Source organism: Vibrio sp. 10N.286.49.E11 (genome assembly GCF_041469505.1).
Taxonomy (GTDB): Bacteria; Pseudomonadota; Gammaproteobacteria; order Enterobacterales; family Vibrionaceae; genus Vibrio; species Vibrio crassostreae_C.
The window spans coordinates 1-57671 of sequence record NZ_JBFRKQ010000079.1; the positions used below are offsets into that span (position 1 = coordinate 1).

Consider the following 57671-nt stretch of genomic DNA (forward strand, 5'->3'; position numbering starts at 1 on the left):
GACATCGCCAGGCTTTAAATATCGTTACCTGTGTATACATGTAACAACATCTACAGTGTACTAATCTGTTGATGACAATTTGTTGGAGGGATGGCTGAGTGGTCGAAAGCACCGGTCTTGAAAACCGGCAACCGTTAATAGCGGTTCTAGGGTTCAAATCCCTATCCCTCCACCACCATTAGAAAGCCCGCTGAGAAATCAGCGGGCTTTTTTCTTATCTGCGATATACATAAATAAAAGGGGAAGGGCACTGACGTGCTCTTCCCTTTTTTGTATTTAAAACAATGACGACTAGTCCGCTAAATATTTCCCTTCTGCAACTTGCCAGAACGCTCGAATTAGAGGGTTATCTAGCTGTGCTCGCTTACAACATACGCCTAACTCAAATGGCTTGATAGGTTCTATCTTTAAGCGGCTAACTTTATCTCTTACTGGACTGTTGTTTATGACCACATCAGGTGCGATGCCAACTCCACATCCTAGTGCCACCATACTTACAATCGCCTCATGGCCAGAAACTTGCGCGTATATGTTGGGTTTTATCTTCATCTTTTTAAACCATGCATTGGCTCGTTCACGCGCTGTTCCTGCTTCTGGGATGATAAAGGGCACTTCATTCCAGTTTGGCTTATCGGATTGCAGTTGTTGGCTAAAGCTACTCACACCAGATGGAATGATGACTGACAGTGGAATATCGCTGATGGTTTCGAATTCTAACCTTGAAGGAAGGATGTCTGGCTTTGCTGAAATCGCGATATCCGCTTCATCGTTTAAGATCTTGTCGATGGATTGAGCTGGATCACCAGTAGAGAGCTTAAATTCAATATACGGATGAATAGCCCTAAATTCGGTTATGAGTTCAGGTAGGTGACTGTAGCTAGCCGTTACTGAACAAAATATACGGATCTCACCTTTAAGTTCTTGCTCTCCGCCCTTCAGGTGAAGGTTATATTGCTGCCACTCTCCCACGATGCTCAATGCTACAGGCAATAGGTGTTTTCCTGCTGGGGTAAGATCAACACTGCGGTTGTCTCTGATTAGCAGTTCTTGTCCTGTTTCCTCTTCAAGCTTTTGTATCTGACGGCTCAGCGCTGAAGGACTGACGTGCATAGCAGCAGCGGTTTTGCTGAAACTCTTGCTGTCGCATAAATGTATAAATAATTGTAGAGATTTTATGTTCATGTTCTGCGATCGTTTCCATGTTGCATTTATTGCAATAACTAATTGTGAATATATCACTTTCAGCAACGGAGTGTCTGTTTTAGTATGAAGTCATTCGATAGAGAGATATCGACCTTACGGACTTATTTTTAAAGGAGTGCCCTAGAATGGCTAACTATTTCAATACATTAAACCTTCGTGAACAACTAGACCAATTAGGTCGTTGCCGCTTTATGGATCGTGAAGAATTCGCGACAGAAGCTGAATACCTTGAAGGTAAGAAAATCGTAATTGTTGGTTGTGGTGCTCAAGGCCTAAACCAAGGTCTAAATATGCGTGATTCTGGTCTAGACGTATCTTACGCTCTACGCCAAGCGGCAATTGATGAAAAGCGTCAATCATTCAAAAATGCTGATGAAAACGGCTTTGTTGTGGGTAGCTACGAAACGCTAATCCCTCAAGCAGACCTAGTAATCAACCTTACTCCTGATAAGCAACACACGAACGTTGTTGAAACAGTAATGCCTCTAATGAAGCAAGGCGCTGCTCTTGGTTACTCTCACGGCTTCAACGTTGTGGAAGAAGGCATGCAATTACGTGCTGACCTTACTGTAGTAATGGTTGCACCTAAGTGTCCAGGCTCTGAAGTTCGCGAAGAGTACAAACGTGGCTTCGGTGTACCAACACTTATCGCTGTTCACCCAGAAAACGACCCTAAAGGCGAAGGTTGGGATATCGCTAAAGCTTGGGCTGCAGGTACTGGTGGTCACCGTGCAGGTTGCCTAGAGTCTTCTTTCGTAGCAGAAGTTAAATCTGACCTGATGGGTGAGCAAACTATCCTTTGTGGCATGCTACAAGCGGGTTCTATCGTATCTTACGAGAAGATGATTGCTGATGGCATCGAACCTGGCTACGCAGGCAAGCTTCTACAATACGGTTGGGAAACGATTACTGAAGCACTTAAGTTTGGTGGCGTAACTCACATGATGGATCGCCTATCTAACCCGGCTAAAGTTAAAGCGTTTGAGCTTTCTGAAGAGCTTAAAGACCTAATGCGTCCGCTTTACAACAAGCACATGGATGACATCATCTCTGGTCACTTCTCTAGCACAATGATGGCTGACTGGGCGAACGATGACGTGAACCTACTAGGCTGGCGTGAAGAGACAGGCGAAACTGCATTCGAAAACTACCCAGCTTCTGACGTAGAAATCTCAGAGCAAGAGTACTTCGACAACGGTATCCTAATGGTTGCTATGGTTCGTGCCGGTGTTGAGCTAGCATTCGAAGCTATGACGGCATCAGGTATCATTGATGAGTCTGCTTACTACGAATCTCTACATGAGCTTCCACTAATCGCAAACACAGTTGCTCGTAAGCGTCTTTACGAAATGAACGTTGTAATCTCTGATACTGCTGAGTACGGTAACTACCTATTCGCTAACGTAGCAACACCGCTACTACGTGAGAAGTTCATGCCTTCAGTAGCAACGGACGTCATCGGCCGTGGTCTAGGTGAGACATCTAACCAAGTTGATAACGCTAAGCTAATTGAAGTAAACGAAGCTATCCGTAACCACCCTGTAGAATACATTGGTGAAGAGCTACGTAGCTACATGAGCGACATGAAGCGTATCGCTGTTGGCGGTTAATCTTCCAGTTCATCACTGAATAAAAATAGCCCTGAACATTTGTTCGGGGCTTTTTTATGCTTGCAACTATTTTACCGGTGAAGGCTTGATAGATTGAGGAAAAAATAAAGGCTTACCCGAAGGTAAGCCTTTATTCGAACTTGAACTGATTGAAAAAAATGACTATTTGTCTGAAAGCTTTGCTTCTAGTTCAGCCAGTTTTTGTTCCATTTCAGTGAGCTTCTGGCGAGTGCGAAGCAGTACTTGTGTTTGAACATCAAACTCTTCACGGCTCACAACGTCTAGCTTGTTGAGTTGGCCTTGGATAACTTGGCGAACTTTTTGGTCTACGTCTGAACCAAGCTCTTTTACTGGTTGAGGCATAGAATCGTGGATCTGCTTAGCAATTTGCTCTAGTTTTTTTGGATCAAACATATCAATTAAAACTCCTGAATATTTATCACTATTCTATTTAATCACATCAAAGATGTCGCCTATGGCGTACAAAAAAAGGCCACCGAAGTAGCCTTTTTATTGTTAATACGACAGGGAAATTACTTATTGTTAGCTAATTCTCTGTGCGCCGCTTTTGCTTCATCAACACGGGCCAGCTTCTCGAGATCTTTATCTTCGAGGAAAACTGGAATTGGTTTATGTTTTTCGGCTAAGTAGCTATAAATAACCGGCAGAACAAACAGCGTAAACAGCGTACCAATCGCCAGACCAGCAACGATAACAATACCGATACTAAAGCGCTGAGCTGCACCTGCACCCGTGGCGTACATCAATGGGATCAGGCCTGCAATCATCGCCGCTGTTGTCATTAGGATTGGACGTAGACGTACCCTTGCCGCCTCCATAACCGCCTCTTTGCGTGATAATTTATTATGCAGCTGCTCTTCTTTTGCTACCTCACAGATCAAGATACCGTGCTTGGTAATCAGACCAACCAAGGTAATCAGCCCCACTTGCGAGTAGATGTTCATCGTCGCTGCGCCCCAAGCGAGCGCAATCAATGCACCACATATTGCGAGTGGCACCGACACCATGATAACCAATGGATCTTTTAACGACTCAAATTGAATCGCCAGAACCAAGAAGATGATCGCCAGTGCTAAACCGAACGTCACATACAGTGCGCTGCCTTCTGTTACAAACTGACGCGACTCACCCATGTAGTCATGGTTATAGCCTGCAGGTAATTTGGTTTGGGCAATGTTTTCAAACCAGTTTACCGCATCACCCATCGCCGCGCCCGGCATAGGAACCGCACCGACCGTCGCTGAGTTCAACTGGTTGAAGTGAGGAAGAGAGCGAGGCTCTGCCACCACATCAATTGTTACCAAGCTACCGAGAGGAACAGCATCACCATTGCTGGCTCGAACGTAGTAATGATTCATTGACTCTGGGTTTAAGCGGAACTTACGCTCAACCTGAGGGATCACTTCATAAGAACGACCGTTGAGGTCAATACGGTTAACGTAACCATCCGACATCATGGTGCTTAGGGTGACACCGATATCTTGCATCGTTACCCCATAAGCGCCCGCCATATCTTTATCAATTTGAATCTTCATCGTTGCTGAATCGTAGTTCAAATCAAGGTCAGAGTAGACAAAGAGAGGGCTATCTTTCACATCCGTTAAAATATCGGTTGCGATAGCGAATAAGCTCTCAAAGCTGCTTGGTGTGGTAATCACAAACTGGAGTGGTAGACCAGAACCGGCACCCGGCAACTCTGGCATTTGGAACGCGGTTACTGCCATGCCTGGGATATCTTGTAGCAATCCACTGATACGGTTCGTTACCTCAGATTGGCTAGCCGTGCGCTCACTCCATGGCACCATTGAGGCAATACCAAATGCTTGGTTTGAGTTTGGTACACCAGTGAAGGATTGAGCGTATTGGATTTCAGGCTGGGTCACCAAGATACCGCTCACGTCATCCATCGTGTTACTTAGGTAGTCTAGGTTAGCCGTTGATTGACCAGTACCAATCATCATCACCACCCCTTTATCTTCTGCAGGGGCAAGTTCACTTGGGATGAATTTAAACAGCATCGGCAAGCTTAAAAATACAATGACCGCAAAGCCAATGATAACCGGACGATGATCCATGATCGCATGCAGCATCTTAGAGTAACGGCCTGTCATACGATCAAGTACGCTGTGTACCTTCAGTTCAAACTTACTCGGCTGTGCATTTTCTTTTAGCAGCTTTGAACACATCATTGGAGACAGTGTTAAAGCGATGATTCCAGAAACAAATACCGCGCCAGCGAGGGTTAATGCGAACTCTTTAAACAGCGAGCCTGTGATACCACCCATCATTGCGATAGGGGCATAAACCGCGCCCAATGTCAGTGTCATTGCAATAACCGGTACTGCAATTTCACGGGTACCAATGATGGCAGCCCTGAAAGGAGATTCCCCCAATTTGACGTGTCGATCGACGTTTTCCAGTACTACGATTGCATCATCAACCACTAGACCGATTGCTAATACCATCGCCAGTAGCGTCATTAAGTTCCATGAGAAACCCATGACTTGCATCACCATCGCAACACCAACCAGCGATAAAGGGATGGTTACGATAGGAATGATAACCGCACGCAATGAGCCTAAGAATAGCGTGATAACCACTAATACAATCAGCGCGGCTTCAACAATCGTGTGTATAACCTCTTGAATGGATTCATTAATCGCAATGGTTGAGTCATACATGATATTCATGCTGATATTGCTTGGTAGGTTTCGCTCCAACTCAGGATACAGCTGCATAACATCAGCAGCAATGTTGATCGGGTTAGCACTTGGCGCTGCATTGATGGCGGTTACAACCGTTTGTTTGCCATTAGCACTTGCGCGAACCACATCGTGGCTTTTTTCTAGTGAAACCTTAGCAATATCACCTAAGCGAACAATAGAACCGCCATTTTGACTGGTTTTGACCACCAACCTTTCTAATTCATCGGTATTGGTTACTTGGGTATTGGCACTGCCGTTGTACAGCATAAACTCACCAATTGCTTGGCCAGTTGCTGATTGGTAGTTGTTTGCATTAAGCACCGTCATCACGTCAGTGGCTGTCAGGTTTAATGCTGCCATTTTGGAAGGATCAAGCCATACACGTAATGCGTATTTGATCCCGCCGTACAAGTCGACCTTTGATACGCCATTAACGGTAAACAGTTGTGGGTTAACCACTCGCTCAAGGTAGTCGGTAATTTGGCTTGCAGAGAGTTCATCACTCGTAAAACCAATGTAGAGTACCGCCGTTGTTGAACCGGTAGACATAGTTACGGTTGGATCTTCGGCTTCTTTAGGAAGCTGAGAACGTACCGAGTTAGTCTTGGCCAGTATGTCAGACAGCGCGGCATTCGGGTCGGTATTGAGCTTCATATTGACCGTAATAGTCGAGCTACCGAGTACGGACTGCGACGTCATATAATCAATATTATCGGCTTGAGCGATCGCTTGTTCTAATGGCTGAGTTATAAAGCCTTGGATCAGATCGGCACTGGCACCGTAATAGCTCGTCGTGACCGTCACGATCGTATTTGTCATGTCTGGGTATTCACGAACCTGCATTTTGAAGATTGCTTGGAAGCCAAGCAATGCGATCAAAAAGCTGATTGAAATAGCCAGAACTGGACGTTTAATAAAAACATCAGTAAAGCGCATGATTCCTCCAATTACAGCATTGGTGTTTCAGCTGGCGGCGTCGTTGCATCACTTTCTACAACTCGAACTTTAGCATTGTTACTTAAACGAACTTGACCCGTTGTCACGACAACATCGCCAGGCTCTACGCCTTCCAGTATGTGAGCAATACTTTCTGTACGTTCACCTACTTTCACCACTTGTTGTTTCACACGCTGCACACCATCTTCTTCACGTAAAATATAAACATTGTCACCGTAAAGTGTGAAAGTGATGGCCGTCTGAGGCAGTGTCACTTGGTTTGCTAGTTTAGGTAGAATGATGTTAGCGCGCGCAAACATACCGCTACGTAACTTACCATCGTTGTTTGGGATATCGGCTTGTACTTGGATAAGACCACTTTGGATGCTAACCGCAGGCTCAATGGCACTAATAGAACCTTTAAACGGTTTTTCTGGGTATGCATCAACGAAGATGTCGATCGCCTGACCAACCTCAATACGAGAGATGTCATTTTGAGAAATAGTGAAGCGTAGGCGCATAACACTGGTGTCTTCTAGGCGAACGATGTCAGTGCCAGATTGTAGGTATTGGCCTAGATACACATTACGAATACCGACAGTGCCGTCAAACGGAGCGCGGATCTCGCGACGGGCAATCGATGCTTTAAGGCTTTCAATATCAGCCGCTAACGATAAGAAATTAGCTTCTGCTTCATCGAAGGCTTCCTTAGAGATAGAGCCTTTCTTGAATAGCCCTTGGTAGCGCTTGTATTTAGCTTCAGCAGCCGGTAAGCGTGCCTCAGAGCTTTTTAGATTGGCTTTCTCTACATCAGAATCAAGGCGGATCAGTTGTTGGTCATTTTTAACCTCAGTACCTGATTCGAAAGAAATTTGATCGATAACACCGCTGGTTTCGTTCGCTAGTGTCACACCTTGGTTAGGTTCGATGAAGCCGATAGCTTCAATCACTGGCACCCAGTCGATCGGCTGAACTTCAGTTACCGTTACTGGAAACTCTGGTTCAGGGCGGTTGGCCATATACTCAGCAATTTTTTGTTGTTTGAACATGTTAAACCCAATAACGCTGCCGAAAAGTAGTACAGCGATGAGTAACATGAAGAAAGTCCACTTTTTCATTATGGTCAAAACTCCGATCTAGTGTTTAATTATTGCGTCCCAACTGGCTTCGATTGCAGATTCTAGTTCTGCCTCATCAAGTTGGTAAAATCCTAAAGAATGCTTGCGTGCTAGAGAAACACTAGCCGCCAAGCTCAATCCACCTAATACTTCATTGTTAAGTGGTTTAAACAATCCTTGTTCTTTCCCCTCATTAAATAGCAGCTCAACTTGGGCAAACATTTTACGTTCTAGTTCCCTGAAGTTTAGGCTATTTGTGATGGGTAGAGAGTCATACTGAACCCGATTTTTTATTGCGGCTAAATTCGTTCCTGCTAAGTTCCATATGTTCAACCACATAGTACGGTAGCGTTGTTTAATTGGATCCGAATCATTAACCCCTTGTTGAACAGCATCAGCTACTCTTTGAGTCACGAGCATTCGAACATCTTCTATCAAATGCTCTTTATCATCGAAGTAGCGATAGATAGTGCCTGCAGCCACTCCCGCTTCTTTGGCTAATTTTTGCATTGAAAGGCCTTGGAAACCGACCTCTGCAATTAGCTTTTCAGCTGCAGAAAGTATTTGCTGGCGTTTATCCCGAGGTGCATGAGTTGTCATATTTCAACCACCAATGAATGAACGTTCATTCATTATAGCCTAATAACCACACACATGTGCAACAAAGTTTTACATAATCAGCGTAAAAATCTTGTATAAGAGAACGTAGCATTCGTGCTGTTGCAGCATTATTATAGGCGCGCAATTGAATTCGCCCCTCTAGACCAAACTGAGAATCAAATGAAACTGAACCCAAGACAAGATGAAGCCGTGAAATATGTTTCGGGCCCCTGCTTAGTATTAGCGGGCGCTGGATCCGGTAAAACACGTGTTATCACCAATAAAATTGCTTATCTGGTTCAGGAATGTGGCTATAAGGCGCGTAATATTGCGGCGGTGACCTTTACTAATAAAGCGGCACGCGAGATGAAAGAGCGTGTTGGGCAAACTCTAGGTAAGGGCGAATCGAAAGGGCTGATTGTTTCGACTTTTCATACCATGGGCTTAACCATCATTCGCCGTGAATACAAAGCGCTGGGTTTGAAAGCGGGTTTCTCTCTGTTTGATGACCAAGACCAGTTAGCTTTGTTAAAAGAGTTAACAGAGAGACAGATCGATGGTGATAAGGATTTGCTACGCGCTTTAATGAGCACCATTTCGAATTGGAAAAATGACATGCTGACGCCAGATCAGGCGAAAGCACGTGCTCAAGGCGAACAAGAGCAGTTGTTTGCATTCTGTTTTGATATGTACCAGAAACAGATGAAGGCATACAACGCACTCGATTTTGATGATCTGATCGCGATGCCTGTATTACTACTGAAAACCAATCAAGAGGTGCGTGAGCGCTGGCAGTCGCGTATCCGCTATTTACTGGTCGATGAATACCAAGATACCAACACCAGCCAATATGAGTTGGTTCGTTTACTGGTGGGAGAGCGTGGTCGCTTGACGGTAGTAGGTGACGATGACCAATCTATCTATTCATGGCGTGGTGCAAAACCGCAAAACTTGGTGTTGCTGGGTGAGGACTATCCAAATCTTCGCTTGATCAAACTAGAGCAAAACTACCGCTCGACCAGTCGAATTTTGCGAGCAGCGAACATCTTGATCGCCAACAATCCGCACGTCTATGAGAAGTCACTGTTCTCTGAGATCCCAGATGGTGAAAAGCTCAAGGTATTAAATGCTAAGAATGAAGAGCATGAAGCAGAGCGTATTACCGGTGAGATCATCGCCCACAAGTTTTTGAATCGTACTGAATACAAAGATTACGCAGTGCTTTACCGTGGTAACCACCAATCACGCTTGATTGAAAAAGCGCTGATGCAGAACCGTGTGCCTTACAAGATCTCTGGCGGTACCTCTTTCTTCGCGAGAGCCGAGATTAAAGACATCATGGCTTACCTGCGTGTGTTGGTGAACCCTGATGATGACAACGCCTTCCTACGTATTGTAAACACACCGCGCCGAGAGATTGGTCCGGTGACGCTTGAGAAGTTAGGCAGCTACGCCAATATGCGTGGCAAGAGCTTGTTTGAAGCCAGCTTTGAGATGGGCTTGGAACAAACGCTGACTGGTCGAGGTTTAGAAAACTTGCGTCGATTCACTGATTGGATTGTTCGTATCTCGGATAACGCTGAACGTGGTAACACTGTGGATGCGGTTCGTGCGTTGGTTCGTGATATTAACTACGAAGATTGGTTATATGAAACCTCAGCAAGCCCGAAAGCCGCTGAAATGCGAATGAAGAACGTCTCTGATCTGTATAGCTGGATTGTGGCCGATCTTGAGGGTGACAACTACGATAAAGAAGAGAAAACCCTGCGCGAGGTGGTTCAACGTTTAACGCTGCGCGATATGATGGAGCGTGGTGAGGATGATGACGATGCAGATCAAGTCCAATTAATGACATTGCATGCATCGAAAGGTCTAGAGTTCCCATATGTATTCCTGATGGGTGCAGAAGAGGGCATCTTGCCGCACCAAACCAGTGTCGATGAAGGCAACGTAGAAGAAGAACGTCGTCTTATGTATGTGGGGATTACTCGAGCGCAGAAAGAGCTGACTTTTACTAAGTGTCGTGAACGTCGTCAATATGGTGAATTAATAAAGCCAACACAAAGCCGCTTCCTCGATGAGCTGCCGCACGATGATGTGGAGTGGGAAAGCGTTAAGAAGCCTCAATCCGCTGAAGAAAGAATGGAAAAAGGGCAGGCGCACATTGCGAATATTCGAGCGATGTTCAACAAGAAGTAATGCCCTACTTTAATCGCACTATATAGAAGCCAATAAAAAAGGTGACCATGAGGTCACCTTTTCTGAATCTGGCATTTTTAATTACAGACCGGCAATCATGTGCTCGATAGCATCTTTGATTTCGTCGTCTGAACAATCCATACATGAACCTTTCGCTGGCATCGCATTGAAGCCGTTGATTGCGTGGTCAGCTAGAATGTCGCGACCTTGAGCAATGCGAGGACCCCAGTCACCAGCATCACCTGTTTTAGGTGCGCCACTTACGCCAGATGCGTGACAAGCGATACAAAAGGTACCGTAAACTGCTGCGCCATCACGAGGGCCTGTTGGTTCTGCGGCTACTGGCTCGCTGCCGACTAGGTAAACTTGGCCAACTGGTTTGATGCGTTCAGCAATTGCATCGTGCTCCGCTTCGCTTAGGCCTGCAGCCATTGCGCCAGTTGAAAAGGTTAAAACTGCGATGACAACGCTTAAAATTCGACGAGACATATCCATTAAACTCACTTTACATTCCCAAGGTAAGTACATGCTTACCAATTTATAGTGTTGGAAGGGTGTTTTGGCTTTAACCAGCAAAGAGCAACTGTTAAACCAATGTAAATAATGGGTGATTATATCCCGATAAGTTGTTGCAATAAACAACAACTTATAAGCTGTGGCGGGTTGTAGTACTCAAATAAGGGGTTTATCACATATTAACTGTCGAAAAAGAGACCAAACAGAAAAAAAAGTTAAAAAAGTACTAGACGGCATTGGGTGATATACGTATTATTCCACTCCGCCGACAGGGCATGCGCCTGTAGCTCAGCTGGATAGAGCGTTGGCCTCCGGAGCCAAAGGCCGAAGGTTCGAATCCTTTCAGGCGCGCCATCCGGTCTCTTACTTCGGTAAGTGAGAAATTGGCAAAAAGAAATAATGGTGGCTATAGCTCAGTTGGTAGAGCCCTGGATTGTGATTCCGGTGGTCGCGAGTTCGAATCTCGTTAGCCACCCCATTCTTTCTTTACAAAATATCGGTAGCTTCGGCTTCCAGTGTTGATTCATTATTCCCAAGAGTCGATACAAAACTAGTCGGTGAATAGCGCAGCTTGGTAGCGCATCTGGTTTGGGACCAGAGGGTCGGGGGTTCGAATCCCTCTTCACCGACCACTATTTCAATAATCGCTTTTAAGCGGTTATATAAAAAATTAGTGGTGGCTATAGCTCAGTTGGTAGAGCCCTGGATTGTGATTCCGGTGGTCGCGAGTTCGAATCTCGTTAGCCACCCCATTAATTTTGGTAGCTTCTTTGAAGTTCCCAGTTTGAGAAATCAAACGAAACGTCTCGGTGAATAGCGCAGCTTGGTAGCGCATCTGGTTTGGGACCAGAGGGTCGGGGGTTCGAATCCCTCTTCACCGACCACCTTAAGAAGCCCTAGTCGAAAGACTAGGGCTTTTTTACATCTGAAACTTAGATAACTTGAACAGAGTGGGGTTCGCCTGATGTTCAAAGAATGTCTCTTCACTGATCACTTAAGAAGCCTCAACTAGCCGTCCGCGTCAGAAATGACGGGGCTTCTTACATCTATCTCCCCTTCTTATATAAGACAGATTCCTAACGATCTGCTTGATAATGGTGCTGCTACAGAGTTGCTTTCTTTATCAAATGTACAGTTCTATATCTAATTTTATATAAATGGAGTGCTCAATAATTCGACATATTAATGGGTTTGGTCTAAAGACTTTTATGAAAAGTGAAACCTGACCCTAAATTTGCTCACTAAGGCCTGAATTTGACAGCTTTGTACGCATTTGGTCGTTCAAAAACTCCTCTGATTTATTAGGCCTTTCGCTTGTCTGTTTTGTATTTACCAAAATAATACAGATGGTTAAATGTATGGCTAATTAACGTTTATCTGGTTGTTTTATTTGTTCAAATTAACAAAATTAGCGTTTGTTTCTATAGTGTTAATTGTTTTTTGGAATAATTATTTGTTTTTAGTGACCGGTAGTGAGATCTGCTTTGAAGCACGGCTTTAACTCTACAAGTAAGTAGTGGTAAGGAGTTTGTGAGTATTTCTTGCCGATAATATAATGTTGATTTTTCTTACTATATGCTCTTTTGGTGAATAGTTATGTGGCACTTTTGCTTGCTAAGCGTTTAATGTCGACTTTTTATCCTATTTTTGTTGCTTTTCTGTGAATTATTTGCCAAATTGTCAACCGTATAAAATATCAGAACAATATTCTGGTAAGAATGGATTCAATTTTGCAGACAGGGCAGAAAGCTGCCAAAGCAGTAGAGGTCTGGTAATGTCACTTTTAGAAGTAAAAAATCTTCGTATCGAATACCCATCTCGTCATGGAGTTCACGCCGCAGTTAAATCACTTTCGTTCAACATTGAACGTGGTGAGATTGTTGGTGTTGTAGGCGAGTCTGGTGCAGGTAAATCAACAGTAGGTAATGCTGTGATCGATTTGCTGAGCCCTCCTGGCCGCATTGCTAGCGGCGAGGTATTTCTGGATGGCGAAAAAGTCTCTGGTTTATCTCCTGAACAGATGCGTTCTGTTCGCGGCTCAAAGATTGGTTTTATCTTCCAAGACCCAATGACTTCTCTTAACCCTCTATTCACAGTAGAACAGCAGTTAAAAGAGACGATTCATGCCAACATGAAGGTTTCGGATCAAGAAGCCTACCAGCGCTCATTAGACTTGATGAACCAAGTGGGTATCCCACAACCAGAAAACCGTTTAAAGCAGTACCCTCACCAATTCTCTGGCGGTATGCGTCAGCGTGTGGTTATCGCGATCGCATTGGCAGGTGAACCTGACCTAATCATCGCAGATGAACCAACAACAGCACTGGATGTTTCTATCCAAGACCAGATCTTGGGTTTGATTCGCGACCTATGTATTAAGAAGAACGTAGGTTGCATGTTGGTCACGCACGACATGGGCGTGGTATCTAACGTTACCGACCGCGTAGCCGTTATGTATCGTGGTGACTTAGTTGAGTTTGGCCCAACAGCGAAAGTTCTGGGTACTCCTGAGCACCCATATACACACAGTCTTATCTCTGCGGTTCCTCGTTCGGATCGCAAACTCGATCGTTTCCCTCTTGTTAGCTACATCGAAGAAGCACAAGAGATGGAACCACTTGATGTGAAAAACCACTGGTTAGGTCAAAGCCAAGATCACCGTGATTACACTGGCCCGCTGTTGAATGTTGAAAACGTCAACTTACGCTTTACCACCAAGGATTCTTTCTTTGAGAGTCGTCGTGAGTACGTTCAGGCGTCAAACAATGTGAGCTTTGAAGTACACGAAGGTGAAACTTTTGGTCTTGTGGGTGAATCTGGTTCGGGTAAATCAACGATTGCTCGTGTGATTGCTGGCTTGTACGCACCTAACTCAGGCAAAGTGACCTTTGAAGGTATTGACCTTACTGGGCTTAAGTCTGAGAAAGAGCGTCGCCCAATGCGTCGCCAAATGCAGATGGTGTTCCAAAACCCATACACATCAATGAACCCTCGAATGAAGATCTTCGACATCATTGCTGAACCTATCCGATTCCATAAGCTTACGCGCAACGAGAATGAAACTCGTCAGATCGTTCACGACCTGCTAGAGCACGTTGGCTTAGGCAAGATGGCTGGAGTTAAATACCCACACGAATTCTCAGGTGGCCAACGTCAGCGTATTTCTATCGCTCGCGCCTTGGCAACTCGCCCACGTCTTCTGATTTGTGATGAACCTACGTCGGCGTTGGATGTGTCGGTACAGGCTCAGATTCTTAATCTATTAAAAGACTTACAAGACGAGCTCAACCTAACTATGCTGTTCATCAGTCACGATTTACCGGTTATTCGTCAAATGTGTGATCGTGTTGGTGTGATGCAAATGGGAGAACTATTGGAAGTAGCGCCAACAGAGCAGCTGTTCCAATCGCCTCAGCATGAATACAGCAAACACCTAATTTCTTTAATGCCTGAATTTACGGGTTTAAGAGAAGAAAAAGCAGTGGCAAAAGCCGCGATATAAAAATCAGCAGGCTGGAGTTTTGCTTGCTAAAAACAATAAACAGACGCAAATACAACAACTAGGGATCTGGATTCCCGCATGAAGGAGTTATGCAATGAAAACCATGAAAAGCAAATTAGCAGTAGCTTTAATGGCAGCTGGCCTAAGCTTTAGTGCAGCAGCAGCAGATATTACCGTTGGCTACGCAGCTGACCCAGTATCACTTGACCCGCACGAGCAGCTGTCTGGTGGCACACTGCAAATGTCTCACATGGTGTTTGACCCTCTAGTACGTTTCACTCAAGAGATGGATTTTGAAGGCCGCCTAGCATCTAGCTGGGAGCGTGTTGATGAAACGACTTTCCGCTTCAACCTACGTAAAGGTGTGAAATTCCACTCTGGTAACGAACTGACTGCTGATGATGTTGTGTGGACTTTTGAACGTCTACAAGCTTCTCCAGACTTTAAGTCTATCTTCACGCCATACGAAAAAATGGTAAAAGTGGATGACTACACAGTTGAGCTAGTATCAAAAGCGGCTTACCCACTAGTACTACAAACAGCAACTTACATCTTCCCAATGGACAGCAAGTTCTACTCTGGCCAAACAGCGGAAGGTAAAGACAAGTCTGAGCTAGTTAAGCACGGTAACTCGTTTGCTTCGACTAACGTTTCAGGTACTGGTCCATTTATCGTAACGCAGCGTGAGCAAGGCGTTAAAGTAACGTTCGAGCGTTTCAACGATTACTGGGACACAGAAACTGAAGGCAACGTAGACAAGCTAACACTTGTGCCAATCAAAGAAGACGCGACACGTGTTGCAGCACTTCTTTCTGGCGACGTTGATATGATTCACCCAGTAGCACCAAACGATCACAAGCGTGTTAAAAACGCTAAGAACATCGATCTAGTGACGCTACCTGGTACTCGTATCATCACGTTCCAAATGAACCAAAACAGCAACGAAGCACTTAAAGATGTTCGCGTTCGTCAGGCGATTGTTCACGCAATCAACAACGAAGGTATCGTTAAGAAGATCATGAAAGGCTTCGCAACAGCAGCTGGTCAGCAAAGCCCAACAGGCTACGCGGGTCACAACGAAGACCTAGTTCCTCGTTACGATCTGAAAAAAGCGAAAGAGCTGATGAAAGAAGCGGGCTACGAAGATGGCTTTACGCTAACTATGATGGCTCCAAACAACCGTTACGTGAACGATGCGAAAGTAGCGCAAGCGTCTGCGGCAATGCTGTCTAAGATTGGTATCAAAGTTGATCTTAAAACTATGCCTAAAGCACAGTACTGGCCTGAGTTTGACCTATGTTCAGCAGACATGATGATGATCGGCTGGCACTCAGATACAGAAGATTCAGCTAACTTCAACGAGTTCCTAACGATGACTCGTAACGAAGAGACTGGCCGTGGTCAATACAACTGTTCTGGCTACTCAAACCCAGAAATGGATGCGATCGTAGAAGCTTCTAACACTGAAACTGACCCAGTTAAGCGTGCTGAAATGCTGAAAGGCGTTGAAGCAACACTTTACAACGACGCAGCATTCGTACCGCTACACTGGCAAAGTGAAGCGTGGGGCGCGAAGTCTAACGTAGGTGCAGCAGACGTAGTAAACCCAATGGTTATGCCTTACTTCGGCGACCTAGTTGTAAAATAATCTAGCTTGCTAGAATCGAGAGCCTGAAGCTTTTCAGGCTCTCAAATTATTAAGATATAGATTTAAGTTTCGGTATTTGGTCTTCCTTCAGTCTGGCTAAATACCTTTTTTAAGACTGAATTTTGTTATCTAGTCGCGGATTTCGACTAGATAGTCATGGATAGATAAGGGGCAAGGAATGGTTACGTTTCTGGTCAAGCGCCTGTTTCAGGCACTGATAGTGATGTTTGTGATCAGTTTGGTGGCGTTTGCCATTCAGGATAACCTGGGCGACCCGTTGCGTGAGTTAGTCGGTCAATCTGTTTCAGAATCGGAGCGTCAAGCGCTGCGTGATGAACTCGGCTTAAATGATCCCTTCATTACAAAATACACTCGCTTTGTGGGCGCAGCTCTACAAGGTGATCTTGGTACTTCATATTTCTTTAAACGCCCAGCTGTGGACGTAATCTTAGATAAACTAGTCGCAACGCTTGAGCTTGTGTTCGGCGCTTCTCTGATCATTGTTTGTCTGTCGATTCCACTTGGCGTTTATTCTGCAATACACCCAAAAAGCTTCTTCACTAAACTGGTGATGGCGGGCAGTAGTATCGGCATTTCTGTGCCTGTTTTCTTAACCGCAATCATGTTGATGTATGTATTCTCTATTGAGTTAGGTTGGCTGCCGTCGTTTGGACGTGGTGAGACCGCAAACTGGTTTGGCTGGGAGTCTGGTTTCTTAACGCTCGATGGCCTTGCACACTTAGTGCTGCCGAGTATTGCTCTAGCATCTATCATGCTGCCTCTGTTCATTCGTCTAGTACGCTCTGAAATGCTAGAGGTTCTTAGCTCTGAATATATCAAGTTTGGTAAAGCAAAAGGCCTAGCGCTGAACAAGATTTACTACCAACACGCTTTGAAAAACACAATGCTGCCAGTACTAACGGTAGGCGGTGTTCAAATCGGTACTATGGTGGCTTACACCATTCTTACTGAAACTGTATTCCAGTGGCCGGGTACCGGCTTCCTATTCCTTGAAGCGATTAACCGAGTGGATACACCACTGATTACCGCATACGTTATCTTCGTTGGCCTGATCTTCGTAGTAACTAACACCATTGTTGACCTGCTATACGGCATCATTAACCCAACAGTGAACATCACAGGGAAAGGAGCATAATCATGGAACAAACAACAACAGCTCCATCTCGTTGGGAGCGATTCAAGCAGTCAGACATTCTGTACTACTTCTTACGTGACAAAGTGGCAATGGTGAGCTTCGCTATCTTTGCAGCTTTCCTTGTTATGGCATTAGCGGCACCTATTCTAGCGCCAACAGACCCGTATGACGTGACGTCTATCGACATCATGGATTCTGAGTTGCCACCATCTTGGATGGAAGACGGCGAAGAACGCTTCCTACTGGGTACTGATGAGCAGGGTCGTGACATCTTATCTACGATGCTTTACGGCTCGCGTCTGTCATTGACGATCGGTTTCCTAGCGGTAGGTCTTCAGCTGACTCTCGGTATCATCATTGGCTTGTCTGCAGGTTACTTCGGTGGTCGTATTGATAGCTTCCTGATGCGTTTTGCCGATGTTCAGCTTTCGTTCTCAACCATGATGGTTGCGATCATTGTCTCGGCCATCTTTAAGGCGAGTTTCGGTAGTGACTTCTACGCGCAATATGCGGTTGTTATGCTGGTGGTGATCATCGGTATTGCTGAATGGCCGCAGTATGCTCGTACGATTCGTGCATCGGTATTGGCAGAGAAGAAGAAAGAGTACGTAGAAGCGGCACGTGTGATGGGCTTTAGAGCGCCTCGCATCATGTTCCGCCATATTCTGCCTAACTGTTTATCACCGATTTTGGTTATCTCTACGGTACAGGTGGCAAATGCCATCATGTCAGAAGCGGCACTTTCTTTCCTCGGTTTAGGTCTTCCGGTAGACCAACCGTCACTCGGTGCCCTGATCAGTACTGGTTTTAACTACATTTTCTCAGGAGCATGGTGGATCACAGCATTCCCAGGTGTGCTTTTGGTAACATTGGTTCTCGTTATTAACCTATTAGGCGACTGGTTACGTGACGTGTTTAACCCGAAAATTTATAAAGGGTGATAGCCCGGTTTGATTTTTAGTAAAAAAAGTCACTAAATTAAGAGCCGTAAGCAATTACGGCTCTTTTTTTGCTTAATGGATCTGGAACTTAGTATTATTGACAGTGTCAATAATAGTTAAAATGGAATTCATGTTTTATCGACATAGATTCGGTAATAATTAGCCCGCAAGGGTTTAAGTGGTGGTTATGAAATTGACAATGAATGCTGTATGTCGTGCTGTGACGAGAAATTATCGTATGGGACTTATCGCTGCATCTCTTTTGGTATCGAGCCAAGTGAATGCAGAGTCGGTTCTATGTGATGCAACTCAGGCAAGCACCAACCAATTACCACAGCTAGAGCAATCATGTCCGATCGGTAAGGGCGTGTGGGGCAGTAAAGCACCAAAACGTCATTCAGATAACGAACTGTTTTGGGTTCAATGTGGCCTGCTGAACAAGCCTTTGTCACTGAGCCGAGCAAAGCCTCTGTATGAGAAGATCTCGACCAACGTTTGGATGAAGCCGGAAGGCGGAGACTACCGTTGCTTAATCGGACCTTATTCTACCTTCTCTGATGCGAGAAAAGACCTAGCTCAGGTGCGTAAGGTTTCTGGTTACGGTGAAGCGTTTATTCGTATGGTCGATAAGTCGAAAACCTCATCACAGCCTATTGTGGCAAAACCAGCAGAGCCAAAAATGGTTAAGCCTAAGGCTCCTGCAAAAGTAGAATCTAAGCCTGCACCGAAACCTGTGGCTGCTAAGCAAGCGGCGGCGGTAACGAGTACTGCTGCTATTCAGACATTACCAAGCGGCAACGTGAGCTCAGACAATGATCTCGAGATCGAGATTCGCGTGAAAGCAGACGTTGCGGGTAGCCAATATGCGATTCCTTACCTTCTAGACCATCAACAACAGTTCTACATGGAGCAAGGTAAGCCTTGGAGCCGCCTAGATTACGATAGCGCTGAATTGGTGTGTAATCAGGTCAACATGAAGCTGATGAGTGAGAAGCAATGGCAAAGCATCTTGAGCTCAAAGGTTATGGAAAAACAGAACTGGCCAATGCACCTACCTTATTGGGGCGCAGATAAGAAAGGTCTGTTTACCAACGGTAACGTGAATCAACTAAAAGGGTCTTCACTGCTTAACGTGATGTGTGTGAAGTAACTCCGACATGCCGTAATACCAAACAAGCCTCAGCCATCGCTGGGGCTTTGTTGTTTTTAGATCTTTCTTTTTCAATGTTGGTATAAGTTATTGATGTTCACTTCTTCAAAACGAATTTGATTAAATATCGTTAAAAATTGTTCAAATAGCGCGGCTGATGCGTAGAAAACCATAACTCAAGCAATAAGGTGATTGAGATTATGAGTTTAAAGAAACGATTAGAAGACTTGGCTCCACGCTTTGAAGCCGGAGGGAAGTACGAAAAGCTCTACCCAGTGTATGAAGCTTTCGCGACAATATTCTATACACCCGGAAACGTAAACCGCGGTATAACCCATGTTCGTGACAGCATTGACCTAAAGCGCATTATGATTCTGGTGTGGCTAGCCACTTTCCCCGCGATGTTTTGGGGTATGTACAACGTAGGTCATCAATCCGTGATGGGGTTAACCGCTACCTATTCCGGTGCCGAGCTTGCTTCTATTATCGACAGTAGTTGGCGCTTGTCGTGGGCGTTTGGTGATGCACCGTCCGTAGTAGCAAGTGGCTGGGGAAGTCAGATGTTCTTGGGGGCGCTCTACTTCTTACCTGTTTATGCCACCGTATTTGTGGTGGGGGGCTTCTGGGAGGTTTTATTTGCCGTTGTACGAAAACATGAGGTGAATGAAGGTTTCTTTGTTAGCTCGGTACTATTCGCACTCATTCTTCCGCCAACCATCCCGCTTTGGCAAGCCGCTTTAGGTATCACCTTTGGTATCGTTGTCGCCAAAGAGCTGTTCGGTGGTACAGGACGAAACTTCTTGAACCCAGCCCTTGCAGGCCGCGCGTTTCTCTATTTCGCCTATCCAGCCAACATGTCGGGTGGGCTTGTGTGGGTTGCCGCTGACGGCTATTCAGGCGCGACACCGCTGAGTCAATGGTATGAAGGCGGCAGCACGTCACTCATCAATAACATGACTGGCGAGGCGATCACCTGGATGGATGCCTTTATCGGTAATATTCCAGGTTCGATGGGTGAGGTGTCGTCACTGCTGATCATGCTGACGGGGTTGATTTTGATTGTGATGAAGATAGCGTCTTGGCGCATTGTCGCCGGTGTGATTGTCGGCCTTGTCGTGACGTCGAGTTTACTGAACTGGATAGGGTCGGATACTAACTCGATGTTTTCGATGCCGTTTTACTGGCACTTTGTGTTGGGTGGTGTTGCCTTTGGTACCTTCTTCATGGCAACAGACCCTGTATCTGCCGCGTTTACCAATCAGAGTAAATGGGCCTATGGGATTTTGATCGGCGTGATGACGGTCGGTATTCGAGTGCTTAATCCAGCCTACCCAGAGGGCATTATGCTGGCTATCTTGTTCGCCAACCTGTTCGCTCCGCTATTCGACTTTGTAGTGAAAGAGCAGAACATTAAACGAAGACTTAAACGGACATCGCGCTAATCTAGGTGATTAAAAGTGAAAGTGACTCCCATAAGAAAGGCTTGCATTGATGCAAGCCTTTCAATTTTTATCGCGATTGATTTGAGGTTGATTTAACTCCACTTCAAATCAATCTCGAAAGGCTGTGTGCTACCACAATGCTCACCGCACATCTCGTCGTAGGCGCTGTTATGAACCAGCATTGCTGATGCTACGCCTTGGTCACTAAAATGATCGCGTGCTTGGTTTACACTCAAAAACTTCATAGGATGCTGGTGGTCATCTTTAATTAATTGCTTTTGCTCGCCAACGATTTGGTAAGCCAAGTAAATCCCGCCTTCAAATGATTCGATTAGTAGATTCATCACAAACTCCATTGCTGATCTAGATAGGTGGATATTTGTGTTACGTCGAATCGAGAACCAAGGTTCAAAGCGGGCATAAAAAAAGCAGGCACAAGGCCTGCTTCTAAAGAGAGCTCAACTAAGACGTTGATTATCTCATCGTAACAAACTCTTCGCTGCCCGTTGGGTGAATCGCCACAACAGAGTCGAAGTCTGCTTTGGTTGCGCCCATCTTCATTGCAACGCCGAAGCCTTGAATCATCTCATCAACCGTGAAACCGATGCCGTGTAGGCCAACGACAGTCTCTTCTTCGCCAGCACATACTAGCTTCATCTTACAAGGTTGACGGTGCTTGGTTACTGCTGTGTACATCGCAGTGAAGCCAGATGTGTAAACCTTGATGTTGTCTTTGCCGTATTGCTCTTCAGCTTCTTGAGTCGTTAGACCAATGGTGCCGATAGGTGGGTGGCTGAATACAACAGTAGGAACTAGGTTGTAGTCCATTTTCGCGTTAGTTTGACCGTTGAATAGACGCTCAGAAAGCTGACGACCTGCTTTAACCGCTACAGGAGTTAGCTCGATACCGCCTTCCATGATGTCGCCAACACAGTAGATGCCAGGAACGTTAGTCGCTTGGAACTCGTCTACCTTGATGTAGCCACGATCGTTCGTCTCAACGCCAGTTGATGCTAGGTTGATAGCGTCAGTTGCTGGATGGCGACCGATAGCCCAGATTAGGTGGTCAACGTTTTGGGTGTTGCCGTTCTCTAGGTGTAGAGTCAGTGTGCCGTCTGCTTCTTTCACTACTTCTTTAGGCACTGAGTGCGTGTGAAGTGTTGGACCTTCTGCTTCCATTACTTCTACTAGCGTTTCGATGATCATTGGATCGAAGCTACGTAGTGGAGATTCTTTACGACAGAACAAGTGTGTTTCTGTGCCTAGTGCGCTTAGTACACCTGCGATCTCAACTGCGATGTAGCCAGCACCGATAACCGCAACGCGTTTTGGTTGCTCCATTAGGTCGAAGAAGCCATTTGAGTCGATGCCGTATTCTGCACCTGGGATGTTTGGAATTGTTGGACGACCACCTACCGCGATCAGGATGTGATCTGCTGTGTAGTGTTCACCGTTCACTTCAACTGTCTTTTCATCAACGAACTTAGCAAAGCCTTTGATTACGTTTACTTTGTTGTTACCTAGTACGCGGTCGTAAGATTGGTGGATACGACCAATGTACGCTTGGCGGTTTTCAATCAGCTTGCTCCAGTTAAAGCTTTTTACTTCAACGTCGAAGCCGTAGTCCTCAGAGTATAGGTTGATCGCTTCAGCAACTTGAGCGCCGTGCCACATTACCTTTTTAGGAACACAACCAACGTTTACACAAGTACCACCAAGGTCTTGAGCTTCGATAAGTGCAACCTTTGCACCGTGCATTGCTGCGCGGTTTGCTGATGCGATGCCGCCTGAACCGCCGCCGATACAGATGTAATCAAAATGAGTCGCCATTACTTTCTCCATTTATTGAAGGCTGTGGGTACAGTGAGCGCACTGAACACCTACGTCCTATAGATTCTTAAATTGTATAATTATTATATTGAGGGCAGATCGGTTGAACTCAATCTCCCTGTTTAAAATTTATTCGTGTACGTCACAATCTGCTTAATATTTGTCAGAGCATGACGTTAAGTTCGAGATTACTCGGGTACGATCCACTCTACTTTGAAGTGACCGGTCGCCGGCGCAATTGCTTCCTTCAAGAATGGAAGAATCTCTTTCATTTGGCTTTCTAGCTTCCAAGGCGGGTTAATCACGATCATGCCTGATGCCGTCATGCCACGCTCGTTGGTGTCTGGTGATACGCCAAGTTCGATTTGTAGAATCTTGTTGATGCCTAAGCCTTCGAGACCTTCGATCATATCTTCGATATCACAGCGATTTACTACCGGGTACCAAATTGCGTAGATACCGGTTGCCCAGCGCTTGTGGCTTTGAGCGATTGCAGTCACGACATCACGGTACTCTTTTGCCAGCTCGTAAGGCGGATCGATTAGCACCAAACCACGACGCTCTTTTGGTGGCAGGCTGCCTTTTAAGCGTTGGAAGCCATCTTCTTTGTAGATAGATACCTGACGGTCGCGGTGGAACTCTTGCTCAAGCAGCGGGTGATCGGCTGGGTGAAGCTCAGTCAGTACCATGCGGTCTTGGTCACGCAGGTGTGCACGTGCAACACGTGGAGAACCCGGGTAGTAACGCAGTTTCTCGCCATTATTGAGAATGGAAATAGACTCAAGGTAGCTTTGAATGTCTTCAGGAAGGTCTGTTTGCTCCCACACACGAGCAATACCTTGCTTGTATTCACCGGTTTTTTCAGACCATTCATGCGTTAAGTCGTAACGACCTACACCAGAGTGAGTGTCATGATAAACAAAAGGCTTATCCTTTTGTTTCAAAGAATTAAGAATAAGGCTCTGTACGATATGCTTTACTACGTCGGCATGGTTACCTGCGTGGAAGCTGTGGCGATAACTTAACAAATTAAACTCTCGTAACACTCTCGAATTAGAGTGTGGTTAGTGTAGGTGGGGTTAATCAGACTATTATAACCCTCAATGGACCATAAATTCTCGAACAATTCAGGAACAGTCGCTAGCAATATGCAGTTAGTTATTGGTTCTACTATTGAAATTTGCCTTGTTGGGCACTATTTAATAACTATTCGCAGGTGATTTTTTAGGGCGAACTTTAGCCTGATGACTGTAAGACGACCTCATTACAAAAAAGACGAAAGTCTCTAAAGCCAAAGGAATGTTTATATGTCTAATCCGCTATTAACCTTCACGGACTTACCTCCGTTTTCACAGATCAAGCCAGAGCACGTAAAGCCTGCAGTTGAGCAAGTGATTGAAGCGTGTCGCAACAAGATAGAACAAGTACTTGAAGGTAATACTTCACCAAGCTGGGACAACCTAGTTGCTCCAATTGAAGAAGTGGATGATCGTTTAGGTCGCATTTGGTCACCTGTAAGCCATATGAACTCTGTCGTGAACAGTGACGAACTGCGTGAAGCGTATGAGAGCTGCTTACCTGTGCTATCTGAATACGGCACTTGGGTTGGCCAACACAAAGGCTTGTTCGAAGCGTATAAAGCGATCAAGGCGAGTGAAGCATTCTCTGCACTGAACCGAGCTCAACAAAAAACTATTACCGACGCACTGCGCGACTTTGAATTGTCGGGCATTGGCTTACCTGCAGATGAACAGCATCGTTACGGCGAGATCAGCAAGCGCCAGTCTGAGTTAGGCTCTCAATTCTCAAATAACGTGCTTGATGCAACCATGGGTTGGAGCAAGCAGATCACAGACGTAGCTGAGCTGGCAGGTATGCCTGAATCAGCACTGGCGGCAGCTCAAGCGGCGGCTGAGTCTAAAGAGCAAGAAGGCTACCTACTGACTTTAGATATCCCATCATACCTACCTGTGATGACCTACTGTGATAACCAAGAACTGCGTAAAGAGCTTTATGAAGCGTACGTAACGCGCGCTTCAGATCGCGGTCCAAACGCAGGTAAGTGGGACAACACTGAGATCATCACCGAGCAACTTAAGCTGCGCCACGAGATCGCGCGCATGCTTGGTTTCAGTACTTACAGCGAAAAATCACTGTCGACTAAGATGGCTGAGACGCCAGACCAAGTGCTTGGCTTCCTAAACGACCTAGCAGTAAAAGCCAAACCGCAAGGTGAGCGAGAAGTTGAAGAGCTACGCCAGTTTGCTGAGAAAGAATTTGGTGTCTCTGAGCTAAACCTGTGGGACATCGCTTACTACAGTGAGAAACAAAAACAGAAACTGTTCGAGATCTCTGATGAAGAGCTTCGTCCTTACTTCCCAGAATCTAATGTGGTTTCAGGTCTGTTTGAGGTACTGAACCGCGTGTTTGGTATGTCGGTAACAGAGCGTCAAGGCGTAGACACTTGGCATGAGTCAGTGCGTTTCTTTGATATCTTTGATGCGACTGGAACACTGCGTGGTAGCTTCTACCTAGATCTATACGCACGTGAACACAAACGTGGTGGCGCTTGGATGGATGACTGTCGTGGTCGTCGCATTACCGAATCTGGCGAGCTACAGACCCCGGTTGCTTACCTAACGTGTAACTTCAATAAGCCAGTTGGTGATAAGCCAGCACTGTTTACTCACGATGAAGTGGTGACCTTGTTCCACGAATTCGGTCACGGTATCCACCACATGCTGACGCAAGTAGAAGCGGGCGCAGTTGCGGGTATCAATGGCGTGCCTTGGGATGCGGTTGAATTACCAAGTCAGTTCCTAGAAAACTGGTGTTGGGAAGAAGAAGCGCTGTCGTTCATCTCTGGTCACTTCGAAACGGGTGAAGCGCTACCAAAAGAGATGCTAGAGAAGATGCTAGCGGCGAAGAACTTCCAATCTGCGATGTTTATCCTGCGTCAGCTAGAGCTTGGTTTGTTCGATTTCACGCTACACACAGAATACGACCCTGAAGTGGGTGCTCGCGTACTAGAAACGCTAGCGGATGTTAAGTCTAAGGTGTCGGTACTGCCAAGCCTAGATTGGAACCGTTTCTCACACAGCTTTGGTCATATCTTTGCTGGTGGTTACAGCGCGGGCTACTACAGCTACCTGTGGGCAGAAGTGCTATCGGCAGATGCGTTCTCAGCATTTGAAGAAGAGGGTATCTTCAACACTGAAACGGGTAATCGCTTCCTGAACAACATCCTTGAAATGGGTGGCAGTGAAGAGCCAATGGAGCTGTTCAAACGCTTCCGTGGTCGTGAGCCACAAATCGACGCAATGCTGCGCCACGCGGGAATCAACGCATAATCACGGTAACTATCTAGTTTATTGCGAAAAGAGCCTCTAGTTAGAGGCTCTTTTTTTGTCTGTGCGTTATGCCAAGCAAGGCGAATTAATGTTATGGATTCACATTGCGGTTGATAGGGTTCTGCAATGAAATCAGTGTCTCTGTCGACTGAACTTCATCGATCGCTTGCAGCTTATCGATCAATACAAACTGCAGCTCTTCTATCGACTTACACATCAGCTTTACAAAGATATTGTAAGCACCAGTGGTGTAGTACGCCTCAACCACTTCGTCTAAGGCATTCAGCTTAGCGATCGCCGAGTGGTAATCTTTGGCAGCATTAAGGTTGATGCCAATAAAGCAACACACGTCGTAACCCAGTTTTTTGGTGTTTACCACAACTTCCGTTCGCTCGATAATGTCTGCCGATCTCATCTTTTCGATGCGAACGTGAATCGTCGCAGGGCTGACATCGAACTGCTTTGCCATTTCAGCGTAAGGAGTTCGTGCATCTTCCATCAAGGTTTTGAGAATGGCACGGTCTAGATCATCTAGACGAGCTGTGGTTGTGGACATGCATAATCCTTAGGTTGAATGAAAAACATACCGGCTTGAGTACACATCATAGCCAAGGGTGATAATATTAGCAGTAACTATAGGGTTAGGGTGAATTCAGTGCGATTTTCGTTATTTTTTATTGTGATGTGTTGGAGTGTTTTTGCTTCAGCTCAGGCAAAAGATGTGTTGGTTATTCACTCTTATCATCAAGGCTTTTTCTGGACAGATGATTTCCATAAAGGACTATCTGATGAGCTCGATCGCGATGGGTTATCTTACCGGGTTGTTTATCTCGATACCAAGCGAACTCAAAACGCTGAATACTTAGAGCGAATTTATCAGCTATACCGCACTAAGCTGTCGCATGAAGAGTTTGCCGCTGTAGTCGTCAGTGATAATAACGCCCTCAATCTGATGAAACGCTTAGCGCCCGAACTCAATGGCACGCCCGTTATTTTTGGTGGCATCAACAATTTTTCTCCGCAAATGATTGAAGGCTTGCACGCAACCGGTATCACTGAAGATATTGATATGGCGAGCAATATTGAGCTGATCAATCGACTTCAATCGACGGTTAAAAAAGTTTACGTGGTTACCGATCACTCGGTAACGGGTGAAGCTATTCGCGCTCAAGTGGATTTATTTCTACAAAAACGCCCTGAGTTTTCTGGGATGGTGGAGCAATATACGCCTGATTCTTATCAAGAACTGATGACGTTCGCGCAACGCGCTGATCTAACTAAAAGCTTGTTGTTCTGGGCCTACTACCGCGACATCAATGGTCGGGTCAGCAGCAAAGAAGACTGGCGTCAGCTCAACAAAAAAACTCAGATGCCATTGTATATTGTGCATGATTTAGGACTTGGGTTTGGTGCGATTGGTGGCGTGATCCACAGTGGAGAAACGCAAGGTCGAGACACGGGGCGCGTGCTGTTGAGCGTGCTGAACAATCCTAAGGCTCCATTGCCATTGGTGGTTGCTGGCGCGCCAGAAATCAAACTCGATTACCAACAGATCTCACGTTGGGATTTGGGTGCAGAGAATGAAGCCTCAGTAACCTTCCTCAATAAGCCGAAGTCATTCTTAATGCGCTATCGCGATGAAATTCGCACCATCGGTTTAATGTTCTTGAGCATGTCGTGTGTTATCGCGGTGTTGGTGTATTACCTTAACCGTCTGAAGAAGAGCGAACGTGCAAGTCGCCAAAGCCAACGACTGTTGGAGTCGATATTTGATCAGAGCCTGCAATTTATGGGCATCATTGATAAGGGTGGCGTGCTGCTGTCGAGTAACAGCAAGTTACATGAGCTGCTTTATAATCAAGGCTATAAACTGGGAACGCCGCTGCAACAACACCAACATTGGGAAAGTTCTGCGCGAGAAGTGCTAGCCGAATATTTCATCGCAAAAAGTGAGCACCCAGCCTTACGATTTGAAGCCGAGGTGTGGTGTCGAGATCGCGGTGCGATGGTGTTGGATATTTCATTGAAGCCGATGCCGGGCAGTGAAGACGAAGACATTCAGTTTCTCTTTGAGGCGCGCGACGTGACCTCACGTAAGCTTGCTGAGAATAAGCTGTTCCAACGTGAAGCAAACTTGAAGCTGTATTACGACAAACAGCCGGTGATGATGATTACGCTCGATGGCAATAATCGCATTCAACAAGTGAACCAGTTTGCCGAAGAGCTTTTGGGATACCCTCTCGATCAGTTGTTGGGCCATCGCCCTAGAGAATTCTATGTTGATGAGAACGCGATGATTCCTCGCCATATCTTGCTGCAACCTCAGCATAAGATTCGTGGTGTGTGGCGTCGTGATATCGAATATCGCCATGCCGACGGCAGCAAGAGCTGGATTCGTGAAAATATCCGCCCTTTGGTGGAGTCTGATCAGCTGTTGATTGTGGGTGAAGACATCACCGAAACGCACGAGCTTTCTGAAAAGCTAGAGTATCAGGCTCGCTATGACCTACTGACTGACGCCTTTAACCGCAACCACTTTGAGCAAGAGCTGCAAAAGGCGCTGAAAGAGGTTGAGAGCCACATGCGAACTCACGCAATGTTGTTCCTAGATTTGGATCAGCTGAAAGTGCTGAACGATACCGCAGGACATGAAGCGGGTGATGCTGCGATCTTGTTTAGCGCCAAACTGCTAGAAGACGTACTGCCTTACAATGCGGTGTTAGCGCGAATGGGTGGTGATGAGTTTGCTGTGCTGATGAAAGACTGTACTGAACGAGATGCGGTGAATGTGTGTCGCAGTATTATCTCGATGATGAGTGAGAATCCATTCTTGTGGGATGATATTCGACTCAACCTGACGTGCTCTATCGGTATTCGATTGATCGACCATACAGCAGCTTCACCACAGATGGTGCACGCTCAGGCGGATGCAGCTTGTCATGCCGCTAAAGAAGAAGGTCGCAATCGCTATCATCTTTACCATCAAGATGATGAAGACCTGCGTCGTCGCCATCTTGAGATGGAGTGCGTTAACCTAGTGCATGAGGCCTTGGCTAACGATCGCTTAGAGTTGTTTGCGCAGCGAATTCTTGGCCTAGATGAAGACAGCGATAAAATGCACTTTGAAATCTTGGTCCGCATCAAGAACATCCAAGGGGAATACATCTCCCCGGGGATCTTCATGCCAGCCTCAGAGCGTTATAACATCGCGCATTTGATTGACCGCCAAGTCGTCAGTCAAACCTTGGGTTGGTTGGAGCAACGCCCTGAGGTTATTGAGGAACTGGGGATGTGTTCAATCAATCTTTCCGGTCACTCGATGGGTAACCGTGAGTTTGTCGAATTTTTGATAGATAGCCTGAGCGATTCATCGATACCGTGTCATAAGATTTGTTTAGAGATCACCGAAACAGCGGCCATGAGTAACATGAAGCAGGCGATCAAGTTCTTCACTCGAATCAAAGAGCTTGGCTGCATGATTGCATTGGATGATTTTGGCTCAGGGCTATCGTCATTTGGCTATCTGAAAAAGCTGCCTGTCGATATTGTGAAGATCGATGGCTTGTTTGTACGTGATATTGATGTGAATGAGATGGACCATGTGATGGTTCGCTCGATCAATGATCTTGCCAAGCAGATGGGCAAGCACACCGTGGCTGAGTTCGTTGAAAATACCCAGATTATCGACAAGCTTATCGAACTGGGTGTGAACTACGCGCAGGGCTACATCATAGGGCGACCTAAGCCACTCGCAGAGCTTGTTGAAGAGTTAAGACAAGAGCGAGAGACAGAGCCATTGGTTTAGGTAAGCCGACTTTAGCTGGGAATACTTTTCACCGCTAATATGTATTGTTGAGGCAATCAGGTAAACTGGTTGCCTCTTTTGTTTTGAATACTACTGTCTGTTGGAGACGACCTTGCAACTACAACTGATTTGCGAAGATGCTACCCAAATCGATCATTTGAATGACTTAGCGACCCGCTGGAACTTATCTCATGATGAAAGCAGCGATTTTGCTTTGGTACTGACTAGTGAGCGACTTGAGCTACGTAAAGTCGATGAGCCCAAGCTTGGCGCTATCTTTGTTGATTTAGTGGGAGGCGCAGTTGGCCACCGACGTAAGTTTGGCGGTGGTAAAGGTCAGGCGATTGCCAAAGCAGCTGGTTTAAACAAAGGCGCAACGCCAACTATTCTTGATGGTACTGCAGGCTTAGGGCGCGATGCGTTTGTGTTGGCTTCTCTAGGTTGTAAGGTGCAAATGGTCGAGCGTCACCCCGTTGTGGCCGCACTGCTTGATGATGGCTTGCAGCGAGCGCAACAAGACCCAGATATCGGTGGTTGGGTAACTGAACGCATGAAGTTGATTCACGCATCCAGTCACGATGCGTTGGATAAGCTCAGCAACGATCCTGACTTCGAACAGCCAGACGTGGTGTACCTCGACCCAATGTACCCACACCCAGAGAACAAAAAGAAATCGGCTCTGGTCAAAAAAGAGATGCGCGTATTCCAATCTTTGGTGGGTGCCGATCTGGATGCTGATGGCCTATTTGAGCCAGCGATGAAGTTGGCATCGAAGCGAGTTGTGGTTAAAAGACCGGATTACGCAGCTTGGTTAGACGAGCAAAAACCGAGCATGGCGATCGAAACCAAAAAGAACCGTTTTGACGTCTATGTGAAAGCATCAATGACTTAATTGAAGCATCAATAACTTAGATACACGCTAAGAAAATTTCCCGTCATAAATACGATAAATTGCCATTTAACACTTGCGATAGTCGCGTTACAGATGTATATCTAACTAAGAATCATTATTATTCTTAGCTGGAGTTGAAGCATGGCTAAACGCTTTTGTAAGTTAAACCGTCGAGATATCACCGAACACTTGGGCGAGATCCACAGCTTGGTGACTGAACCTAAGTTCGTGTGTCGTTCTTGCGCGCGTTCTTCGGCGGATCAAGCGAATCTATGCAAACCCACCGCAATTCCACCTCTTGGTTGTCAAAACAAACCCGTTGAAGAGAAAGTCGCATGCGGCCTGCTAGCGGAAACATTACCTGCACCAGAACTGTCGCTTGCGGAAATCAACGAGGCAATTGAACCGAGCGTACAAATGTTCGATCCAGCCGCCGCTGATATGGCCCCTGAGCTTGCCAAAAAAGAAGCCGCACAGAAAAAAGCCAAGCTGAAAAAACTGATGGCGAAGGCGAGCGGTGATGAGAAAGCTGAACTCAAACAAGCGAAGAAAGCGGCTAAGAAACAAGAGAAGTACAATAAGAAACTGGCGAAGATGATTAAGAAGCAGCAAAAGCTGTTTAAGAAAAGTCAGAAGCTGGAAAGTGAATTGGAACGAATCAACCTACAACTTGATGATGTTGCCTTCACTGAAACCAAGACTCAGGTAGTGAGCCACAATCAAATCCACTGAAGTTGATTTGAATGGTTTATTGCTACAGCGATGATTTAAAAAGAGCGACCTTAGGTCGCTCTTTTGCTTTTTGGGGTTATCCGAGCTGACTCATGTAGCTCGTTCAAATCAGCTAAGCGTTGCTTGCGGATCTTGCTACGCGCTTCTTCACCCACGTCTCATTGACGAATAAAGAGAATAAGATAACGGCGCCACCAATAGACAAGCGAACCAAATCTACATCTCTGTTCCAAATCAGGATATTCACCACCAGACCAGCAGGAACCAAGGCATTGTTCATCACTGCCAGCGCGCCAGCATTCACCATGCACGCGCCTTTATTCCACATAAAGTAACCCAGCCCCGACGCAATCAAGCCAAGGTAGATCAGGATTCCCCATTGAAGTGTGGTGGTGGGCAGTTTCTCTGGGTTGCCTAGTAGCATGAAAGCCACTGACGCGACACATAGCGCCCCTAAGTAGAAGTAACCAAATACGGTTCGCTGAGGCAACTCGGTCGATTCCTTCTCCATCACCACCTTGTAGCCCACCTGACCAATAGCAAAGCACAGGTTCGCGCCTTGCACGACGAGGAAGCCGACTAAAAAGTTTTCGTTAATACCTGCGAACTTAATGAATACCGCGCCCAATACCGCAATTGCCGCTGTCACTAGGTACCACGGAGAGAATTGCCCTTTGAGAAAGTCATAAATAAGCGTGACGTAAATTGGCGTGAAAACGGTAAACAAAAGGACTTCAGGAACGGATAGCAGTAAGAAAGATTGATAGTAGAAGCAGTACATCAGGCCAAGCTGGATACCACCAATTGCCATCAATTTAGCGATCAGCTTACGCGATACGCCGCGAAACTTTAGGAAAGGAAGAAATACGACGCCGGCAAGGGCAACACGCATTAAAACAGAGAACCAAGAATCAACCTGACCCGCAAGGTAAACGCCGATCAGGCTAAAGGAGAAGGCCCATAGGAGGGTAACACCAGCTAAATAGCTCATAGTAAAACTTCGTTAATAAGATATGAGCTGTATGTTACCTAACCTTAAATCATTAGTCTTCTGAATCTCTTAGAGGCACGACCAGCATATCAACCGGAGAGGCGTTGATCAGTTGGCGTGTTGAAGAGAGCAGCTTGCTCCAAAAGTCTTGATGGTGACCGCAAACCACGAGATCAACATTGAACTCGTTGATGGTGTCACACAGCTCATGACTCAAATCACCACTGCCTACTAGGGTATGGGTGATCGGGTATTGGGCGTGCTCCGCAAAATTTTGCAGCTGAATACGAGACGCTTCCATCGCGTTGTGCTGGGTTTCGGCCATGTTGATATCAATCAGGCCGGTATACAGCTCTGCGTAGTTAATATCGATATGGATAAAAGAGACTTTGGCTTCCAATGGCTTAGCCAATGCTACCGCTTTATCCACAATTAATTTGCTGTCTTCTGATAAATCGACCGCGACCAAAATATGTTTGTAACTCATATCGCTACCTCCTTTATTCATTGTCTGATTTAAGATTAGCACTATGCGATGGTTTTTTTTGCTGAAGTGATCTCATATCCACTGTCTTGCGTAATGACAGCTCGAAATATTGGTTAACTAATGGCCTGCGAGATATTCATTAAATAGTGATATAGTAGAGAAAATTGAGGATGTAATTAGGAGTCTTAAATGCTGTCAAAAACTATGGTTGAGCAACTGAATGATCAAATTAACCTAGAATTTTTCTCATCCAATCTATACTTACAAATGAGTGCTTGGTGTGAAGACAAAGGATTTGAAGGTGCAGCAGAGTTTCTGCGTGTTCATGCAGTAGAAGAAATGGAACATATGCAGCGTCTTTTCACTTACGTAAGCGAAACAGGTGCAATGCCAATTCTGGGTTCGATTGAAGCACCGAAACACGAATTCGAAAGCCTTGGTGCAGTGTTCCGTGAAACTTATGAACATGAGCAGATGATTACTGAAAAGATCAACAAACTGGCTCACGTTGCTTTCAGCACACAAGACTACTCAACCTTTAACTTCCTGCAATGGTACGTTGCAGAGCAACACGAAGAAGAGAAGTTGTTTAAAGGTGTATTGGATAAGCTAGAGCTTGTTGGTGAAGACGGTAAAGCACTGTTCTTTATTGATAAAGACCTAGCGCAATTGGCAAAAGATGGTTCATCTTCAATTATGGAAGCTCCTGCCGTTTAGGTAGTACGAGAAAGACACTGATTATCTTTTTCTTTTGAGTTTTCTTATGAAGATGTAGGGAGGAAAGGATGATCAGCGGCGACACTATTCTATTTGCACTAATGGTTGTGACTTGCGTGAACTGGGCGCGTTATTTTACTGCGCTAAGAACGCTCATTTATATTATGCGAGAAGCGCATCCTCTACTTTATCAACAAGTAGACGGAGGCGGTTTTTTCACAACCCATGGCAATATGACCAAACAGGTTCGCCTGTTCAGTTACATCAAAAGCAAAGAGTATCACCATCATCATGACGAAGTTTTTACTTCGAAGTGCGATCGCGTAAGACAGTTATTCATACTCTCTTCCGCTCTGCTAGGTGTAACCTTGCTGTCTTCTTTCATCGTCTGAGTTTTTAGTACGTGTGAAGTAGAGCTTAGGTTCTGGTGTGAAGCTTCGGTTGTTGGTTCGCTAAGTTAAGTAGTGGTTTTGCTGCTGTCTGCTAATTGTTCAATTGAACATCAATTGCAAAGTTTAAAATTGCCGCTAAAATAGCGAGCAATTAGTAAGGATGTGCTGTTTATGCACATCCTTTTTTATTGATGGCATTTCGAGAACAGGGTGTACTCGGGCTGCAAAAGTGAAGAAAAGCAGAACCACATGAGTGAAAAATTTGATGTAATCGTAATTGGTGCGGGCGCCGCAGGCTTAATGTGTGCTGCGGAAGCTGGTAAACGTGGCCGACGAGTGCTGGTGGTTGATCATGCAAAGAAACCAGGCAGAAAAATTTTAATCTCAGGTGGCGGTCGTTGTAACTTCACTAACTATGATGTTTCAGCCAACAACTTCCTGTGTAACAACCCTCACTTCGTGAAGTCAGCTTTATCTCAATACACCAACTGGGATTTTATCTCGATGGTGAGCAAGTACGGTATTGAGTTCGAAGAGCGTGATCACGGCCAGTTGTTCTGTGTGAATGACCACACAGCAAAAGATATCGTGAGCATGCTGCTTGACGAGTGTAAGCAGGCGAAAGTCGAACAACGCTACCGTTGTGATGTTCACTCCATCGAAAAAACAGACGCTGGCTTCAAGATGCACCTCAATACCGACGAAGTTGAGTGTGACTCACTGGTTGTGGCGACAGGTGGTTTGTCGATGCCTAAGCTGGGCGCAACGCCATTTGGCTACAAGATTGCCGAGCAATTTGGTTTGTCTGTGATGCCAACTACCGCAGGCTTAGTACCATTTACTCTGCATAAAGAAGATAAAGAAGATTTCGCTGAGCTTTCAGGAATCGCGATTCCTGCTGAGATCACCGCGCAAGACGGAACCTTGTTCAAAGAAGCGTTGCTGTTTACTCACCGCGGCCTATCGGGTCCTTCAGTTCTGCAAATTTCTTCTTTCTGGAAAGCGGGTCAGTCGGTTTCGATTAATCTAGTACCTGAAGTCGATGTGGCTGAACTGCTGGCTAACTCTCGCGAGAAGCACCCAAATCAGAGCCTGAAAAACACCTTGGCGAAAGCACTGCCGAAGCGTTTTGTTGAAGTGTTGATTGACCGCAAAGAGCTGGAAGACAAGCCGCTCAAGCAGTTCAATGAAAAACAGCTGAATGACATCGTAGAGCATCTAGAAAACTGGAAAATCGCGCCAAACGGCACCGAAGGTTACCGTACTGCCGAAGTAACTCTAGGTGGCGTGGACACCAATCACCTATCTTCAAAAACCATGGAATGTAAGAGCGTGTCTGGCCTCTATTTCATTGGTGAAGTGATGGACGTAACCGGTTGGTTAGGCGGCTATAATTTCCAATGGTGTTGGAGTTCTGGCTTTGCAGCAGGTCAGTGGGTTTAAGCTTACCCATAGATTCTAAATTATATAAAAATGGCGAGTCATACGACTCGCCATTTTTGTATCTAACATTGTGTACTAGCTCTAGATTCGACTTTATTGATAGCTTTTCGCTCTCAATCGAATCTTTTAGCTCTTATTTACGCCGGTTTGTTTTTTGAAAACTTGATCTGTTGAATCACTAAGCCAGCAATGATCAGTACCAAGCCAAACAGGGTCGCTGGGTGAATCTCTTCGCCGATAATGGTGGAAAGTAGCATCAAAGAGATAAAAGGTGATGCGAAAATCAGGTTACTGATACGGGCCGTGTTGTTGGTGAGCTTCAATGCTGATAGCCACAATACAAAGGTAATCCCCATCTCAAACAGGCCAACATAAGTTACGGCCATCCAACCTTTCGCTGTGATTTGGCTAAAGCTCTCGCCTTCAAAAAGGGTTAAACCGATCGCGAAAGGTAATGCCACTAAGAAACCAAGCAGTACGCCAACCACTGGGTCAGCCTTGTTTTTGGTGTTGAGAATCCAATATCCTGCCCAAAGCAGAGTAGAAAGCAGCGCCAGTGCCACACCGAGTGGGCTATCGAACTGCATGCCTAACACATCGCCTTTGGTGGCAATAACTACCACACCCGCATAGCTGAAGGTACACGCAATCCAATCTTGCTTACGAATCTTTTGCCCCAGAAAAACCGCCGCCATTAAGGTTAGCGTGATAGCCCAGCTGTAGTTGATGGCTTGAGCTTGAGAAGCGGGCAGCAGGTCGTAGGCTTTGAATAGAATCAGGTAATAAGCCAATGGGTTAACCAAGCCGAGCAGCAGGTAATACCAAGGGTTTGAAAGGAACGTTGTACTCAGCTGAGAGAGCTTACCTTGAAAGGCGCAGACTGCGATCAGCGCAATCGACGACACAATACTGGCAATGGTCAGCATTTGAATCGGTGAAAACTCAGCAAGGGTCAGCTTAAAAGCAGTAGCGACCGTTGACCACAGCAGTACTGCGGAAAGGCCAAAGCCCAAGGCACGACGTTCGTTCATGGCAACTCATTCTAATTTGATGGGACAGAATACGGAGCGCCTAGTCTATCTGTCGAATTTTAATACGGCAAACTGGACATTTATCCAGTATCAAAATACCATTTAATGAGTTATTTCAAATTAGGCTAAATCATTATCATGCAATGGATTATCGAACATCAGGCAACGCTTATTGCTGCAATTTCTGGCGCGCTCGTCAGCGGCGGTGTGGTGGGTTGGTGGATTAAACAGAAGCTCTCTTTTCAGCAGCGATTGCTCGAGCAGCAGCTAGAGTCCGATCGTTTGTTGCATGAATCTCAGCAATCTCAGCTCAAAGTATCACTCGCAGAGGCGCAACAAGAACTCAATGAGTTAGATGATGACCGAGACAAAGCGGCATTCGAGCTCAAGCAAGCGCACGGTAAGGTGATGGCTGCGATGGAAAAGCTGCGCTACTTTGAGGCTGTGAAGCAAGAGCGCCAGCAGTACGCCGATGAGATCAATGTGCTTAAGGATCATAAGTCTGAATTAGAAGCTGAGCTGCGCGAACAAGAAGCAAGACACGACCAAGAAAACCTCGCCAATAGCGAAAAGCTACAGTTGCTAGAGCAAGCCGAATCTCGACTTAAGCAGCAGTTCGAACTGTTAGCGAATCAACTGTTTGAGAGCAAAACCGCTAAGGTCGATCAGCAAAATAAACAGAGCCTAGAAGGTTTGTTGTCTCCATTGAGAGAGCAGTTGGAAGGCTTCAAGAAACAAGTGAACGACAGCTTTAGCCAAGAAGCCAAAGAGCGTCATACCTTAGTTCATGAGCTTAAAAACCTGCAACGTCTTAATGAGAGCATGACACGTGAAGCGGTTAATCTGACCCAAGCACTAAAGGGCGATAATAAACAGCAGGGTAACTGGGGCGAAGTAGTACTGGCACGGGTGCTGGCAGAATCAGGGCTGCGCGAAGGTCATGAATACCAAACTCAAGTGAACCTGCAAAACGATGCGGGCAAGCGTTACCAGCCAGATGTGATTGTGCATCTGCCACAAGACAAGCAAGTGGTGGTGGATTCAAAAATGGCTTTGGTGGCCTTTGAGCGTTACTTCAATGCTGAAACTGATCAACAACGTGATGCTGCATTACGTGATCACTTGGCTTCATTGCGCGCACACATTAAAGGCTTGAGCCAGAAGGATTATCATCAGCTCAAAGGCATACAGAGCTTGGATTACGTGTTGATGTTTATTCCGGTAGAACCTGCGTTTCAGGTGGCGATTCAAGCCGACCCTAGCTTAGTTAAAGATGCGATGGAGCAAAATATCATCTTGGTTAGCCCAACCACCTTGCTGGTGGCACTGCGTACCATTGATAACTTGTGGCGCAACGATAGACAGAATCAGAACGCGCAAGTTATCGCGGAACGTGCGAGCAAGCTTTACGACAAATTACGCCTGTTCGTTGATGATATGGAAGGTCTTGGAAGCTCATTAGATAGAGCCAACCAAAGCTACCAAGGAGCGATGAATAAGCTAGTGACTGGGCGTGGCAATGTGATCCGTCAGGCGGAAAGCTTCAAGCAACTCGGTGTTGAAGTGAAGAAACCGATCTCGATTGGTTTGGCCGAAATGGCGCAAAATGAGGCTTTTTCAGAAAATGCCTCCTTAGTAGAAAGACAACCCGCTGAGGATAAAGTAAACTAATCGGCCGCAGCGCCTCTAAACACGGAGCGTGCTGTCGATGAGAACTTACCATGGTAGATAACAGCATTATGGACACAAGCGTGCAGACAAATTCAGCAGTAGAGTCAGAAACCACACACTTTGGTTTCGAAACAGTCGCGAAAGACGAAAAAGTCGCGAAAGTAGCAGAGGTATTTCACTCTGTAGCCGCTAAATACGACATCATGAATGACTTAATGTCGGGTGGTGTTCACCGCTTGTGGAAGCGATTCACGATTGATTGCAGTGGCGTTCGCCCTGGTCAGCGTATCCTAGATCTTGGTGGTGGTACTGGCGACCTTACTGCGAAATTCTCGCGTATCGTTGGTGAAAAAGGCCACGTGGTTCTTGCTGATATCAACAACTCAATGCTGAATGTTGGCCGTGATAAGCTGCGTGATAGCGGCATTGTTGGCAACGTACACTACGTACAAGCGAACGCTGAAGAGTTGCCATTCCCAGATAACTACTTCGATTGCATTACGATCAGCTTCTGTCTGCGTAACGTAACCGATAAAGACCAAGCGCTGCGTTCTATGTACCGCGTACTTAAGCCGGGTGGCCGTCTGTTGGTTCTTGAGTTTTCTAAGCCAGTGCTTGAGCCACTATCAAAGGTTTACGACGCATACTCTTTCCACCTGTTGCCAAAAATGGGTGAGTTGATTGCTAACGATGCAGACAGCTACCGTTACCTTGCAGAATCTATTCGTATGCACCCAAATCAAGAGACTTTGGAAGGCATGATGCAAGAAGCGGGCTTTGAAAATACAAAATACTTCAACCTAACGGGCGGCATTGTTGCGCTGCACCGCGGTTACAAGTTCTAGTCGAGCTTGGTAGCAGGCTCGCTGAGCGTGCTAAACAATAAGAATAAAGATAGAACGGATAGGTTAAGGCTTATCCGTTTTCAAAGGTAAGGACAGTCATGCCACTTGATCCATTGGTAACCGCGGTTATTGAAACCTCTTTAAATACTTTCGTGAACGATGATCCAGCACTGGTTCGTCGTTTGTCTCGTTTAAAGGGGCAGATCATTCAAGTCAATTTGAAAGAGTTGAATAAAACACTCACTTTCGTTTTCAGCCAACAGATTGATGTGTTGTCAGAATACGAAGGGCAGCCTGACTGCTACCTATCTTTGAACCTATCGGTGTTACCTGAACTGCGTGAGCAATCGAACATCACCAAGCTGATCAAGCAAGATAAGCTGATCTTAGAAGGTGATATTCAACTGGCTCAGAAATTCGCTCAACTGATGACAGACTGCAAGCCTGATTTGGAAGAGTGGTTATCGCGCGTAACGGGTGATGTGGTTGCGCATACCTTGGTGCAAGGCGTTAAAAACGTCGGTGGCTTTGTAGCAAAACAGGCAACTAAGCATCAAAATCATGTTGCTCAAGTTCTGACTGAAGAGTGGAAGATCGCACCTGCACCGTTAGAAGTCGCGCATTTTTGCGACCAAGTTGATGACGTAAAAAGCTCTGCTGCTCGTCTTGAAGCTAAGTTGAACGCTCTGTTGGAGAAAGCATGACCCCAGCAGAACTGAAACGTCTTTATCATATTATCAAGGTACAGTTGGAATACGGCCTTGATGAGTTGATGCCGGAACACCAACTGACTAAAGCCCCTTTGTTGGCGCGAAAGTCACTGTTTTGGCTCAAGAACAAGCATCAAGATAAAGAGTTGGGTCATCGCTTGCGCCTTGCGCTGCAAGAACTTGGTCCAGTGTGGATCAAGTTTGGACAGATGATGTCGACACGTCGTGATCTGTTCCCTCCTCATATCGCCGATCAGTTGGCGTTGTTGCAAGACCAAGTTGCGCCGTTTGATGGTCAACTGGCGAAGCAAGATATGGAAAAGGCGTTGGGTGGCAGTTTAGACAACTGGTTTACCGACTTTGATATCGAGCCACTGGCTTCTGCTTCTATCGCTCAGGTGCATACCGCAAAGCTTAAAGAGAGCGGTCGTGAGATTGTTCTGAAGGTAATTCGACCTGATATTCGCCCGGTGATTGACGCAGATCTAAAACTGATGCACCGAATGGCGCGTATAGTCGCTAAGTCGCTTCCTGAAGCACGTCGTTTGAAACCGGTTGAAGTGGTTCACGAGTACGAGAAAACGTTACTTGATGAACTCGACCTGCGCCGTGAGGCGGCCAATGCCATTCAACTGCGACGTAATTTTGAAGGCAGTGAAGAGCTGTATGTTCCAGAGGTTATCCCTGATCTAAGCAGCGAAACCCTGATGGTGTCAGAGCGAATCTATGGTATTCAAGTCTCCGATATTGAGACGCTAGAAGCCAACGGCACCAACATGAAATTGCTCGCGGAACGCGGTGTGACGGTATTCTTCACCCAAGTATTCCGAGATAGCTTTTTCCATGCAGACATGCACCCGGGCAACGTATTTGTTAACCCAGAGAATCCAGATAACCCTCAGTGGATTGGTTTGGATTGTGGCATTGTTGGTACGCTCAATAGCGAAGATAAGCGCTATTTAGCAGAGAACTTGTTGGCTTTCTTCAATCGAGATTACCGTAAAGTTGCTGAGCTACACGTTGATTCGGGGTGGGTGCCACACGACACTAACGTCAATGATTTTGAGTTCGCGATCCGTATGGTGTGTGAGCCAATCTTTGCAAAACCACTTGGCGAGATCTCATTTGGCCATGTGTTGCTAAACTTATTTAATACAGCAAGACGTTTCAACATGGAGGTTCAACCTCAGTTGGTGCTTCTGCAAAAGACCTTGTTGTATGTCGAAGGCCTAGGCCGTCAGCTGTATCCGCAACTTGATTTGTGGGCAACGGCGAAGCCTTTCCTTGAAACCTGGATGATGAATCAGGTGGGGCCGCAAGCTGTGATCAACGCAGTAAAAGAGCGTGCGCCATTCTGGGCAGAAAAACTGCCAGAGCTGCCAGAGCTACTTTATGACAGCTTGCGCCAAGGTAAAGCGATGAACCACAGAATGGATCAGCTTTATCAAGGTTACCGAGATAGTAAGCGTCAGCAAGCAACTGGAAAGTTTTTGTTTGGCGTTGGAGCCACTTTAGTCGTATGCTCCGCAATATTAGTTTCAAGCCCTTATGAGCAGCTATCTATGGGCTGTGGCATCGCAGGTGTCACATTTTGGTTGCTTAGTTGGCGAGCTTACCGTCGTTAGACAGTAGACTCTCTTAATATTTTTATGTGTAGACAGACCCGAGGACAATGACAATGGGTGGTATCAGTATTTGGCAACTTCTAATCATTGCTGTAATTGTAATTTTGCTATTCGGAACAAAGAAACTGCGCGGTATGGGTGGTGACTTAGGTTCAGCGGTTAAAGGCTTCAAAAAAGCGATGAGCGATGAAGACAAGCCTGCAGATAAGAAAGATGCAGACTTCGAACCAAAGAATATTGAACAGCAGAAGACAGAAGCTCACGCTGAAACAACTGCTGAAACAAAGAAAGACAAAGAGCAGGCGTAAATCGTGTTTGATATCGGTTTTTGGGAACTGGTATTAATATCTGTCGTTGGGTTAGTGGTTTTAGGGCCTGAGCGTTTGCCCGTGGCGATTCGCAGTATTTCCAAGTTTGTTGGACAAGCGAAAAGCATGGCAAACAGTGTGAAAGATGAACTTTCTCATGAGCTTAAGGTGCAAGAGCTGCAAGAAAACCTACGCAAGGCGGAAAAAATGGGTATGGAAGATTTATCTCCAGACCTTAAAGCGTCAGTCGATGAACTCAAGCAGGCCGCTGCTGAGGTTCAACGTCCGTATGCTAAGCCTGAGTCTGATAAGCCAAGTGAGACTAAACCTAGTGTCATGGAAACTGTGGAATCTGAAACCATTCAGGTCAACAGTGAAGCTTCAGCACCGTCAGATAAGAAAGCCGAATAGTCTCGCAAGGAGGAGTCGCCGGATACTTGATTCGCTAGATGTTTAAATAGATATCTATTCAAGTAAATAACTATTCAAGTGGATACCAATTCAACTGGATAGATACACGCGCGGCTCCTTTTCGATCTTCCTGTTTAAGAGGTTTGACATGTCTTCGACTGAGCAGACACAGCCTTTAATTAGCCACCTTCTAGAACTACGTAATCGCCTACTACGTGCGATTGTCGCGGTGCTAGTGATATTTGTCGGGCTAATTTATTTTGCTAATGATATTTATGAATTCGTATCAGCACCTTTGGTAGATCGTCTACCGGAAGGGGCGACGATGATCGCAACCGATGTTGCATCGCCATTTTTCACACCGCTGAAATTAACCTTGATCGCGTCTATATTCCTCGCGGTTCCGTTTATTTTGTATCAGGTGTGGGCTTTTGTTGCTCCGGGTTTATACAAGCATGAAAAACGCTTGATCATGCCGCTATTGGCTTCAAGTTCATTGCTGTTTTACTGTGGTGTGGCGTTCGCTTACTTTATTGTATTCCCGTTGGTATTTGGCTTTTTTACGGCCATATCATTAGGGGGAGTAGAGTTCGCAACCGACATCTCAAGCTATCTTGATTTTGTACTCGCGCTGTTCTTTGCTTTTGGTATTGCCTTTGAAGTGCCTGTTGCGATTATCTTGTTGTGTTGGACGGGGGCAACAACGCCTCAATCTCTGTCTGAAAAGCGTCCTTACATTGTGGTGGGTGCTTTCATCATCGGTATGATGCTGACACCACCAGATATGATCTCGCAAACACTGTTGGCGATTCCAATGTGTATTCTGTTTGAGATTGGTCTGTTTTTCGCACGCTTTTATACGCGTAAGCCAGATGCGGATGAAGAGGAAGAAGCTGAATCTTGATTCGGAATGCTTCAGTAAAAATCACATAATAAAAAAGCGGCCTAGGGCCGCTTTTTTATTATGTCTGTTTATCGAATCTTTAACTGATAGCCACAGTTCTGACATATATAGAGCTCTTTGATGCCCAAAATTTTATGCCATAGGGTTCGATGTTGACGTTGTAAGTGTTGTGAATGGTCACACATAATCAACTACCTCTATATGCAGGTGGTTGATACTATACATGTCACTTAGCTTTCTCAAATAAATTCAGGAAAAATCCGTAATAATTACTTATTAATAGATTTGTCATAAATTAAACAATGCCTTAGCATTTTTGGTGGTTATGTTTTCGACTTCTTCAAGGGTAATTCCGCGTAATTCGGCGATGCGTTTTGCTACTAATTCTGTGTAGGCTGGTTCATTGCGTTTACCGCGATTCGGTGTTGGTGCCAAGTATGGGCAATCTGTCTCTAGAATGACGTAATCCATATCGAGATGTGGGATCACCTTGTCCATCCCAGAGTTCTTAAAGGTCGAAACGCCGCCTAAACCTAAATGAAAGCCTAGCTCGTTGATCGCTTGAGCTTCCTCTAAGCTGCTACCAAAGCAGTGGAATACCCCGCGTAAGCTGCCATCTTGTTCTTTACGAAGTAGGGCAAGTGTCTCTTCAATGGAATCACGAGTGTGGATCACCACAGGTAGATCAAGCTCTTTTGCCCACTGCAGTTGAGTCACAAACGCCATCTCTTGTTCAGCCTTGAAGGTTTTATCCCAGTACAAGTCGATACCAATCTCACCCACGGCGATAAAGTCATGCTTATCAAACCAAGCTCGAATGGTTTTGAGGGTTTGCTCGATATTCGCATCCACATAACAAGGGTGTAAGCCCATCATTGAACGGCACACATCAGGAAACTGCGCTTCCGTTGCTAACATTGGTTCGATAGATTCTAAATCGATGTTCGGCAATAGAATGGTATCAATCCCTTGAGCCAGTGCGCGCTGCACAACTTGTTCGCGGTCTTCATCGAATTCACTAGCGTAAATATGAGCATGGGTGTCGATCATTGTTTTGTCCTGAAAGCGGTCTTTACTGAGTTGTCATGAGTATACGGCAGTGTGAGGAGAAGGTCATTTTTTGCCATTTATCCCTATTTTTGAGTGGGTTTCATATTTTACTGCTAGCGTCCTGAGCCATCAGTGATATGCTTTTGCCTGTATTTAGCACTTTTCATATCTAAGTATTTCGGTGCTTAGACTAGGCAAGGAGAATCTAGTGTCTGTTTCAATTCAAGGTCAATTCCCAGGTCGCCGTATGCGCCGTATGCGTAAGCACGACTTTAGCCGTCGCCTAATGGCAGAAAATCAATTGTCTGTGGATGATCTAATCTACCCAATGTTTATCCTGATGGGTAAAGACCGCCGCGAGCCTGTCGAGTCAATGCCAGGTGTTGAACGCTTGTCGATCGACTACATGCTTGAGGAAGCAGATTACCTGTCAAAGCTGGGTGTTCCTGCGATTGCTCTATTTCCAGTCGTGAACCAAGATGCTAAAAGTTTATGCGCAGCTGAAGCTCATAACTCAGAAGGTTTGGTGCAGCGCGCTGTACGTTTACTAAAAGAGCATGTGCCAAACATTGGCGTTATTACTGACGTAGCACTAGACCCGTTCACCACTCACGGCCAAGACGGCATCATCGATGAAGATGGTTACGTGATGAATGACGAGACGACTGAAGTCTTGATCAAGCAAGCATTATCACACGCTGAAGCGGGTGCTGACGTAGTTGCCCCATCGGATATGATGGATGGTCGCATTGGTAAGATCCGTGAAGCGTTAGAAGAAGCGGGCCATATTCATACTCAGATTATGGCGTACTCTGCAAAATATGCATCGTGCTACTACGGCCCATTCCGTGATGCAGTTGGCAGTGCTTCGAACCTGAAAGGTGGTAACAAGAAGAACTACCAGATGGATCCAGCCAACAGCGATGAAGCGATTTATGAAGTCGCGATGGATCTTAATGAAGGTGCGGACATGGTGATGGTGAAACCAGGCATGCCTTACCTTGATATTGTTCGTCGTGTTAAGCACGAACTGCAAGCGCCTACGTTTGCTTACCAAGTATCTGGTGAATACGCGATGCACAAAGCGGCGATTCAAAACGGCTGGCTGAAAGAGCGCGAAACCGTCATGGAATCACTGTTGTGCTTTAAGCGCGCTGGTGCTGATGGCATTCTTACTTACTTCGCTAAAGATGTGGCTGAGTGGCTTGCAGAAGACAATGCACAAGCCGCAGAGCACTTAAAAGAAAAGTAACCGTGTAGAGCTCACTTAAGTGATCAGTAAAAGGGTTGGCCATTGTGCCAGCCCTTTCGTTTATGAGGATGGATAAGATGTCAGTTGTCGTACGTCAAGGTTCTTTAGAAGAAGTGGTGTCTGTGGTCGAGCAGATCTCTGAGTTCGCTAAAAAAGAGAGCGTCTCTTCTCTTTCAGAGCGGCTAGCAGGGAAAAAGAACCTTATTTTAGTGGCTGAAGAAGCTGGCGTGCTGCTCGGTTTTAAGATCGGCTATGAATTGGGTCAAGATACTTTTTACAGCTGGTTTGGTGGCGTGTCACCGCTCGCGAGGAACAAAGGCGTTGCACAGGCGCAATTAGACGCTCAGGAACAGTGGGCGAAAGAGCAGGGCTACAGACAGTTAAAGGTTAAGTCTCGTAACCAGTTCCCTGCAATGTTGCGTCTGTTATTGAGAAACGGTTACCTAATCGAAAAATTTGAAGAAAAAGAAGACATTAATGACCATAGAATCCATTTTTTGAAGCAAATTTAAGCACTGCTGTTAACGGTTTATAAATTAAATGAGATTTATTATCATTTAAGTGTTGACTATTAAATGAGAATCATTATTATTAACTTCGTCTTAGGGAGTAAGGAAATGTTCACAAGGATGTTAAGTACTCAAGTATCTACTTGGTTACCCAACAGAATTCTCGCGAACTTGTACTAAGTTCTTTTTGACACGACATTGCTCACATTGCTCACATTGCTTCCAGTGTAATTTATAGCTTTTAGGTAAAGCTGTGGTATTCAATTTGAATGGCTTTACCGGTTTTTGCTAGGCGACATCTTCGGGTGTCGCTTTTTTTATACCTACCATTTCAACAAGATGCATATTTAGTGGCACGTATTTTTATGAATAAAACGCCATCAGCATTCTTTTCCACAACGCAAGATCGAGAAAAGATCGTTGATCATCTGTTCGATCTGTAAAATTATTCTTTATTTTCAGTTGTTTATTGGTGTTTTTTGAGTTGTTAACCTTAGTTCTCAACAGGGTGGATAAATAATATAAACAGAGTTATCCACAGAACGCTTGCGTCTAAGAACAAAAAATAACAACAAATCGATTATAACGAACACAACCGAGTGAACGGATACAGATCGACAACGTGGAATCCAACCAACAGACGTGGCATTCTTAACAGATAATTTCTGTACTTACTGGATACACAAACATTATGGCTCGTATTCCTGATAATCCATTGATTCTGATCGATGGCTCTTCTTACCTATATCGCGCGTTCCATGCTTACCCTGGCACAATGAGCAATGGTGATATCCCAACTAACGCTGTTTACGGTGTAGTTAACATGCTGCGCAGCATGATGCGTCAATTTGCTTCTGATCGTATTGCGGTAATTTTTGATGCGAAAGGAAAGACGTTCCGTGATGACATGTACCCAGAGTACAAGGCAAACCGTCCACCTATGCCTGATGATCTTCGTTGCCAGATTGAGCCTTTGCACAATGTGATTCGTGCAATGGGTTTGCCACTTATCTCTATTCCCGGCGTTGAAGCGGATGACGTGATCGGTACGCTTGCTTCTCAAGCTTCTGCGATGGGTATGCCTGTGCTTATTAGTACTGGCGATAAAGATATGGCGCAGCTTGTCGATGACAACGTTACTCTGATTAACACCATGACCAACGTGGTAATGGATCGTGAAGGCGTGATTGAGAAGTTTGGCATCCCACCAGAGCTTATTATCGACTACCTTGCGCTGATGGGCGATAAAGTCGATAACATCCCAGGAGTTCCGGGTGTCGGTGACAAGACAGCGACTGCTCTGCTGCAAGGCATTGGTAGCATCGAAAAGCTGTATCAAAACCTGGATGATATTGCCGCTCTTGGCTTCCGTGGTTCAAAAACCATGGCTAAGAAGCTGATTGATAATAAAGACAACGCTGAGATGTCTTATGAGCTTGCAACGATCAAACTGGACGTCGAGCTAGAAGAGACACCAGAGTCACTCGTAAAAACCCAACCAAACACGGATGAGCTGATTAAGCTATATGGTCAACTGGTCTTCAAGTCTTGGTTGAACGAGCTACTTGAAGGTGGCAGTGGTGTGGTTGAGGCGGATGAAAAGTCGGGCGCAGTGCACAGCAATACGGCATCAACCACTTCTACCGTAGAAATGAACACCTCTGCAGTGACGATTGATCGCAGCAACTACGAAACCATCTTAGATGAAGCCTCTTTTAATGCGTGGCTAGAGAAACTGAAAGCGTCAGAGGTGTTTGCCTTTGATACTGAAACAGACAGCTTGGACTACATGGTGGCTAACCTTGTTGGTCTATCATTCGCAACCGAAGAAGGCGTTGCCGCTTACGTACCGGTTGCCCATGATTACCTAGATGCACCTCAACAACTCGACCGTGATTGGGTACTTGAACAGCTTAAGCCGATTCTTGAAGATGACGCACAGGCTAAAGTCGGTCAAAACCTGAAGTACGATATGAGCGTTTTAGCGCGCTACGGTATCGAGATGAAAGGCATCAAGCACGACACCATGCTAGCGTCTTATGTTTTTAATAGCGTTGGCGGCAAGCATGATATGGATAGCCTAGCGCTGCGTTTCCTTCAGCACAGCTGCATCTCATTTGAGCAAATCGCAGGTAAAGGTAAGAAGCAGCTTACTTTCAACCAGATTGAGCTGGGTGAAGCGTCTCCATACGCAGCAGAAGATGCTGACGTGACTTTACGTCTTCATAACCGTTTGATGGAAAACATTGAGCAAGATGAAAAGCTAAAAGCCATCTATGAAGAAATCGAAGTACCACTGATCCCTGTTATGTCTCGCATTGAACGCACTGGCGTATTCATCGATGACATGCTGCTAGGCGCTCAATCGCAAGAGATTGCGGTTCGATTGGATGAGCTAGAACAGAAAGCCTACGAGATTGCAGAGCAAGAGTTCAACATGAACTCGCCAAAACAGCTGCAAGCGATCCTGTTTGAGAAAATGGGTCTGCCTGTTATCAAGAAAACGCCATCAGGTGCACCTTCAACCAACGAAGAAGTGCTGCAAGAGCTGGCTCTTGATTACCCGCTACCTAAGCTGATCATTGAGTATCGTGGCCTTGCGAAACTCAAGTCTACCTACACAGATAAACTACCGAAGATGATCAACGCTGAAACGGGTCGTGTTCATACGTCTTATCACCAAGCGGTGACAGCAACGGGTCGTTTGTCTTCAACAGATCCAAACCTACAGAACATCCCAATTCGTAATGAAGAAGGCCGTCGTATCCGCCAAGCATTCGTTGCACAACATGGTTGGAAGATTCTAGCGGTCGATTACTCTCAAATTGAATTGCGTATCATGGCGCACCTTTCGGGTGATAAAGCGCTTCTGGAAGCATTCCAACAAGGCAAAGATATCCACGCGGCAACGGCTGCTGAGATCATTGGTGTTGATATTGAGAGTGTGACCACTGAACAACGTCGTCGTGCTAAAGCCGTTAACTTCGGTCTTATCTACGGTATGAGTGCCTTTGGCTTGGCTAAGCAACTGGGTATTCCTCGTGGCGAAGCACAGCACTACATGGACACTTACTTCGAGCGTTACCCTGGCGTAATGCAGTATATGGAAGACACGCGCAGTGCTGCTTCAGAGCAAGGCTTCGTTGAAACCATTTACGGTCGTCGACTGCACCTTCCTGAGATTCAATCTCGTAATGGCATGCGTCGTAAGGCTGCTGAACGCGCGGCGATCAACGCGCCAATGCAAGGCACAGCGGCTGACATCATTAAGAAAGCGATGTTGTTGGTGGATGAGTGGATTCAAGCGGAAGGCGATGGTCGTGTAAAACTGCTTATGCAGGTACACGATGAATTGGTGTTTGAAGTGGAAGAGTCATCTTTAGCCGAAATTGAAAGTAAAGTACAAGAATTGATGGAATCCGCTGCAGAGCTAGAAGTGCCGCTTGTCGCGGAAGCTGGCCACGGTGACAACTGGGATCAAGCCCACTAATCAGTTTTTGACCTTAATAAGCAAATTAGTATGAGCCAGTGCACAAACACTGGCTTTTTTTTGTCTCAAATAAAGTTAAGTCGTAATAAGAATTTAGGTGTTTTAATAAAACATTCATGAAAAAAAACTACAAAAGTTGTTTTCATTTCTGAGCAATTGTTGTACATTAAATCTCGTAGGGTACAGAGGTAAGATGTTCTATCTTTCAGACCTTTTGTTTCACGTTATTGGATTAGGCTGATTCAGCCGCCCTAGTCAGTATTTGACTGGGGCGTTTTTTCTTGTGCGAAAGAAAAATATTTCCAACCTATCATTCCCCCGTAAAACCTCTCATTTTTAGTGCCTTTTATTACACTTTCTCAAGCACAGTGATAAACCCCTGATTTGCCTTAGATCTGAAATTCGATCAGCTTTTGGTAATTTAAATCCGTCTCTAAGTCGATTGTTTTATCACTTGAAATAACTTTTATTTTACAAGTTATCGATAAAGGATTGATGGATCACGCCTTATTTATCAGTGTATTGAGTCGGTGAATGCTCAATGTAATCCATGATTTTCTGTTGTTTCTCGGTGCTGTATTTCAGTGCTTCGGCGGTGATCTGGATGGATTGTGCCATCGAAGAGATATTGTTGGTCGCTTTTACCAAGGTTTGCTGCATGGGTTTCAGGATAAGCAGATAGATAGCGGTCAAAGCGATAATAATGACGGCGATAACGGCCGCCAGCGCAATGATGATCTTGGTCTGAATGTCATCCAACAGCATTTGACTGGTTTGTTTAAAGGCGAGTCGAGATTGGTCTAAGGCTTGTGGCAGTTGATTGAGTGATGTCTTGGTGGAGCTCGCAAGCTTATTGATACTTTCAACCGTTTGATTGAGGGCTTGTTGCTGGTCGTCGCTTAGGTTGGGGTTGTTGACTATCGCTTGCAAAGATTGCGATATCACCTCAAGAGACTCACTCGCGTCTTGGGCGTACTTTTCCATGCCATCGAGGTCTAAGGTCATATCGACATTGATCAGTGGGGCTTGTTCTTGTTCTGCTTCAGAGGCAAACCCTGTCAGTGAGACCAACATAAGTGCAATGATGGCCAATGGTGTTTTCCACATGAGTATTCCTTTCTCATTGTTCTGATTATTTAGATGTGTCTTTTAGTATGGTTCACTTCTATTGGTTTTAGTGGCTAAATCCGATTTTTAACACTAAAAACTTAGGCTTAACTCACTCATTTTTGGGCAAAAAAATACCCCACCTATATAAGGAGGGGCATTGATAAGGCTAAATCACGTGTTGTAAGTGCTCTAACCTATAGCGATAAGTAGAGGAACTACTCTGAGTCGTTGTGCTCTTCGTCTGCTAACTCATCAATGATTTGATCAGCAAGCGCAGGCGCAAACCACTCATCCATCTTGGCACGCAGTTGGTCAACGCCGATGCCCTTCATTGAAGAGAAGACATCAACCGCAACATCACCACCGAAAGATTTTGCATCGTTACGGATTTTCAGTAGCTGTGCTTTACGCGCACCACTTTTCAGTTTGTCTGCTTTTGTTAACAAAACCTGTACTGGGATGCGGCTATCGATAGCCCAGTAGATCATTTGTTGGTCAAGGTCTTTCATTGGGTGACGGATATCCATCAATACCACTAAACCTTTCAGGCTTTCACGTCGTTGTAGGTATTCACCTAGCGACTTCTGCCATTTTTTCTTCATCTCAAGTGGTACTTGAGCAAAGCCATATCCAGGTAAATCGACGATATGACAACCGTCCGTTACCTTAAATAGGTTGATTAGCTGAGTTCGACCGGGTGTTTTACTGGTTTTCGCCAAGCTTTTTTGGTTTGTAACGCGATTTAGCGCGCTAGATTTACCAGCATTGGAGCGTCCTGCAAACGCAATTTCGATCCCTTCGTCTTCTGGTAAATGACGAATATCAGGTGCACTGGTAATGAAATGCGTGTTTTGATAATGAATTTTTACGCTCACTGTTAACTCCATCTCGACTTTGTGTAGTCGATTGATTACTTTTTTGTGAATTTGTGTAAAATAACCGTGCTCGGCATAAGGTCGCCTATTGTACCATGAGTGGCAACATAGAGTGGTACTGGAAGCTTGATAATTATAATGGAATGTCATGAAGAAATTAGCGCTAATTTTGAGTCTTTTAGCCAGCTGCTCAGTATGGGCTCAAGGTAGTATTGAAGCTGGTAAAGCCAAATCACAAACATGTGTTGCCTGCCACGGTGCTGACGGCAACAGCTTGATCACTCAGTACCCTAAGCTGGCTGGTCAACATGAGAAGTATCTAGAGAAGCAGTTAAAAGAGCTTAAGCTAGGTATGACAAGTGGTGGTAAGCAAGGTCGTTACGAACCTGTAATGGGTGCAATGGCGATGCCTTTATCTGAAGAAGATATGGCTGACCTAGCGGCATACTACGCCTCTCTACCTATCTCTAGTAACTCTACTCCTGAAAATGTAGTAGATGAAGGTAAGGTTCTTTACACAGCGGGTAACGCAGAACGCGGCGTAACGGCGTGTATTGCTTGTCATGGCCCTCGTGGTAATGGTACCGAACTTTCTGGTTTCCCTAAGATTTCAGGTCAGCACGCAGATTACATCAAGGCTCAACTTGAAAAATTCCGCGATGGTGACCGTAATAACGACATGAATGCGATGATGCGTGATGTAGCTAAAAAGTTAACAGACGCTGATATTGATACCTTATCGAAGTACGTTGGTGGTTTACACTAATTTGTCGGTTTCTTGCTCTTAGCCAGAGTAAAGGAATGTACGTTCGAGCGAGATTGAAGAGACGCCCCGATCAGTAATGGTCGGGGCGTTTTCTTTTGTATTGGTTTTATTAATGCGTTTTGTGTTTATGTCTGATTTATCAATGTGTGATCGATTTGTGTACAAAAGTGTGAAGTCGCACTCTTGTAGTCTTTTTGTAACACGGTAAAGTAACCGCCATCAGCTAGGAGCTGACTTAGATATGGATGATCATCTAGTCTAACGGTATAGACAGAAATGGATCAGGCTAGGACAGCCCAGCAACAAGGTGTTAGAAAAGGATAGCCAAAACTCATCAGGACGATGAACAACAAACAAATTTGGCATGGAAAGCACCAATAACAAATGGAGATTTGTGTACCAAGTTGAGTATGCAAATTTTGGCCGATATAGGCAGATTTAGAGAGCGATAGGTTTTCCTATCGCTTTTTTTATTGATTTGATGAAAAAACACCCAATACCTCTCCACTATAAACTCAGTTTCTGGTATGTTTCGCATCCCTGTTTAAGGATGTGCTATGTATACTTGTCCCTTATGCCATCACCAAGGCGTGAATCACTATTTTGAAGACAAACGCAGAGCTTATCTGCAGTGTCAGCAATGTGAACTGGTATTTGTTAAACCTGAACAAAGGTTAGAAGCAAAAGAAGAAAAAGCACACTATGATCTCCATGAGAACGATCCTAGTGATGCAGGCTATCGCCGTTTTTTATCTCGCATCGCAGATCCTCTAACAGACAAAATTTCATCTAACTCACACGGGTTGGATTTTGGTTGTGGCCCAGGCCCTACGCTATCTATTATGTTAGAAGAAGCCGGACACACCATGGAGTTGTACGATATCTATTACCACCCAGAACCCTCTGTGTTGGAAAAAACGTATGACTTTATGACTGCCACGGAGGTGATAGAGCATCTTTACCACCCAGACAAAGTGTGGCAGCAATGGTTGAATTTAGTTAAACCCAAGGGCTGGATTGGTCTTATGACTAAACTAGTAATAGACGTAGACGCGTTTGCTGGTTGGCACTACAAGAATGACCCGACACATGTCGTCTTCTTTAGTCGTCAAACATTCCAGTTTTTGGCAGAGCGGGATAAGCTCGAACTAGAATTTTTTGGAAATGATGTAATTTTACTGAGGAAAGTGCAGTAATGGGTCGTAGTAAGAAATCAAGAAAGCCGGGAGCACTTGGCGCTCCGGAGCCTATGGTTACTCGTAACCGTAGTGAATCTGATGTTGAAGGTCGTGAACGTAAGCGTGTTAAAAAGCGTAAAGGCCTTAAGTCTGGCAGCCGTCACTCAGATGGTAGCGAAGCAAAACAGCGTAAAGCTGCACAAGCTCGTGATCCACGTTTAGGCAGCAAGAAAAAAATTCCGCTGATCGTTGAACCAGCGAAGAAGCCGACTAAACAAGAGCGCAAGCTATCTAACGAACAAGAGTTAGAGATGCTTGAGAATGACGCTCAACTGAACACACTCCTAGATCGTATCGAAAATGGTGAAAACCTAGGTGCTGGTCTACAGAAGTTTGTTGATGAGAAACTTGATCGTATCGAACACCTAATGGGACGCTTAGGTCTACTAGAGCCAGAAGACGATGAAGAAGAGATCTTCGAAGAAGCACCGGTTGCCTCTAAGAAGAAAGCGAGCTCTGACGAAGACTTGTTATCTCAATTCGAAGATTTCGATTTAGACAGCTTTAAAGGTTAATAGCCAGTGAACGTAACCTTATTAGCAATTGCTGGTGGAATTATCATTCTCGGCTTGGGCTCTTACGCAGGTTACCTTCTACTTCAAGTGAAGAAGCAGACGGAGTTGCAAAAGCAGCATCAAGCACTAGCCATTGAAAAACGCAACGCGACGATTTACGAAAACGTAAATACTTTGTGCTTAGCGGGCATTCAAGGGCAATGTGACTTACCTGAGATCAGTATCCGAGTGTGTATCATTATGGATAATGTTCAGGGTGATGAGCGTGTCGATTTTGATTCTGAGTATCCTGCTCTTTCTGAGCTGTACCATATCGTAAAAGATATGGCTCGCGGAGAGGCAAGACAGGAACTGACGAAGAAAGAGCGCATGCAGCAGAATCTCACGCGCCATAAGGCAGAGACTCGCTTGAATGATGCGGTCATTGAAGATCTGAAAAGGTTGCAAGAGAAGGTTAAACCTCTCAACAACCAAATCAACATTCAGATGATCTAGTCGCTAAGACTATTTAAAATAGAGGCTTGTTTAATACAGGGTGTTCTTGAGACACCTTATCTTTATAGATAGTGTTAAATGAGCCTTCTTACCTTTTGCGTCTCGTTAATCCCGACGCTTTGTTAGTGATCAAGCTAGCAGTTCTGAGTTTTTGTCTGAAAAATTGATTTTGTCTTGGAACGACCTTACTGGTCGTGTGGCAAAATAACCCGTCTATATTTTAATGTATGTAAAATGATTTGAGAGACCTTAGGTTCTCGCGGATCTAAATTGGAATTACCGCTATGTCGAGCAAGCCAGTAACAACGAATCAGCAAATCGTTTGGGATCAAGAGATCTTAAACAAGTACAACTATTCGGGACCTCGTTACACTTCATATCCAACAGCGTTGGAGTTTCATGAAGCGTTTACCGTCGCTGATTACGACATGGCGTGTACTCAGTACCCTGAGCGTCCACTCTCTCTTTACGTGCATATCCCGTTCTGTCATAAGCTTTGTTACTACTGTGGTTGTAATAAAGTCATTACTCGTCACTCGCATAAAGCGGATGAGTACCTTGATGTGATTGAACATGAAATCCGCCAGCGCGCCTCTTTGTTGAATGGCCGTGAAGTGACGCAATTGCACTTCGGTGGTGGTACGCCAACGTTCTTGACCAAAACACAAATTACTCGCTTGATGATGATTCTGCGTGAGGAATTTAATTTCACTGCTGACGCTGAAATCAGTATTGAAGTTGACCCGCGTGAGATTGAGCTAGACGTACTTGACCACCTGCGTAACGAAGGCTTCAACCGCCTGAGCATTGGTGTGCAAGACTTCAATAAAGAAGTGCAGAAACTGGTTAACCGTGAGCAAGATGAAGAGTTCATCATTGCGATGGTTAAACGTGCGAAAGAGCTAGGCTTCCGTTCAACCAACCTTGATTTGATCTACGGCCTACCAAAGCAGACTCAAGCTTTGTTCGCTGAAACATTGAAGCAAGTGTTAGAAATGAAGCCGGGCCGTTTATCGGTATTTAACTACGCACACATGCCTCAGCTGTTTGCGGCGCAGCGTAAGATTAAAGACGAAGATCTACCTGAAGCGAAAGAGAAAATGGCTATCTTGCAAGATACCATCGAGACGCTAACGGGAGCGGGTTACCAGTTCATTGGTATGGATCACTTCGCACTACCTGAAGATGAGCTAGCCGTAGCACAGCGTGAAGGTATTCTGCATCGTAACTTCCAAGGCTACACCACCCAAGGTGAAGCTGACTTAATTGGTTTCGGTGTTTCTGCGATTTCTATGGTTGGTGATGCTTACGCACAAAATCAGAAAGAGCTGAAGAAGTACTACGCTCAGGTGAATGACCTGCGTCATGCACTTTGGAAAGGTGTTGCTCTAGACAGTGACGACCTTCTACGTCGTGAAGTGATCAAGCAGCTGATTTGTAACTTCAAGCTTGATAAAACAATGATCGAATCTGAGTTCTCGGTTAACTTTAATCGCTACTTCAAAGAAGATTTAGAGCTTCTACAAACCTTCATCAACGATGATTTGGTTGAAGTCGATGACAAAGAAATCCGCGTTACTCTGCGTGGCCGCTTGCTGATCCGTAACATCTGTATGTGTTTTGATAAATACTTACGTGCAAAGGCTCGCCAGCAGCAATTCTCTCGCGTTATCTAATCGCTCGATAGAGAATAGAACAATAAAAAATGCCAGCATCATGCTGGCATTTTTGTATCTGACTCATTCGATTTCTGCCTGGTTTAGGTGAGACTCTCAGTGGTATTTTGTTTGACCTTGGCACTTTGCTTGGAGTTGATGAGGTCGGTAGGCCATTGGTCAAACGGAACTGGGCGACTGTATAAGAAGCCTTGAGCAAGCGGGCACTGCAGCTGCTTGAGAAGTTCAGCCTGTTGCTGTGTTTCAACGCCCTCTGCCACCAAGCTTACTTTGAAGCCCTTAGTGATGTTAACGATGGCCGCGACGATGGAGCTATCTAGGTTCTCTTTATCAAGTTTGCTGACAAAGCTGCGGTCGATCTTAAGGCAGTCGAATGGCAGTTTGTGTAAGTAAGCCAGTGACGAATAGCCGGTACCAAAGTCATCAATCGCAATTGATATCCCTAGTGCTTTTAGAGTCAGCATGTTATCGATGATGGTCGGGTCGTTGTCGACGATGCGTGATTCGGTGATCTCTAGTGTCAGGTTGCTTGCTGGCAGATTTGTGTCTCGCAACGTGCCTTTTACTTGTTCCACAAAGCCACTTTCACTCAGTTGATCGACCGACAGGTTAACGTGAATAGAGAAGTCCTTGCTCCACTTTCCTGATTCAATCGCGATGGCAGTATCTCGACACGACTTATGTAGAATTTGCTTGCCGATATCGTCAATGAGCCCGCTCTCTTCCGCGAGAGGAATGAACTCGAGTGGTGAAATTACGCCTTCATCGGCTATCCAGCGTGCTAAAGCTTCAGCCCCAATGGTCGATCCGGATTCTAGATCAATAATAGGTTGATAGAAGGGTTCGAACTGTTGAAGTTCAATCGCTCGGTTCATCCGCGCCAGCATCTTAGTGCGATGTCTTGATGCTTTACCCATCTCAGGGCTGTAAATGCTGACACTAGCTTTGTCTTGTTTTGCGTTGCTCAAAGCAATGCTACTACTACGCAGCAATAGCGCAATGTCGTGGACGTTAGATACACCGACGACGCCCATCGATACCTTAATGACGACACTTTCTGATTCCATTGAAAATGGGGAAGCGAAGGTTTGAAGTAAGCGGTTAGTCAGCAGCTGAACATCATCGCTTTGCGTTACGTTTGGCGCGTAGATGGCAAACTCATCACCACCAGTGCGAGCTAGTAGGTATTCGGATGGCAGTGTGCCTCTTAAACGAGCGGCCGCAATGATAAGTAGCTGGTCGCCATTGTAATGACCTAGGCTGTCATTGATGTCTCGGAAGCGATCAATACCAATCAAATATAGTGTGCCTTTTTCGTTGTCGGGGTGTTTCTTGGCAGCGTCAATAAAGCCTTCACGGCTGTATAGCTTGGTTAATGAGTCATAGGTAAGTTGAGACTGTAATGCATGAAACGAAGCCTTTAAGTTGTTGGTCATTTCATTGAATGACTCGACCAACATGCTGGTTTCATATATATGCCCTGTTTTTGGCATGCTCGCGTCCCAATCGCCCTTAGCAAGGCGTTTTGCCGCATCCGCTGTCGAGGTGATGGGTTGGGTTGCGCGATTAAAGGCAATTAATCCTGCAATGACCCCAATGCAGCTCAGTGCTAGCCCAAGCAACCAACTGTTTCTTTGATTTTCTGGCAATTCACCGAGCAGATTGCTTTCAGGGATCGACACCCCAATAAACCACGTGAGCCCGTGCTCATCTTCGTATGGGGTGATTTGGTTGAAGTAGCGTTCGTTGTCTAGGCTAAAACTAAAGCGCTGCTCGCCCAAATTCTCGATTAGGTGGAATTGCT

General features: G+C 45.5%; 47 protein-coding genes and 6 tRNA genes (1 of these 53 running past the window's edge). 36 read left to right on the forward strand and 17 right to left on the reverse strand.

The window, feature by feature from the left end; translation table 11 throughout:
• The first annotated feature begins 84 nt into the window (after window positions 1-84).
• Window positions 85-175 (forward strand) — tRNA-Ser (locus AB4167_RS18595).
• Between the two features lie 116 nt (window positions 176-291).
• Here AB4167_RS18595 and ilvY read toward each other — a convergent pair.
• Complete coding sequence (gene ilvY / locus AB4167_RS18600) at window positions 292-1182, reverse strand: HTH-type transcriptional activator IlvY (protein WP_017061966.1); 891 nt, start codon at window positions 1180-1182, stop codon at window positions 292-294.
• Window positions 1183-1328: 146 nt separating this feature from the next.
• Between ilvY and ilvC the strand changes: the two genes are divergently transcribed.
• Window positions 1329-2813 (forward strand): ketol-acid reductoisomerase, encoded by a 1485-nt coding sequence (ilvC, locus tag AB4167_RS18605; protein ID WP_017061965.1) that lies wholly within the window; start codon window positions 1329-1331, stop codon window positions 2811-2813.
• Between the two features lie 162 nt (window positions 2814-2975).
• On the opposite strand, the gene ubiK is transcribed toward ilvC, so the two are convergent.
• From ubiK to AB4167_RS18625, 4 genes are all read right to left on the reverse strand, one after another.
• On the reverse strand, window positions 2976-3227 hold the full coding sequence (gene ubiK, locus AB4167_RS18610; RefSeq protein WP_017061964.1) for a ubiquinone biosynthesis accessory factor UbiK: 252 nt from the start codon (window positions 3225-3227) through the stop codon (window positions 2976-2978).
• 119 nt (window positions 3228-3346) lie between these two features.
• On the reverse strand, window positions 3347-6475 hold the full coding sequence (locus tag AB4167_RS18615; protein WP_017061963.1) for a multidrug efflux RND transporter permease subunit: 3129 nt from the start codon (window positions 6473-6475) through the stop codon (window positions 3347-3349).
• 11 nt (window positions 6476-6486) lie between these two features.
• Entirely contained in the window at window positions 6487-7593 is a 1107-nt protein-coding gene (locus AB4167_RS18620) for an efflux RND transporter periplasmic adaptor subunit (protein ID WP_017069625.1), read from the reverse strand.
• An 18-nt stretch (window positions 7594-7611) separates the two neighbouring features.
• Window positions 7612-8193 (reverse strand): TetR/AcrR family transcriptional regulator, encoded by a 582-nt coding sequence (locus tag AB4167_RS18625; protein ID WP_017061961.1) that lies wholly within the window; start codon window positions 8191-8193, stop codon window positions 7612-7614.
• Between the two features lie 180 nt (window positions 8194-8373).
• Between AB4167_RS18625 and rep the strand changes: the two genes are divergently transcribed.
• On the forward strand, window positions 8374-10392 hold the full coding sequence (gene rep, locus AB4167_RS18630) for a DNA helicase Rep (RefSeq protein ID WP_372136894.1): 2019 nt from the start codon (window positions 8374-8376) through the stop codon (window positions 10390-10392).
• A gap of 81 nt (window positions 10393-10473) precedes the next feature.
• On the opposite strand, the gene AB4167_RS18635 is transcribed toward rep, so the two are convergent.
• Window positions 10474-10887, reverse strand: a complete 414-nt coding sequence (locus tag AB4167_RS18635; RefSeq protein WP_017063036.1) for a cytochrome c5 family protein — start codon at window positions 10885-10887, stop codon at window positions 10474-10476.
• Window positions 10888-11185: 298 nt separating this feature from the next.
• Between AB4167_RS18635 and AB4167_RS18640 the strand changes: the two genes are divergently transcribed.
• The 11 genes from AB4167_RS18640 to AB4167_RS18690 all read left to right on the forward strand — a co-directional run bounded on the left by AB4167_RS18640 (window position 11186) and on the right by AB4167_RS18690 (window position 20747).
• Window positions 11186-11262, forward strand: a tRNA-Arg gene (locus tag AB4167_RS18640).
• Between the two features lie 48 nt (window positions 11263-11310).
• A tRNA-His gene (locus tag AB4167_RS18645) sits at window positions 11311-11386 on the forward strand.
• A 77-nt stretch (window positions 11387-11463) separates the two neighbouring features.
• Window positions 11464-11540: transfer RNA gene (locus tag AB4167_RS18650), tRNA-Pro, on the forward strand.
• A 44-nt stretch (window positions 11541-11584) separates the two neighbouring features.
• Window positions 11585-11660 (forward strand) — tRNA-His (locus AB4167_RS18655).
• A gap of 55 nt (window positions 11661-11715) precedes the next feature.
• Window positions 11716-11792: transfer RNA gene (locus AB4167_RS18660), tRNA-Pro, on the forward strand.
• A gap of 890 nt (window positions 11793-12682) precedes the next feature.
• Window positions 12683-14410: a dipeptide ABC transporter ATP-binding protein gene (locus AB4167_RS18665; protein ID WP_372136895.1), complete on the forward strand. Its 1728-nt coding sequence runs from the start codon at window positions 12683-12685 to the stop codon at window positions 14408-14410.
• A gap of 94 nt (window positions 14411-14504) precedes the next feature.
• Window positions 14505-16058: an ABC transporter substrate-binding protein gene (locus AB4167_RS18670; RefSeq protein ID WP_017060133.1), complete on the forward strand. Its 1554-nt coding sequence runs from the start codon at window positions 14505-14507 to the stop codon at window positions 16056-16058.
• A 178-nt stretch (window positions 16059-16236) separates the two neighbouring features.
• Entirely contained in the window at window positions 16237-17214 is a 978-nt protein-coding gene (locus tag AB4167_RS18675) for an ABC transporter permease (protein WP_017060134.1), read from the forward strand.
• A gap of 2 nt (window positions 17215-17216) precedes the next feature.
• Window positions 17217-18155, forward strand: a complete 939-nt coding sequence (locus tag AB4167_RS18680) for an ABC transporter permease (RefSeq protein WP_017060135.1) — start codon at window positions 17217-17219, stop codon at window positions 18153-18155.
• Window positions 18156-18342: 187 nt separating this feature from the next.
• A complete protein-coding gene (locus tag AB4167_RS18685; protein WP_372136896.1) occupies window positions 18343-19305 on the forward strand; it encodes an SPOR domain-containing protein in 963 nt (320 codons plus the stop codon).
• Window positions 19306-19505: 200 nt separating this feature from the next.
• Window positions 19506-20747 carry an NADH:ubiquinone reductase (Na(+)-transporting) subunit B gene (locus AB4167_RS18690; protein ID WP_372136897.1) on the forward strand — a complete coding sequence of 414 codons (1242 nt, stop codon included), beginning with the start codon at window positions 19506-19508 and terminating at the stop codon, window positions 20745-20747.
• Between the two features lie 92 nt (window positions 20748-20839).
• On the opposite strand, the gene AB4167_RS18695 is transcribed toward AB4167_RS18690, so the two are convergent.
• The 3 genes from AB4167_RS18695 to AB4167_RS18705 form a co-directional block, all read right to left on the reverse strand.
• Window positions 20840-21091 carry a DUF6482 family protein gene (locus AB4167_RS18695; RefSeq protein ID WP_102332574.1) on the reverse strand — a complete coding sequence of 84 codons (252 nt, stop codon included), beginning with the start codon at window positions 21089-21091 and terminating at the stop codon, window positions 20840-20842.
• A gap of 130 nt (window positions 21092-21221) precedes the next feature.
• Window positions 21222-22577 (reverse strand): glutathione-disulfide reductase, encoded by a 1356-nt coding sequence (gene gorA, locus AB4167_RS18700; RefSeq protein WP_372136898.1) that lies wholly within the window; start codon window positions 22575-22577, stop codon window positions 21222-21224.
• Between the two features lie 188 nt (window positions 22578-22765).
• Complete coding sequence (locus AB4167_RS18705; RefSeq protein WP_137002170.1) at window positions 22766-23605, reverse strand: 23S rRNA (adenine(2030)-N(6))-methyltransferase RlmJ; 840 nt, start codon at window positions 23603-23605, stop codon at window positions 22766-22768.
• Between the two features lie 279 nt (window positions 23606-23884).
• On the opposite strand from AB4167_RS18705, the gene prlC reads away from it, so the two are divergent.
• Entirely contained in the window at window positions 23885-25927 is a 2043-nt protein-coding gene (gene prlC / locus AB4167_RS18710; protein ID WP_017071475.1) for an oligopeptidase A, read from the forward strand.
• 91 nt (window positions 25928-26018) lie between these two features.
• Here the strand turns inward: prlC and asnC are convergent, their stop codons facing one another.
• Entirely contained in the window at window positions 26019-26483 is a 465-nt protein-coding gene (gene asnC, locus AB4167_RS18715; RefSeq protein ID WP_008218581.1) for a transcriptional regulator AsnC, read from the reverse strand.
• Window positions 26484-26609: 126 nt separating this feature from the next.
• Here asnC and AB4167_RS18720 point away from each other — a divergent pair, with 126 nt between their 5' ends.
• From AB4167_RS18720 to AB4167_RS18730, 3 genes are all read left to right on the forward strand, one after another.
• Window positions 26610-29732 (forward strand): EAL domain-containing protein, encoded by a 3123-nt coding sequence (locus tag AB4167_RS18720; RefSeq protein WP_372136902.1) that lies wholly within the window; start codon window positions 26610-26612, stop codon window positions 29730-29732.
• A 112-nt stretch (window positions 29733-29844) separates the two neighbouring features.
• Window positions 29845-30624 (forward strand): class I SAM-dependent methyltransferase, encoded by a 780-nt coding sequence (locus AB4167_RS18725; protein WP_017063046.1) that lies wholly within the window; start codon window positions 29845-29847, stop codon window positions 30622-30624.
• A gap of 141 nt (window positions 30625-30765) precedes the next feature.
• Window positions 30766-31356 carry a hypothetical protein gene (locus AB4167_RS18730; protein ID WP_017060147.1) on the forward strand — a complete coding sequence of 197 codons (591 nt, stop codon included), beginning with the start codon at window positions 30766-30768 and terminating at the stop codon, window positions 31354-31356.
• Window positions 31357-31468: 112 nt separating this feature from the next.
• Here AB4167_RS18730 and AB4167_RS18735 read toward each other — a convergent pair whose 3' ends face one another.
• A complete protein-coding gene (locus AB4167_RS18735; RefSeq protein WP_017060148.1) occupies window positions 31469-32347 on the reverse strand; it encodes a carboxylate/amino acid/amine transporter in 879 nt (292 codons plus the stop codon).
• Between the two features lie 52 nt (window positions 32348-32399).
• A complete protein-coding gene (gene uspA / locus AB4167_RS18740) occupies window positions 32400-32834 on the reverse strand; it encodes a universal stress protein UspA (RefSeq protein WP_017060149.1) in 435 nt (144 codons plus the stop codon).
• A 189-nt stretch (window positions 32835-33023) separates the two neighbouring features.
• Here uspA and ftnA point away from each other — a divergent pair, with 189 nt between their 5' ends.
• From ftnA to AB4167_RS18755, 3 genes are all read left to right on the forward strand, one after another.
• On the forward strand, window positions 33024-33551 hold the full coding sequence (gene ftnA / locus AB4167_RS18745; protein ID WP_017070096.1) for a non-heme ferritin: 528 nt from the start codon (window positions 33024-33026) through the stop codon (window positions 33549-33551).
• Between the two features lie 68 nt (window positions 33552-33619).
• Window positions 33620-33943 carry a universal stress protein UspB gene (uspB, locus tag AB4167_RS18750; protein ID WP_009848060.1) on the forward strand — a complete coding sequence of 108 codons (324 nt, stop codon included), beginning with the start codon at window positions 33620-33622 and terminating at the stop codon, window positions 33941-33943.
• Between the two features lie 249 nt (window positions 33944-34192).
• Window positions 34193-35386 carry an NAD(P)/FAD-dependent oxidoreductase gene (locus AB4167_RS18755; RefSeq protein WP_136977229.1) on the forward strand — a complete coding sequence of 398 codons (1194 nt, stop codon included), beginning with the start codon at window positions 34193-34195 and terminating at the stop codon, window positions 35384-35386.
• A gap of 137 nt (window positions 35387-35523) precedes the next feature.
• Here the strand turns inward: AB4167_RS18755 and AB4167_RS18760 are convergent, their stop codons facing one another.
• The gene (locus AB4167_RS18760; protein WP_017070098.1) at window positions 35524-36417 is read right to left on the reverse strand and encodes a DMT family transporter; all 894 of its coding nucleotides are present in this window, start codon (window positions 36415-36417) and stop codon (window positions 35524-35526) included.
• Window positions 36418-36555: 138 nt separating this feature from the next.
• Here AB4167_RS18760 and rmuC point away from each other — a divergent pair, with 138 nt between their 5' ends.
• From rmuC to tatC, 7 genes are all read left to right on the forward strand, one after another.
• Entirely contained in the window at window positions 36556-38088 is a 1533-nt protein-coding gene (gene rmuC / locus AB4167_RS18765) for a DNA recombination protein RmuC (protein ID WP_372136899.1), read from the forward strand.
• A gap of 65 nt (window positions 38089-38153) precedes the next feature.
• Window positions 38154-38933: a bifunctional demethylmenaquinone methyltransferase/2-methoxy-6-polyprenyl-1,4-benzoquinol methylase UbiE gene (gene ubiE / locus AB4167_RS18770; RefSeq protein WP_026012235.1), complete on the forward strand. Its 780-nt coding sequence runs from the start codon at window positions 38154-38156 to the stop codon at window positions 38931-38933.
• Window positions 38934-39031: 98 nt separating this feature from the next.
• Window positions 39032-39637, forward strand: coding sequence for an SCP2 domain-containing protein (locus tag AB4167_RS18775; protein WP_102320565.1), 606 nt, complete (start codon window positions 39032-39034; stop codon window positions 39635-39637).
• Window positions 39634-41268, forward strand: a complete 1635-nt coding sequence (ubiB, locus tag AB4167_RS18780) for a ubiquinone biosynthesis regulatory protein kinase UbiB (protein ID WP_017065813.1) — start codon at window positions 39634-39636, stop codon at window positions 41266-41268. Before AB4167_RS18775 ends, ubiB begins: the two co-directional genes overlap by 4 nt.
• 53 nt (window positions 41269-41321) lie before the next feature.
• Window positions 41322-41576, forward strand: a complete 255-nt coding sequence (gene tatA, locus AB4167_RS18785; protein WP_017060154.1) for a Sec-independent protein translocase subunit TatA — start codon at window positions 41322-41324, stop codon at window positions 41574-41576.
• 3 nt (window positions 41577-41579) lie between these two features.
• Window positions 41580-41987 (forward strand): Sec-independent protein translocase protein TatB, encoded by a 408-nt coding sequence (tatB, locus tag AB4167_RS18790; protein WP_017060155.1) that lies wholly within the window; start codon window positions 41580-41582, stop codon window positions 41985-41987.
• 148 nt (window positions 41988-42135) lie between these two features.
• Entirely contained in the window at window positions 42136-42891 is a 756-nt protein-coding gene (tatC, locus tag AB4167_RS18795; protein ID WP_017060156.1) for a twin-arginine translocase subunit TatC, read from the forward strand.
• 288 nt (window positions 42892-43179) lie between these two features.
• Here tatC and AB4167_RS18800 read toward each other — a convergent pair whose 3' ends face one another.
• A complete protein-coding gene (locus AB4167_RS18800; protein ID WP_017063053.1) occupies window positions 43180-43941 on the reverse strand; it encodes a TatD family hydrolase in 762 nt (253 codons plus the stop codon).
• Window positions 43942-44149: 208 nt separating this feature from the next.
• Between AB4167_RS18800 and hemB the strand changes: the two genes are divergently transcribed.
• The 3 genes from hemB (at window position 44150) to polA (ending at window position 49192) form a co-directional block, all read left to right on the forward strand.
• Entirely contained in the window at window positions 44150-45193 is a 1044-nt protein-coding gene (gene hemB / locus AB4167_RS18805; protein WP_104216338.1) for a porphobilinogen synthase, read from the forward strand.
• Between the two features lie 77 nt (window positions 45194-45270).
• The gene (locus tag AB4167_RS18810; protein WP_029236436.1) at window positions 45271-45705 is read left to right on the forward strand and encodes a GNAT family N-acetyltransferase; all 435 of its coding nucleotides are present in this window, start codon (window positions 45271-45273) and stop codon (window positions 45703-45705) included.
• 688 nt (window positions 45706-46393) lie between these two features.
• Window positions 46394-49192 carry a DNA polymerase I gene (polA, locus tag AB4167_RS18815; protein WP_372136900.1) on the forward strand — a complete coding sequence of 933 codons (2799 nt, stop codon included), beginning with the start codon at window positions 46394-46396 and terminating at the stop codon, window positions 49190-49192.
• 507 nt (window positions 49193-49699) lie between these two features.
• Here polA and AB4167_RS18820 read toward each other — a convergent pair.
• Both AB4167_RS18820 and yihA read right to left on the reverse strand, forming a co-directional pair.
• The gene (locus AB4167_RS18820) at window positions 49700-50299 is read right to left on the reverse strand and encodes a GTP-binding protein (protein WP_017060161.1); all 600 of its coding nucleotides are present in this window, start codon (window positions 50297-50299) and stop codon (window positions 49700-49702) included.
• Between the two features lie 218 nt (window positions 50300-50517).
• Window positions 50518-51177, reverse strand: coding sequence for a ribosome biogenesis GTP-binding protein YihA/YsxC (gene yihA, locus AB4167_RS18825; protein WP_017060162.1), 660 nt, complete (start codon window positions 51175-51177; stop codon window positions 50518-50520).
• Between the two features lie 148 nt (window positions 51178-51325).
• Here yihA and AB4167_RS18830 point away from each other — a divergent pair, with 148 nt between their 5' ends.
• The 5 genes from AB4167_RS18830 to hemN all read left to right on the forward strand — a co-directional run bounded on the left by AB4167_RS18830 (window position 51326) and on the right by hemN (window position 55867).
• Window positions 51326-51943, forward strand: coding sequence for a cytochrome c (locus AB4167_RS18830; protein WP_012602993.1), 618 nt, complete (start codon window positions 51326-51328; stop codon window positions 51941-51943).
• Window positions 51944-52500: 557 nt separating this feature from the next.
• Window positions 52501-53139 (forward strand): class I SAM-dependent methyltransferase, encoded by a 639-nt coding sequence (locus AB4167_RS18835; protein WP_010433503.1) that lies wholly within the window; start codon window positions 52501-52503, stop codon window positions 53137-53139.
• Complete coding sequence (gene yihI / locus AB4167_RS18840) at window positions 53139-53696, forward strand: Der GTPase-activating protein YihI (protein ID WP_017060163.1); 558 nt, start codon at window positions 53139-53141, stop codon at window positions 53694-53696. The genes AB4167_RS18835 and yihI overlap by 1 nt, the downstream gene beginning before the upstream one ends.
• 6 nt (window positions 53697-53702) lie before the next feature.
• Entirely contained in the window at window positions 53703-54191 is a 489-nt protein-coding gene (locus AB4167_RS18845) for a DUF2489 domain-containing protein (protein WP_017060164.1), read from the forward strand.
• 284 nt (window positions 54192-54475) lie between these two features.
• Window positions 54476-55867: an oxygen-independent coproporphyrinogen III oxidase gene (gene hemN / locus AB4167_RS18850; RefSeq protein WP_102332593.1), complete on the forward strand. Its 1392-nt coding sequence runs from the start codon at window positions 54476-54478 to the stop codon at window positions 55865-55867.
• Window positions 55868-55950: 83 nt separating this feature from the next.
• Here the strand turns inward: hemN and AB4167_RS18855 are convergent, their stop codons facing one another.
• On the reverse strand, window positions 55951-57671 hold the 3' portion of the coding sequence (locus AB4167_RS18855; protein WP_372136901.1) for an EAL domain-containing protein. Its footprint extends 862 nt past the window's final position; the window shows 1721 of its 2583 coding nt (coding positions 863-2583); its start codon lies beyond the right edge, outside the window; it ends in the stop codon at window positions 55951-55953.

Bases quoted from the DNA above. Each gene is read 5' to 3' on its own strand.
- ilvY (WP_017061966.1), bottom strand. From the start codon at position 1,182: ATGAACATAAAATCTCTACAATTATTTATACATTTATGCGACAGCAAG.
- ilvC (WP_017061965.1), top strand. From the start codon at position 1,329: ATGGCTAACTATTTCAATACATTAAACCTTCGTGAACAACTAGACCAA.
- ubiK (WP_017061964.1), bottom strand. From the start codon at position 3,227: ATGTTTGATCCAAAAAAACTAGAGCAAATTGCTAAGCAGATCCACGAT.
- AB4167_RS18615 (WP_017061963.1), bottom strand. From the start codon at position 6,475: ATGCGCTTTACTGATGTTTTTATTAAACGTCCAGTTCTGGCTATTTCA.
- AB4167_RS18620 (WP_017069625.1), bottom strand. From the start codon at position 7,593: ATGAAAAAGTGGACTTTCTTCATGTTACTCATCGCTGTACTACTTTTC.
- AB4167_RS18625 (WP_017061961.1), bottom strand. From the start codon at position 8,193: ATGACAACTCATGCACCTCGGGATAAACGCCAGCAAATACTTTCTGCA.
- rep (WP_372136894.1), top strand. From the start codon at position 8,374: ATGAAACTGAACCCAAGACAAGATGAAGCCGTGAAATATGTTTCGGGC.
- AB4167_RS18635 (WP_017063036.1), bottom strand. From the start codon at position 10,887: ATGGATATGTCTCGTCGAATTTTAAGCGTTGTCATCGCAGTTTTAACC.
- AB4167_RS18665 (WP_372136895.1), top strand. From the start codon at position 12,683: ATGTCACTTTTAGAAGTAAAAAATCTTCGTATCGAATACCCATCTCGT.
- AB4167_RS18670 (WP_017060133.1), top strand. From the start codon at position 14,505: ATGAAAACCATGAAAAGCAAATTAGCAGTAGCTTTAATGGCAGCTGGC.
- AB4167_RS18675 (WP_017060134.1), top strand. From the start codon at position 16,237: ATGGTTACGTTTCTGGTCAAGCGCCTGTTTCAGGCACTGATAGTGATG.
- AB4167_RS18680 (WP_017060135.1), top strand. From the start codon at position 17,217: ATGGAACAAACAACAACAGCTCCATCTCGTTGGGAGCGATTCAAGCAG.
- AB4167_RS18685 (WP_372136896.1), top strand. From the start codon at position 18,343: ATGAAATTGACAATGAATGCTGTATGTCGTGCTGTGACGAGAAATTAT.
- AB4167_RS18690 (WP_372136897.1), top strand. From the start codon at position 19,506: ATGAGTTTAAAGAAACGATTAGAAGACTTGGCTCCACGCTTTGAAGCC.
- AB4167_RS18695 (WP_102332574.1), bottom strand. From the start codon at position 21,091: ATGAATCTACTAATCGAATCATTTGAAGGCGGGATTTACTTGGCTTAC.
- gorA (WP_372136898.1), bottom strand. From the start codon at position 22,577: ATGGCGACTCATTTTGATTACATCTGTATCGGCGGCGGTTCAGGCGGC.
- prlC (WP_017071475.1), top strand. From the start codon at position 23,885: ATGTCTAATCCGCTATTAACCTTCACGGACTTACCTCCGTTTTCACAG.
- asnC (WP_008218581.1), bottom strand. From the start codon at position 26,483: ATGTCCACAACCACAGCTCGTCTAGATGATCTAGACCGTGCCATTCTC.
- AB4167_RS18720 (WP_372136902.1), top strand. From the start codon at position 26,610: ATGTGTTGGAGTGTTTTTGCTTCAGCTCAGGCAAAAGATGTGTTGGTT.
- AB4167_RS18730 (WP_017060147.1), top strand. From the start codon at position 30,766: ATGGCTAAACGCTTTTGTAAGTTAAACCGTCGAGATATCACCGAACAC.
- AB4167_RS18735 (WP_017060148.1), bottom strand. From the start codon at position 32,347: ATGAGCTATTTAGCTGGTGTTACCCTCCTATGGGCCTTCTCCTTTAGC.
- uspA (WP_017060149.1), bottom strand. From the start codon at position 32,834: ATGAGTTACAAACATATTTTGGTCGCGGTCGATTTATCAGAAGACAGC.
- ftnA (WP_017070096.1), top strand. From the start codon at position 33,024: ATGCTGTCAAAAACTATGGTTGAGCAACTGAATGATCAAATTAACCTA.
- uspB (WP_009848060.1), top strand. From the start codon at position 33,620: ATGATCAGCGGCGACACTATTCTATTTGCACTAATGGTTGTGACTTGC.
- AB4167_RS18755 (WP_136977229.1), top strand. From the start codon at position 34,193: ATGAGTGAAAAATTTGATGTAATCGTAATTGGTGCGGGCGCCGCAGGC.
- AB4167_RS18760 (WP_017070098.1), bottom strand. From the start codon at position 36,417: ATGAACGAACGTCGTGCCTTGGGCTTTGGCCTTTCCGCAGTACTGCTG.
- rmuC (WP_372136899.1), top strand. From the start codon at position 36,556: ATGCAATGGATTATCGAACATCAGGCAACGCTTATTGCTGCAATTTCT.
- AB4167_RS18775 (WP_102320565.1), top strand. From the start codon at position 39,032: ATGCCACTTGATCCATTGGTAACCGCGGTTATTGAAACCTCTTTAAAT.
- ubiB (WP_017065813.1), top strand. From the start codon at position 39,634: ATGACCCCAGCAGAACTGAAACGTCTTTATCATATTATCAAGGTACAG.
- tatA (WP_017060154.1), top strand. From the start codon at position 41,322: ATGGGTGGTATCAGTATTTGGCAACTTCTAATCATTGCTGTAATTGTA.
- tatC (WP_017060156.1), top strand. From the start codon at position 42,136: ATGTCTTCGACTGAGCAGACACAGCCTTTAATTAGCCACCTTCTAGAA.
- AB4167_RS18800 (WP_017063053.1), bottom strand. From the start codon at position 43,941: ATGATCGACACCCATGCTCATATTTACGCTAGTGAATTCGATGAAGAC.
- AB4167_RS18810 (WP_029236436.1), top strand. From the start codon at position 45,271: ATGTCAGTTGTCGTACGTCAAGGTTCTTTAGAAGAAGTGGTGTCTGTG.
- polA (WP_372136900.1), top strand. From the start codon at position 46,394: ATGGCTCGTATTCCTGATAATCCATTGATTCTGATCGATGGCTCTTCT.
- AB4167_RS18820 (WP_017060161.1), bottom strand. From the start codon at position 50,299: ATGTGGAAAACACCATTGGCCATCATTGCACTTATGTTGGTCTCACTG.
- AB4167_RS18830 (WP_012602993.1), top strand. From the start codon at position 51,326: ATGAAGAAATTAGCGCTAATTTTGAGTCTTTTAGCCAGCTGCTCAGTA.
- AB4167_RS18835 (WP_010433503.1), top strand. From the start codon at position 52,501: ATGTATACTTGTCCCTTATGCCATCACCAAGGCGTGAATCACTATTTT.
- yihI (WP_017060163.1), top strand. From the start codon at position 53,139: ATGGGTCGTAGTAAGAAATCAAGAAAGCCGGGAGCACTTGGCGCTCCG.
- hemN (WP_102332593.1), top strand. From the start codon at position 54,476: ATGTCGAGCAAGCCAGTAACAACGAATCAGCAAATCGTTTGGGATCAA.